This is a genomic window from Amycolatopsis orientalis DSM 43388, assembly GCF_000411975.1.
GTDB classification, from domain to species: Bacteria; Actinomycetota; Actinomycetes; order Mycobacteriales; family Pseudonocardiaceae; genus Amycolatopsis; species Amycolatopsis orientalis_D.
The window spans coordinates 1-56,422 of record NZ_ASXG01000192.1 but is presented as its reverse complement, the minus strand read 5'-3'; the positions used below and the strand labels follow the sequence as shown (position 1 = coordinate 56,422).

The window sequence follows — 56,422 nt, the reverse complement described above, 5'->3', positions numbered from 1 at the left end:
GTTCCGGATACTGCTGCGGCGTAGCGCCACGATAACCGAGCGTGAAGTGGCGAGGCAAGGGATTCGCCGAGGTTTCACGGATGTGAACCAGGCAAGTCCACTATGGACAAAGAGGAATCGCCTGCGGGCGGACGGAAGCGCGAGAGCCCAGCGCTCTGTCTATTGTGGACTCAAAGCGGAGCGCCCCGGCGCACCTTAAAGACATGGTAAACTCGTGCTGAGATGACGACTGCTGCCGCCGCTTCCGCGCCGCGGCACCGGTCCATCCTCAGCCTGCTGCTTGCCGTGCTGCTCCTGCTCGGCGTGGCCGTCCCCGGCCCGGGACCGGCGGGTCCGCGGCCGCTCGATCCCGAACCCGCCCTGGTCCAGGAGCAGGGCCCGTATCTCGTCGCCGCGCACCCGCTGCCGCTCGCCGACGCCCCGGGCGAGATCCGCCTCGCCCGGCCGGACTGGTGCACCGTCCCGTTTTCCGCCGCGCCCGCGGTCGAGCTGGACCGCGCGCCCACGCCCGCCGCGGCGCGGGCCCCGCCCGGTTGCCGAGTACTCGTTTCCCCGGTACCCGGCTCCTAAGAGGATTTCATGAGCAACGGTCATGCTTTGCTGGCCGTCGGCGGCGCGTTTCTCGCCGCCGGCGCCCTCGCCCGCGTCGGCGCCCGGATCGGGCTGCCCACGATCCCCCTGTTCATGCTGGCTGGTTTCGTCTTCGGCCCGCACACCCCCGGTCTGTCCCTTGTGGACGATCCGGCCGAGTTCGGCGTCCTGGCCGGGCTCGGTCTCGTGTTCCTGCTGTTCTATCTCGGACTGGAGTTCTCCCTCGACGACCTCGCCCGCGGCGGCGCCAGACTCGCCGGCGCGGGGCTCGCGTACCTGGTGCTGAACATCGGCGGCGGGCTCGCGTTCGGCTTCGCACTCGGCTGGGGCACGCGCGAGGCGCTGGTGATCGCCGGCGCGCTCGGCATCTCGTCCTCGGCCATCGTCACCAAGCTGCTCCTGGAAACCCGGCGGATGAACAACCGGGAATCCCGCCTTATCATGGGCATCATCGTGCTGGAAGACCTCTTCCTCGCGCTGTATCTCGCGCTGCTGCAGCCGGTGCTCAGCGGCGCGGACGGGTTCGGCGCGGCCCTCGCCGACTTCGGCAAGGCGTTCGGCTTCCTGCTCGTGCTCGCCGCGCTGGCCCGGTGGGGCGGACGGCTGGTGTCGCGGCTGTTCGGTTCGGCGGACGACGAACTGCTCACCGTCTGCTTCGTCGGCGTGGCCGTGCTCGGCGCCGCGGTGGCCGAGGAGGTCGGCGTGTCCGACGCGATCGGCGCGTTCATGGTCGGCATGATGCTGGGCAATTCCCAGGTCGCGCCGCGGGTGCACAAGCTGGTGCTGCCGCTGCGGGACGCGTTCGGCGCGTTGTTCTTCTTCATCTTCGGGCTGTCGATCGACCCGGGCGCGGTCGGCACGGTCGTCCTCCCGGTGCTCGCCGCGGTCGCGCTGACGCTGGTGCTCAATCTCGCCGCCGGGGCGTTCGCCGCCCGGCTGCACGGCTTCGACCGGCAAGAAGGCGTGAACATCGGCCTGACCGTGCTCACCCGGGGCGAGTTCTCGCTGGTCCTGGCGGCGATGGCGACCGCGGCCGGGCTGGACTCGCGGGTCGCCCCGTTCGTCGCCGGGTACGTGCTGCTCCTGGCCGTGATCGGCCCGCTCGCCGTGCTCCGCTCGGACCGGCTGACCTGGCTGCTCCCGGCCAAGCTCGTGCCGCCGCGCCCGGCCCCGGTGCCGTGAGCCGGGGCGCCGGGCTGTCGCTCGCGGCATATTCGGAAGCCACGACGGTCACGCACGGCTATCCTTGGCCCAAGTATGTCCACTCCATCTCCCCTCGCAGAGCTGCGCGCCCAGCTGCCCGAATTGATGCTGCGCGACGAGCACCGGCTCCGCCGTCGTCTCGACGGCGCGCGCCGGGCTCGCGACAAGCAGCAGACGGCTGAGCGCATCGCCGCCGACGTCGAAACGGCGCTGCTGCGCGTGCAGCAGCGCCGCGAAAGCGTGCCGAAGATCGAGTACCCCGCCGAGCTGCCGGTCAGCAGGCTGAAGGACGAGATCGGCGACGCGATCCGCGAGCACCAGGTGGTGATCGTCGCGGGGGAGACCGGGTCGGGCAAGACCACGCAGCTGCCGAAGATCTGCCTCGAGCTGGGCCGCGGCGTGCGCGGGCAGATCGGGCACACCCAGCCGCGCCGGCTCGCCGCGCGCACGGTCGCCGACCGGATCGCCAGCGAGCTGAAGACCGAACTGGGCGACACCGTCGGCTACAAGGTCCGGTTCACCGACCAGTCCGGCCAGGACACCCTGGTCAAGCTGATGACCGACGGCATCCTGCTGGCCGAGATCCAGACCGACCGGATGCTGCGCCAGTACGACACGCTGATCATCGACGAGGCGCACGAGCGCAGCCTCAACATCGACTTCATCCTCGGCTACCTCAAGCAGCTGCTGCCGCGCCGTCCCGACCTGAAGGTGATCATCACCTCGGCGACCATCGACCCGGAGCGGTTCTCACGGCATTTCGACGACGCGCCGATCGTCGAGGTCTCCGGCCGGACCTACCCGGTCGAGGTGCGCTACCGCCCGCTCGTGGACCCGGACGACCCCGAGGGCGATCCGGACCGCGACCAGACGCAGGCGATCGCCGAGGCGGTCCAGGAGCTGTCCGGCGAGGGCCCCGGCGACATCCTCGTGTTCCTCTCCGGCGAACGCGAGATCCGCGACACCGCGGACGTGCTGAACCGGCTGGAACTGCGCAACACCGAGGTGCTGCCGCTGTACGCGCGGCTGTCCGCGGCTGATCAGCACCGCGTCTTCCAGCGGCACACCGGACGGCGGATCGTGCTGGCCACGAACGTCGCCGAGACGTCGCTGACCGTGCCCGGCATCAAGTACGTGATCGACCCGGGCACCGCGCGCATTTCGCGGTACAGCCATCGCACGAAGGTGCAGCGGCTGCCGATCGAGGCGATCTCGCAGGCGTCGGCGAACCAGCGCAAGGGCCGGTGCGGGCGGACCTCGGACGGCATCTGCATCCGGCTGTACTCCGAGGAGGACTTCGAGTCGCGGCCGGAGTTCACCGATCCGGAGATCCTGCGGACGAACCTGGCGTCGGTCATCCTGCAGATGACGTCGCTCGGCCTCGGCGACATGGCCGCGTTCCCGTTCGTGGAGCCGCCCGATCGCCGCCAGGTCACCGACGGCGTGCAGCTGCTGCAGGAACTCGGCGCGTTCGAGCAGGGCGTTTCCTCGAAGCTCACCGAGGTCGGCCGCAAGCTCGCGCTGCTGCCGGTGGACCCGCGGATGGGCCGGATGGTGCTGGAGGCCGCGCGGAACGGCTGCGTGCGCGAGGTGATGATCATCGCCGCCGCACTGTCCATTCAGGACCCGCGCGAACGGCCGGCGGAAAAGCAGCAGGCCGCCGACGCGCAGCACGCCCGGTTCGCCGATCCGACGTCGGACTTCCTCTCCTACCTCAAGCTGTGGGAGTACGTCAGCGAACAGCAGAAGACATTGACCGGCAACCAGTTCCGTCGGATGTGCCGCGCCGAGTACCTGAACTACCTGCGGATCCGCGAGTGGCAGGACATCTTCGGGCAGCTGCGCCAGCTCGCCAAACCGCTCGGCATCACGCTCAGCACCACGCCCGCAGATCCGCAGCGGGTGCACACGGCCCTGATTTCCGGGCTGCTCTCGCACATCGGGCTCAAGGACCCGGCCAAGGGCGACTACCTCGGCGCACGCGGGGCCCGCTTCGCGGTGTTCCCCGGTTCGGCCCTGTTCAAGAAGCAGCCGCGCTGGGTGATGTCCGCCGAACTGGTGGAGACGTCGCGGCTGTGGGGCCGGGTCAACGCGCGGATCGAGCCGGACTGGGTCGAACCGCTCGCGCAGCACGTCGTGAAACGGTCGTATTCGGAGCCGCACTGGGAGCGCAAACAGGGCGCGGTGATGGCGACCGAGAAGGTGACGCTGTACGGCGTGCCGCTGGTCGCCGACCGGCGGGTGAACTACGGCCGGATCGACCCGGAGGTCTCGCGCGAGCTGTTCATCCGGCACGCGCTGGTCGAGGGCGACTGGCACACCAACCACCGGTTCTTCGCCGAGAACCGCGCGCTGCTGGACGAGGTCGAGGACCTGGAGAACCGCGCGCGGCGGCGGGACATCCTGGTGGACGACCAGACGCTGTTCGAGTTCTACGACGCGCGGGTGCCCGAGGACGTCGTGTCCGTGCGGCATTTCGACAGCTGGTGGAAGAAGGCGCGGCGGACCGATCCGGACCTGCTGTCGTTCGAGAAGTCCATGCTCATCAACGAGGTCGCGGGCGCGGTCCGCGAATCGGACTACCCGGACTCGTGGACGCAGGGCACGCACGTCTTCAAGCTGACCTACCAGTTCGAGCCCGGCGCCGGCGCCGACGGCGTGACCGTGCACATCCCGCTGCCGGTGCTGAACCAGGTGACGCCGGACGGTTTCGACTGGCAGGTGCCCGGCCTGCGCGGCGAACTGGTGACGCAGCTGATCAAATCGCTGCCGAAAACGTTGCGGCGCAACTTCGTTCCCGCTCCGGACACGGCGGCCGACGCGTTGACGCGAATGTCCCCTTCGGACGGTCCGCTGCTCGACATCCTGGGCGACGAACTGCACGCGATGCGCGGCATCGACATCCCGCGTTCGGCGTGGGACCTTTCCGCGGTGCCGGATCACCTCCGGATGACCTTCCGCGTGGTGGACGAGCGCGGCAAGCGAGTGGCCGAGGGCAAGGACCTGGACGAGCTGAAGCGCCGGCTCGCGCCGCGGGTCCGGGAGACGATTTCCAAGGCGGCCAACAGCATCGAGAAGGCCGGCCTGGTGCAGCCGTCGTTCGGAGAGCTGCCGAAGGTGTTCGCCTCGACCCGCCGAGGGCACGACGTGAAGGCGTATCCGGCGCTGGTCGACGAGGGCAAGTCGGTGGCCGTGCGGCTGCTCGACACCCCGGCCGAACAGCAACACGCGATGTGGGCCGGCACGCGGCGGATGCTGCGGCTGAACCTGAACTCGCCGATGAAGTTCATTACGCGGTCGCTGTCGAATTCCTCGAAGCTCGTGCTGAACCGCAACCCGCACGGCAGCGTCGCGGGCCTGCTGGAGGACTGCGTCGACTGCGCGGTGGACGCACTGATGGCCGCGGCCGGCGGCCCGGCCTGGGACGAGGCGGGGTTCGCCGCGCTGCTGGAGAAGGTGCGGGCGGGGTTGAACCCGAAGGTGCTGGAGGTGCTGACGGAGGTCGAGCGGATCCTGCGCGCGGCCATCGACGTCGAAACGCGCCTGGCGGACACCCGCGGCCCGGCCGAGTCCCTCGCGGACATCCGGCGCCAACTCGACGGCCTGGTCCACGCGGGCTTCGTGACGGAGACGGGCGCCGACCGACTGCCGAACGTGGTCCGGTACTTGCGCGGCATCGAGCGGCGGCTGGAGAAACTGCCGCTGGAACAGACGCGAGACCTGCAGCGGATGGCGGACGTCGCGTGGATCACGAAGGAGTACGAGGACGCGATGGCCGCGTTGCCGCCGGGGACGTCTTCGCCCGCGCTGGCGGAGGTGCGGTGGATGATCGAGGAGCTTCGGGTGAGCTTCTTCGCGCAGACCCTGGGGACGGCGCATCCGGTGTCGTTGAAGAGGATCACCAAGGCGTTGGACGACGCGCTCGCTTGAGGATCATTTCACCAAGAGCGTGACGGTGGCGGCGCTGGCTGAAACCGTGCCCGCGACGGCGGACAGCGAAGCTGCCACTCCCTTCACGTTGCCGAGCATTCTCCCGAACGCTTTCGCCGGTGCTTGCTCCTTGAACGCCATCTTGAGCTTCTGCCATTTGTGCTGCCGGAGGTGACACCCGAGGAGGATTCCGTTGGCGTTGTTGCGGCAGAAATCGTTCTTCCGGGTAGGCGCGCAACACCAGGTCGGTGCTTGAAAGAGGCCGTACAGTACTACGAAGGCCGACAGGATCGCGATGACGCCTGGCCCGATCGCCGGGATCGCCCACAGGGCGATGACAGCGATAAAAGCCAGGAAGCTCCAGAGGCTTCCGCTTTTGTTTTTTCCTTTTTCTCCCCGCCATAGGGCACGAAGATGCTGATCTTCGCCGCCCGGGAGATAGCGCCTTTGCGGTGGAATGCGCCGCAACGAGCGCCGCCGACGGCAACGTCGTGCTCCGCCAAACGGATTTCCCGGCCTCGCCCGCGTGGTTGGTGGGGAAGATGAGTCAGCTGGTCACTTCGCCTCCGCATACGTGTCCACCGGTTTCGCGTGCATCGGAAACCGCACCGGACACGCCTCGCCGAACACCAATCGAGCGGCTTCCTGGATCGACGACTCCACGATCTCCGCGACCTCGTCCGCCAGTTCGGCGGGCGCGTGCACGATCACCTCGTCGTGCAGGAAGAACACCAGGTGCGCCGGTTCCGGCAGTCGCCCGCGCAGGGTGGCCAGCAGGACCGCCGTCAGGTCGGCTGCGCTGGCCTGCACCACGAAGTTCCGCGTGAACCGTCCCCAGCTTCGCGACGCTCGGCGGGCGCGGGTTTCCGTTGCCTCGTCCTCGGTGAGCCCGCCGGTCAGGGCGCGCCAGGCGGCGGACGGGGCCGGGGAGGTGCGGCCCAGCCGGGACCGGACCCGCTCGCCCCGTTCGCCCGCCGCGGCGGCACGCTCCACATAGGACACTGCGTCCGGGAAACGCTGCCGCAGCAACGCGAGCAGCGGACCGGCCTCGCCGGAGGTGCCGCCGTACATCGCGGACAGCATCGCGATCTTTGCGCGGGAACGGTCGTCTCGCGTGTCTCCGGGGCGGAGCGGGACGTAGCGCGTGCCGGAGAACAGGGCTTCCGCCAGGCGGGCGTACAGGTCGGTGGCCGCGGCGACCTCGGCGAGGCGGCGGTCGCCGGACAGGGCGGTGAGGACGCGCGGCTCCAGTTGCGCTCCGTCGGCGACGACGAGTTTCCAGCCGGGGTCCGCCGAGGCGCACGAGCGCAGCGCGCGCGGGATCTGCAGCGCTCCGCCGCCCCGGGTGGCCCAGCGGCCGGACACCACGCCGCCGACCACGTAATGCGGCCGGAATCTGCCGTCGGAGACCCATTCGTCCAGCCACGCCCAGCCGTTGGCCGAGTGCAGCCGCGACAGTTCCTTGTACTCCAGCAACGGCGCGACCGCGGGATGGTCGATGTCCTTCAGCAGGTACTTCCGCGCCGCCGGGATTTCGATGCCCTCCCTGGCCAGCGCGCGGACGACGCTGGCCGAGGAGTCCGGGTTGACCGGACGCCCGCCCAGCGCCGCGGAGATTTTCGCCGCGAGGTCGACGAGGGCTTTCGGGCGCTGGCCAGCGGGGACGCGCGGTCCGAGGCGTTCTTCCAGCAACCGCAGGTGCCGGTCGGCGCGCCAGGGCAGCCCGGCGGCGGAGATCTCCGCGGCGGCCAGCGCGCTCGCCGATTCGGCCGCGAGCAGCAGCCGCATCCGGGCGGGGGCCTCGGTGGCGGCGACGCGCTTCTCCTGTTCGGCCAGGACCCGCCGGGCCGCGGCGGCGACGGTGACGCCCGGCGGCAGGCCAGGGCCGCGCGGGGAGAACAGCGTGGGCTGCGCGTCCTCGCCGAAGGCCGGGCCGTCGTCGGGTGGTTCCTCGCCGTTCGCCCGCGCCCACGCCGCCCGCAAACTTCGCGATTCGCCCTCCCGGCCCTCGTAGGCGAGCAGCAGGCCTTCGGCGAGCGACAGGTCGTGACACCGGCCGAGCCGCACCCCGGCCTTGATCAACGCGGGGTAGAGCTCCTCGACCGAGGGCAGCACCCAGCGCGGGCTCTCGGCCGCCTCCAGCCGGCGCACCTCGGCGGCCCAGTCGGCGCGCGAAAGCCCGCGAAGGGTCCCCGCCGGACCCTCGATCGTGTAGCCGGAGTCCTCCTCCCGGCCGGTGATCACCTGCACCGTCACATTGTGCGGACCGGCACCGACAATTTCCGCGCCCCCGCTGCCGAGCGGGCCGTGAAGGGCTCCTTGACGGAATCTAATTCCCTCAAGGAGCCCTTCACGGACCGTCGCGGACCGGCCCCGGAGATTTCCGCCCCGGCCGGGCACTGGTGCGCGGCGCGGGCTTGCTTTACTGTCGAGTAACTCCCATACCGGCGGTACGGAGGCCGTCGGCGTGGGCGCTCCCGCCGCAGCAATGGAGGTGCCCGGATGAGTGTGGCCGAGCTGGCCGGCCAGGTGGCCGGCAAGCTGACCGAGACCGTGCGCAGCGTCGAGGTGATGCGCCGCGCCGGGCTGGTGCCGTTCCCCCGCCTGGACGAGGGCGTGCGGTCCCTCGTCGCGATCCGCAAGTACGGCCCGTTCGCCGGCGCGAACCACATCGCGGCCCGGCGCGATTCGACCGCCGTCGGGATCGTCGACGACCTCGGCCCGCTCACCTTCAAGCAGCTCGACGACCAGTCCAACGCGCTCGCCCGCGCCTGGTCGCAGCGCGGTCTCGGCCCCGATTCGGTGATCGCCGCGCTGTGCCGCGACCACCGCGGGCTCGTGGTCACGATGGCCGCCTCGGGCAAGCTCGGCGCCCGGCTGCTGCTGATGAACACCGGTTTCGCGAAACCGCAGTTCGCCGACGTCGCCCAGCGCGAGGGCGTCACCGCGCTCGTCTACGACCAGGAGTTCACCGGCCTGCTCGACGCGATCGACGAGGGCGTCGACCGGTATCTGGCCTGGGTCGACGAACCGGCCGGACACGAGATCCCGGTGCTCGCCGAGATCATCGCCAGCACCGACGACCGGCCGCTGCCCGCGCCGGCCAAACCCGGCGGATTCGTGCTGCTCACCAGTGGCACCACCGGCACCCCCAAGGGCGCGCCGCGACCGCACACGTCCGCGCTGGCGTCGGCGCAGTTCCTGGACCGCATCCCGCTGCGCGCCGGCGAAGCGACCTTCATGGGCGCGCCGCTGTTCCACGGCACCGGGCTGTCGCAGTTCATCCTGAGCTTCGCGCTCGGCTGCACGGTGGTGATGCGCCGGAAGTTCGACCCGGAAGCCACGCTCAGGGGCGTCGCCGCTCACCGGTGCACTGCGCTCGTTCTGGTGCCGACGATGCTGCAGCGGATCGTCGACCTGCCGAAGGAGGTCCGCGACCGCTACGACACCTCGTGCCTGCGGATCATCTTCGTCGCCGGGTCCGCGCTCTCGCCGGATCTCGGCAACCGGGCGAACGAGCAATTCGGCGACGTCGTGCACAACCTGTACGGCTCCACGGAGGTCGCGGTGGCGACGGTCGCGACGCCGGAGGACTGGAAGCGGGCACCGGGCACGGTCGGCCGCGCGCCGGTCGGCTGCCGCGTCGCGCTGTACGACGAAAACGGCGTCAAGATCACCAAACCGCACGTGACCGGGCGGGTGTTCGTCGGCAGCGGGCTCAGCTTCGGCGGCTACACCGACGGCCGCAACAAGGAGATCATCGACGGCCTGCTTTCCAGCGGCGACGTCGGCCACTTCGACGAGGACGGCCTCCTGTTCATCGACGGCCGCGACGACGAGATGATCGTCTCCGGCGGCGAGAACGTGTTCCCGATCGAGGTGGAGAACCTCTTGGTGGAGCGCGAAGACGTCCTCGAGGCGGCGGTGATCGGAGTCGAGGACCCGGACTTCGGCGAACGGCTCAAGGCGTTCGTGGTGCGGGCCGAGGGCTCGACGCTCGACGAGGACGGCGTGCGCGAGTACGTGAAGGCGAACCTGGCGCGCTACAAGGTGCCGCGGGACGTGGAGTTCCTGGACGAGCTGCCGCGCAACGCGACCGGGAAGGTGCTGCGGACCAAGCTGAGCTGAGCGGGGTCACCGAAAGCAGCTTCGCACGCAGGGATCTGCGAGGACGCGGATCTCACCGGGCGTCCCGGTGGCGATGGTGCGGCCCTCGCGCACGAGCACCATCGCGTCGGCGACACCGGTTTCCGCCAGGAGCGCCGTCATGGGTGATGGCCAGGACGGCGGCACCGGAATCGGCGCAAGCACGCGGGCGGACCGCACTTCGCTGGCGGTTCCGCGGTCAAGGGAGGCGCAGGGTTCGTCCACGACGAGCAGGTCCGGTTCGGCCAGCAAGGCCGCGGCGAGGGCTGTTCGCTGAAAGCTGGTACGGGAAGAGGTCGACCGGCTCCGGCCTCACGAGTCCCAGCCGATGCCGAAGATCCCCGGTCCGAAGTCCAGCGCGATCGCGTGCACGCCGTTGCCGCTGTCGAGCCGCAGCCGGCGCCGGGCGGGGGCTTCGTCGGTGGCGTTCGCGTACTGCCAGCAGCGGGCGGGCACCGCGGCCGGGTCGAAGCGGACCTCCAGCAGGTACTCGCGGACCGGGCGGCGGAATTCCCGGTAGTGCGTCGACCGGCAGCGCGGGTACGGCGGTCCGGCGTTGCGCAGGGTGTACTCGATGAGGTGCGTCTCGCCGCGTTCCAGCGCGCGGTCGAAGAGCAGTTCTGCCACGAGGATTCCGTGGTCGTCGTCCACTTCGGCGCGGCCGACGCGGCAGTTGCGCACCGGCTCCAGCCGCGGCACCGCCGTCGCGTCGCCCTGGGCGTACACCAGCAGCCAGCGGTCCTGACCGTCCGCACCGGACTGGAACACCGCGCGGGAGGTCACCGAGCGCTGGCCGCCGTCGGCCGCGATCTCGCAGCGGTCGTGCAGGCCGACGAGCTTCAACTGGTGCTGCTGGTCCAGCGCGTCCGGCGCGCCGACGCGTTCCAGCAGCGGCTGCAGGATCTCGCGGGTGAACGTGACCGGTTCCTCGCCCGCCCGGTCGCGTTTGCTCGCGCCGCGCGGACGGGGCGGCGGCAGCAAGCCGAGCAACGCGCCGTCGGGGACGTCGAGGATTTCCTCCAGCATCCGCACCGCCGAAAGCGACCCGGCGCGTTCCGGCTGGCGTTTGCCCGACTGCCAGTAGCTGAGCGCGGTGACGCTGACCGCCGCGCCGCGGGCGCGCAGCCGGGCCTGGATCCGGTCCAGGGAAAGCCCGCTGGCTCCGATCGCGGCGCGCAGCGCGCTCGCGAACGCGGTCCGGGCACCTCCGTCGGTGTCCGGACCGGCGTGGTCCGCATGCCGCTGCGTCATGTCCCGCCGCCCGCCCCCGCTGGTAACCGACCGTGCCGAGCCCGACACAGGCACGGTAGCAGCCGTGCGACCAGGTGGTGCCTCCGTGCCATTCGGACGAACGGGCTAGTACTGGCAACTGTGAACCATTGCCGTGACCTGCACGGTCGCGCTTCCATGGCCAGGACGGAACGCGCCGCCCCCGGCGCGTCCGGAGCCTCGGCCCCGGCAGCGCGGACCGCGCCCCGCGCCCGGCCGGCGGCCGCGCCCGGAACCGGTGGCCCGGCATGCCCCCAGAGGCCGGGCCGCCGGTCATCCTTGCCGGGCCCGCGGGACTTGCGCCCGCGCCCGAAGCGGCAGACGATGAGCGCAATCCCCGTCCTCGGGGCGGTTTCCCTCGATCGCAGGCGGCCGAAATGACGAACTTTCTTCTGCTTTACCGCGCGGACCAGTCGGCCGCGGAGCGCTTGGCCCAGGCGACGCCGGAAGAACAGGCCGCCGGGATGCGAGCCTGGGAGGCGTGGTTCGCCAAAGCGGGCGACGCGGTGGTGGACGGCGGCGCGCCCACCGCGGGCGGCGACGGCACGGTCGGCGGGTACTCGATCGTGCGGGCCGACTCCGCGGACGCGGTGCGGGCCCTGCTCGACGGGCACCCGCACACTGAGATCGGCACGATCGACGTGCTGGAGATCCTTCCGCGGCCGGGAGCGTGAGATGGCCGCACCGGAGTTCGACGGAAAATGCGCGTTCGCGCTGAGCCTCGGGCCCGCGAGCAAAGCACCCGCGGGCAAGCCTCGGCACGCTCTGGAGCTCGAGGGCAAGACCTACTACTTCTCCGGTGCGGTGCCGAAATTCCTGTTCCGGCTGATCCCCGGCAGCCGGGAACGGGCGGACCGGAGGTGGGCGGCACGGTGAGCCGCGCCACCGCCCTGTTGGTTACCAGCGGGTAGGCTCCGGGCATGGTCTTGCGGCAGAACATCCTGATCACCGGAGCCAGCTCCGGTCTCGGCGAGGGAATGGCCCGGCAGTTCGCCGCCCGCGGCCGCAATCTCGCACTGTGCGCCCGGCGCACCGAACGGCTCGACGACCTGGCCGCGCAGCTGCGCGCCGCGTACCCGGGGATCACCGTCGTCACGCGCGAGCTCGACGTCACCGACCACGACCGCGTCTTCGAGGTGTTCGAGGAATTCCGGACCGAACTCGGCAGGCTCGACCGCGTGATCGTCAACGCCGGGCTCGGCAAGGGACAACCGGTCGGCGCGGGCCGGTTCGACGCCAACCGGCAGACCCTCGAGACCAATCTCGTCGCCGCGGTGGCCCAGATCGAGGCGGCGGCGGGCATTTTCCGCGAGCAGCGCGACGGGCATCTCGCGGTGATCTCGTCGTTCATGGCACTGCGCGGTTTTCCCCGGAATCTCACCGCGTACTCCGCGTCGAAGGCCGGGATTTCCGCGTTCGCCGAGGGCGCGCGGCTGGAACTGAGCAGCCTCGGCATCACGGTCACCGACGTGCGGCCCGGCTACATCAGCTCCGAGATGACCGCGCGCTCCACCAAGCGCAATCCCCTGATGGTGTCGGCCGAAGCCGGGGCGCACGCGCTGGTCAAGGCGATCGAAGCGGAACCGAAGCGCGCGTACGTGCCTTCGTGGCCCTGGGTGCCGCTGAGCCTCGCGGTACGCTTGGCGCCTGGCCGGTTGCTGCGGATGTTTTCCTGACGGGACGGCGTGAATGGGTGCGATCTACCTGATCCGGCACGGACAGGCGTCGTTCGGCGCGGCGGATTACGACGCGTTGTCGCCGCTGGGTTTCGAACAGTCCACATTGGTCGGTGCGGAGCTGAAGCGGCGCGGGGTCGAGTTCGCGCAGGTGCGCTCGGGAACGCTGGCCCGCCAGCGGGACACCGCGGCGACCGCGTTGAAAGCCCTCGGCTGCGACGTGCCGGTGGTCGAGGACGAACGCTGGAACGAATACGACCACGTCGACATCGCACGGCACCACGCGGGCGGTGCGCCGCAAGAGGATTCGCGCGAGTACCAGCGGCTGCTGGACACCGCGCTGACCGCGTGGGTCGACTCCGGCGACAGCGGTCCGTGCACGGAAAGCTGGCCCGTCTTCCTCGGCCGCTGCACCGCGGCGCTGGCGGACCTGGTCGGCTCGCTGGGCAAGGGCGAGAACGGGCTGGTGTTCACCTCCGGCGGCGTGCTGGGCGCGGTCGCCGGGTCGCTGCTGGGCACGCCCGGGCCCGGGCTGCTGAAGCTGAACCGCGTCACCGTGAACACCGGCATCACGAAGCTGACGTCCGGTCGCGGCGGCGTGACTCTGTTGTCCTTCAACGAGCATCCGCATCTCGAAGGCGAGAACGCGCGGCTGCTCAGCTACCGGTAGGAGGCCGGCGTGCGGTTCGGTGAGGTCACGATCGTGCCGGTGAACGGGCACGGTCCAGAAGACGTGGTCGTGGACGCCGAGGGCCGGGTCTACACCGGGGTCGACGACGGCCGGATCCTGCGCGTCGCCCCGGACGGACGGCGGATCGACCTGATCGGCGATACCGGCGGCCGCCCGCTCGGGCTGGAGCTGTACGGCCCCGACGAACTGCTGATCTGCGACGCCCGCGCCGGTTTGCTGACCATGCCGCTGGCCGGCGGCGAGCCGACGACGCTCGCGACGTCCGGCGCCGGACTGGACTTCGTGTTCTGCAACAACGCCGCGGTCGCCGCCGACGGAACGGTCTATTTCACCGATTCCTCGCGCCGCTTCGGCATCGACAACTGGCGCGACGACCTCATCGAGCAGACCGCGGGCGGACGGCTGCTGCGCCGCACGCCGGACGGGGCGATCGACCTGCTCGCCGACGGCCTCCAGTTCGCGAACGGCGTCGCGCTGCCGCCGGACGAATCCTTCGTGGCGGTCGCCGAAACCGGCGCGTGCCGGGTCAGCCGGGTCTGGCTGACCGGCCCGCGCGCGGGCGACCGCGACGTCCTGATCGACGACCTGCCGGGCTTCCCGGACAACATCGCGACCGGTTCGGACGGACTGATCTGGATCACCGAGGCCAGCCCGCGGCTGCGTGCCCTCGACGTCGTGCGTCGCCTGCCCACGCCGCTCCGGACAGCGGTGCGCGCGCTGCCGGATTCCCTGCAACCCGCGCCGAAACGCCGGGTGGGCGCGCTCGCGGTCACCCCGGAGGGCGCGGTGGTGCGGGAGCTGCGCGGCGAGATCCCGGGATTCCACCTGCTGGTGGGCATCCGCGAATACCACGGCCGGCTGTGGTTCGGCTCCCTGGAAGAGAACGCGCTCGCCTACACCGACCTCTGATCAGCTGTCGGTGAAGGGCTCCTTGCGGGACTTAGCTTCCTTCAAGGAGCCCTTCACGGACAATCAGCGGCCGGTCCATTGGGGACTGCGACCGGCCGCCCAGGCGGCGTAGAACTCCTTGTGGTCCTTGGCGGTCATCAACAGAGCCTGCGTGATCGCTTCCAGCTCGATCGAGCTGCCAAGGTCGCTGTCGAGTTCGCGGGTCAGCAGCACCTTCGTGGTGGAGTACGCCAACGCCGGGCCGTCCGCGAGGCGTCGCGCCAGTGCGGCGGCCTCGGCGGCGAGGTCGGCGTCCGGCACCACCCGGTTGGCCAGCCCGATCGCTTCGGCGCGCTCGGCGGGGAGTTTGTCGCCCAGCATCAGCAGTTCCGTCGCGCGGCCGAGGCCGACCAGTCGCGGCAGCAGGTACGCCGAACCCATGTCCGCGCCCGCCAATCCGACCTTCGTGAACAGGAACGCGAACTTCGCCGATTCGGCCAGCAGCCGGAAATCGCTGGCCAGCGCGAGCACCGAACCGGCGCCCGCCGCGACGCCGTTGACCGCCGCGATGATCGGGATCGGCGTTTCGCGCATGGCTTTCACCACCGCGCCGGTCATCCGGGTGAATTCGAGCAGTTCCGCGGTGTCCATTTTCTGCAGTTCGCCGATGATTTCCTCGACGTCGCCGCCCGAGCAGAACCCGCGGCCCTTCCCGGTGAGCACCAGCACCCGCACGTCGCCGCGGTGCGGCAGTTCGGCGACGAGGTCGCGCAGGTCGGCGTAGACGTCGAAGGTGAGCGCGTTGAGCTTGTCCGGGCGGTCGAAGGTCACCGTCGCGACCCCGTCGTCCACCGTGAACTCGAAGTGCTCCCACGATTTCGTGAGCGGGACACTGGCGCGGAACGGGCTCATTTCTGGATTCCTCCACCGTCGAGTACGAGGGTCTGTCCGTTGATCGCGGCCGCCTCGGGGGCGGCGAAAAACTCCACGGCGTACGCGATTTCGCCGGGTTCGAGCAGCCGGGCGAGCGGGGAGGCGGCGGCGAGCGCGGCTTCCGCGTCGGCCTCGTCGCGGCCGGTGCGCTCGCGGATCCGGGCGACTGAGGTCGCGGTCATGTCGGTGCGCACGAACGACGGGCACACCGCGTTCGACGTGACGCCAGTCCCCGCCACTTCCGCCGCCACCGCGCGCATCAGGCCGACCGCCGCGTGCTTCGACGCGGTGTAGCCCGAGGTGTAGCGCGCCCCGGCCAGGCCCGCGGTCGACGCGACCGTGACGATTCGCCCGTAGTCGCGTTCGCGCATTCCCGGCAGCACCTCGCGAGTGCAGAGGAACGCGCCGGTCGCGTTCACCTCGAACTGGCCGCGCCAGTCGTCCAGGCCCGTCTTCGCCAGCGGCGCGCTCGAGGACACCCCGGCGTTGTTGACCAGCACGTCGACCGGTCCGAGCCGGGCGAAGTACCCGCGGACGGCGGCCTCGTCGGTGACGTCGCATTCGGCTCGGCCGGGGGAGTGCACGGTCGCCCCGGCGGCGCGGAACCGCTCGGCGACGGCCGCGCCGATGCCGCGGGTGCCGCCGGTGACCACGACGACTCGGTCGGAAAAACTGCTCACTCCCGAAAGCTACACCGCAGCGGGCTGAGGTGTATAGAGTTGCCTCGTGCCCGAAACCGAACCCGCCCGCACGCCTCAGGAGCTCGTGATGACGCTGCTGGGCAGCTACGTGCGCCCGCGCGAGAGCAGGCGCGTGTGGTCCGGCGGGCTCGTCGCGCTGCTGCACGAGCTGGGGTTTTCCGACGGCGCGGCCCGGATCGCGCTGACCCGGCTGGTGCGCCGCGGCCTGCTGTCCCGGCACCGCGAGGGCAGGCTGGTGCACTATTCGCTCACCCCGCGCACGGTCGCCCTGCTCGACGACGGCGACCGGCGGATCTTCGGCCTCGGCCGCCGGGACGAACCGGCCGGGACCTGGACCGTCCTGTGGCAGAACATCCCGGAGACCCGGCGCAAGTCTCGCGAACGGCTGGTGCGGCGGCTGCGGTTCCTCGGCTTCGGCCCGGTCCAGGACGGCACCTGGCTCGCCCCGCACGACCGCGAGGCCGAGGTGCTCGCGCTGCTCGCCGAACTCGACGTCGCCGAACACGCCGGCCTGATGCTGGGCACCCCGTCCGCCGCGCTGGACGTGCGCCGGCTCGCCGGCCGGGCGTGGGACCTCGACGGACTGTCCGCCCGCTACGGCGCGTTCGTCGCGGAATTCGGCGACTGCCCGCGCGACCTCAGCGACGCGGAAGCGTTCGCCGTGCGCACCCGCCTGGTGCACACCTATCGCGAATTTCCTTCGCTGGACCCGGAACTGCCGTCCGAGCTGATCCCCGCGCCGGGCACGCGGGCGGCGGCGGTCAAGCTGTTCCACGACCTGTATTCGGCGCTCGCGCCACCCGCTCAGCGCCACTTCGACCGAACCCTGTCCACGAGATGAGGAAGCCGATGACCGGACCAGACGACACCCAGGCCGCGCTCAGCTACACGTCCTATCTGGCGCTCGACGAGGTGCTCAGCGCGCAGCGCCCGCGTTCGGACGAGCACGACGAACTGCTGTTCATCGTGATCCACCAGGTCTACGAGCTGTGGTTCAAGCAGATCCTGCACGAAACCGCGTTCCTGCAGGAAAACCTGGAAGCGGGCAACACCGCGCATTCGATCCGCACGCTGCGCCGCATCCTCACCGTGCTGAAGGTGGTGGTCGCGCAGATCGACGTGCTGGAGACGATGACGCCCAGCCAGTTCACCAGCTTCCGCGCCCGGCTCGACGCGTCGAGCGGCTTCCAGTCCGGCCAGTTCCGCGAATTGGAGGCGGTGCTCGGCCGCCGCGACGAACGCGTGTTCGCGCACTACCCGGACGGCGGCGAGCAGCGCACCCGAATCGCCAACGCGATGCGGCGTCCGTCGGTGTTCGACTCGTTCCTGACCTATCTGTCCGGAAAGGGCTATCCGGTCGACACCGGCCGCGACGTGACCCGGCCGCTGGAGCCGTCGCCGGAACTGCAGGAAGTGCTGCTGAAGGTCTACCACGACGACGGGGGCCCGTCGGTGCTCGCCGAGGCGCTGGTCGACCTCGACGAGGGCCTGCAGGAATGGCGCTACCGGCACGTGAAGATGGTCGAACGCACGATCGGCGACAAGACCGGCACCGGCGGCTCCTCCGGCGCGGCCTACCTGCGCACCACGCTGTTCACCCCGATGTTCCCGGACCTGTGGGCCGTGCGGAGCCGGTTGTGACCACGGTGGAGTCCTTGCGCGGCAAGGAAAACGCGCTCGCCCCGCACTACTCGCGGTTCCGTGTCGCCGACCGGCTGCTGTTGTCCGCGCATTCGCACCAGGCGTGGCCGGACGTCGCCGAGGAGGGCCTGCGGGAAGCGTTCGCCGACGCGGCGGAAGAGGTGGACGAGAAGTGGGGCCGGGCGTTCGCGAAGGCCGACGAGCTGCGGAGCGGGTTCCGGCAGTGGCTGTCCGACCCGCACGGCGACTACGCGCTCGGCCAGAACACGCACGAACTCGTGCTGCGCTTCCTGTCCGCGATCGAGCTGCGGAAGCGCCCCCGGTTGGTGACCACGGACGGGGAATTCCACACTCTGCGCCGCCAGCTCACCCGACTGGCCGAGGAGGGCGTCGAGGTCGTCCGGGTGCCCGCCGCTCCGGTCGCGACGTTGGCCGAACGGCTCGCCGAGCAGGTCGATGACCGCACTGCCGCGGTGCTGACGTCGGCAGTGCTGTTCGAGACGTCGTGGATCGTGCCGGGCCTCGCGCATCTGGCGGACACGTGCCGGAGCCGCTCGGTCGAGCTGGTCGTCGACGCTTACCACGCGGTCGGCGCGGTCCCGTTCCCGTTGCACGACCTCGGCCTCACCAACGCGTGGGTGCTCGGCGGCGGATACAAGTACCTGCAGCTCGGCGAGGGCAACTGCTTCTTGCGCCTGCCCGCGCACGCGCAGGAACTGCGTCCGGTGATTACCGGCTGGTACGCGGAATTCGGCGCCCTCGCCGACGAACGCCGCCCGGACGAAGTCGCGTACGCACCCGGCGGCGACCGGTTCGCCGGAGCGACGTACGACCCGTCGAGCCACTACCGAGGCGTACGCGTGCAGCGGTTCTTCGCCGAGCAAGGACTCACCGCCGAGTTCTTGCGGGAGGTGTCGCAACACCAGGTCGGTCTGCTCGCCAGCTGCTTCGACAGTCTCGGCCTGCCGGACGACGTCGTGACCCGCGACCGGGAAACCCCGCTCGAAAGCATCGGCGGCTTCCTCTCGCTGCGCAGCCCGGTCGCCGGGCGTCTCTGCGAACGCCTGGCCGCGCGCGGCGTGCGGACCGACAGCCGCGGCCAGTACCTCCGGTTCGGGCCGGCGCCGTACCTGTCGGATGAACAGCTCGAGACCGCGATTTCCACACTTCGGGAAGCTGTCGCGGATCTGGGGTGAAGCTCCCGGGATGCGGGTGGTGGCCCGGAGAACGGCGAAGTAGGTTGACGGTGTGCACTGCGGAACGGGCAACCCCCGTTCCCCGGCGCGCACCGTTCACACATGCGCGCGGCCACGAGCCGCGTGGGAGACAAAGGAGTCACCACCGTGACCGAAGGCGTGTTCGGCCGGCACAGCGGCCATGAGCAAGTCGTGTTCTGCCACGACGAGGCCAGCGGGCTGAAAGCCATCATCGGCATCTATTCCACCGCTTTGGGCCCAGCCCTCGGCGGCACCCGGTTCTACCCCTACGCCACCGAGGACGCCGCACTCGACGACGTTCTCGCGCTCTCCAAGGGAATGGCGTACAAGAACGCGCTCGCCGGCCTCGACCTCGGCGGCGGCAAAGCGGTCATCATCGGAGACCCGAACACGCTGAAGTCCGAAGCGCTTCTCCGCGCGTACGGCCGGTTCGTGGACTCGCTCGGCGGCCGTTACATCACCGCCTGCGACATGGGCACGTACGTCCGGGACATGGACGTGGTCGCTCGCGAGACCCGGCACGTCACCGGCCGTTCCCCGGAGGACGGTGGCGCGGGCGACTCCTCGGTGCTCACGGCTTTCGGCGTGTACCAGGGAATGCGCGCGTCCGCGGAGCAGGTGTGGGGCGTGCCCGAGCTGACCGGCCGCCGCGTCGGCGTCGCCGGGGTCGGCAAGGTCGGCCACATCCTCGTCGGCCATCTCGTGGAAGCCGGCGCCCGCGTGGTGATCACCGATGTCGCGCCCAGCGCGGTGGAACGCACCCGGGCGGCCCACCCGGACGTCGAGGTCGTGTCCGATGTGGACACCATGATCGAGACCGAACTGGACGTCTTCGCCCCGTGCGCGATGGGCGGCGTGCTCACCGACGAGACCGTGGCCGCCCTGCGCACCCAAATCGTCTGCGGCGCGGCGAACAACCAGCTCGCCCACCCCGGCGTCGACAAGCTCCTGGCCGACCGCGGCATCCTGTTCGCCCCGGACTACCTGGTGAACGCAGGCGGCGTGATCCAGGTGGACGACGAACGCCACGGCTTCGACTTCACCCGCGCCCAGCGCAAAACGGCGGCCATCTTCGACACCACGAAAGCGGTGTACGAACTCGCGAAAGCTGACGGCGTACCGCCCGCCGCCGCAGCCGACCGCCTGGCCGAACGCCGAATGACCGACGTCGGCCGCCTGCGCTCGATCCTCACGGTGTAGCCCCGCAGAAGTCCGTGAAGGGCTCCTTGCGGGAATCTAATTCCCGCAAGGAGCCCTTCACGGACCGCCACCGATGCACCCACCAGCCAGGCACCCACACCACCCCCGCACCCCGATACGAAGCCAAAACACGGTCTGGAGTTGCTTGTCAAGGCATCTTTCCCGCCTTGACAAGCAACCCCAGACCGTAGTCACAATCAAGCTTCGGGGTGCCCCAGCCACCGAGGGCACCCAGGAGCGCTCAGCCGCTCTTCCGCCGAAATGTCCGCTTGCTCGCCGCGGGCCCGTGCGCGTGCTGGCTCTGCTGCCCGGCGTTCTCGTGCGCGGCCCCCTCCCGAGCCTTGGCCTGTTTCCGCTCCAAGGCCTCGCGGAACTTCCGCTTGACGTCGCCCTCCCCGTCGCTGGGTGCCGGTTGCGCTTCACTCATGGCTGACCTCCGAAGGTGACGACGTGGTACCCCGTCAGACTGGCACCCTTCGCGCACCTTGGCGAGCCATTTCAGAGCGATGCCACCCGGCGGTGGCTCGGCTCGACAGACCGCGGCTCGGGTACGACAGCCTTCGCGAACATCGGACGAACCCGTTGCGCCATGCGCCATCCGGCACCAAGCAATAGCCCGAACCCCGCCGCACCAGCCAAGATCACCGCAACCCGGGCGGTACTAGCGGTGAAAACCAGAGTCCCGGACCGGCCGTACGCGAAGCCGGACAGCACCGCCCAGCCCACCGCCGCCACCCCGACCGCGGCGAGGGGAGTGGTGACCACTGCCACTGCGCCGACCACGAGCGCGACGGACACGACGGCGTAGCCGGGATGCGCGGTGCCTCCGGCGAGGTCCGCACCGATCGCAGCCACCGCTACCGCCACGCAACCGAGCGGGAATCCGAATCCGCCAGCGAGCCGTCCTTCAGTACGCATGCCCCATGGCACCCCGGGCGGACGGGCAAGGGCGAACGTGCGGACAAGTTCCGTACGCCCCGGCGCGCATTATTGACGGATTTTTGACCTCCTCAAGCGCGCGCGGTCGCCCGGACGATCGCGGCGACGATTTCCGGCCACAGCGGTTCCGGCAGGTCGTGCCCCATGCCCGGAACGATCACCAGCTCCGCGTCCGGGATCGCCGCCGCGGTGGCTTTCCCGCCGCTGACGTCGATCATCACGTCCGAGTCGCCGTGCAGCACGACGGTCGGCACCCGGACCTCGCGCAGCCGTTCGGTGCGGTCGCCCGACGCCACGACGGCGGCGGCCTGCCGCTGCATCCCGGCCGGATGCCGTCCCCGGTCGTAGTTCCGGGTCGCCTTGCGCCGCAGGTATTCCTCGGTGGCCGGATAGCCCGGCGACCCGGTCACCCGGTAGTTCGCGACGCTCTGGTCGATCTGCGCCTCGCGCGTCTCCGGCACCGGCTGGGTGAGCGTCGCGAGCGCGGCGGGCGAGACCTGGCCGACCGACGGGTCGCCGGTCGTCGACATGATCGACGTCAGGCTCAGCAGCCGGTCCGGGTGGTCGATCGCGAGCTGCTGCGCGACCATTCCGCCCATCGAAGCGCCGACGACGTGCGCCTTCGCGAAGCCGAGCGCGTCGAACAGCCCGACAGTGTCGTTCGCGAGGTCCGAGAGCAGATACGGCGCCGGGGCCGTGCCCGCCATGATCCCGGCGAGGTCCGGCGTGCCGAGTTCGTCGAACCAGGTGGACAGGCCCGCGTCGCGGTTGTCGAAGCGCACGACGTGGAAGCCGCGGCTCGCGAGCAGCTCGCAGAAACCCTCCTCCCAGGTGATCATCTGGGCGCCGAGGCCCATCACCAGGACGACCGGCGGGGCGGCCGGATCGCCGAACGTGTCGTACTCGAGTTCGAGGCCGTTGGCCTGTGCGCGTGGCATGCCCCGATCATGCCGCAGCGCGGAACCGCGTGTGGCCGAGCCGGGCGGTCGCCGGTTACCGTGCACGGCATGCCGACTTCGCGTGCCGGACAGCGCGCCCGGTCCCGTTCCGCCGCCGGGCTGCCCGCGGTCACCGCGAAGAAGGTGGTCGACGCGGCGGTGAAGCTCACCGTCGAACGCGGGTTGGAGAACTGGACGCTGCGGCAGCTGGCCGCGGCGATCGGCGCGTACCCGGCCGTCGTCTACCACCACGTCGGGGATCGCGACGCGGTCGTGTGCGCGGTGCTCGACCGGGTCGTCGGCCAGCTGCGGCTGCCCGACGAGACGCTGGAGTGGCAGGAGTGGTTCGTCGAACTGCTGACCGGCCTGCGCGAGCTGCTGCGCAAGCATCCGGGCACCGCGCGCCGGATGGCGTCGTTCGGGCCGTCGGTGGCCGCGGCCACGCCCACGATGGACCGCGGCGTGCGGATGCTGCTGGACGCGGGCTTCGGCGACGAGAGCCCGCGCGCGTACACGATGCTCACCACGACCGCGTGCCAGTACGTCGCGCTGGAGGACGACCGGGACTGCAGCCTCGCGTTGCGCCTGGACAACACCGAGGAATACGCGTCCTACCGCGACCGCGAGGACCTGCCCGGCATGGCCGCGCACGGCCGCGCGATGCAGGAGCTGCTCACCGACCCGGAAGCCGCGGCCGATTACCATCCGCGACTGTTCGACTTCGCGATCCGCACCTGCCTCGACGGGCTCGCGTGCCGATTGGCCCGGTCGCGCGGCTGAAATTCGCGAAATTGCCCGTACCGGGCGTCCGCACTGGGCCGTCCGCGTGGTCGTAGTGAAAAGTCGGGTCCCCGCCGCGCCGACCGACACCGAATCGACGCCTTCCCGGCGTAGCGTGGACAGGTACCGGGGGCCTTGCCTCCGGAAGGGGCCCCCGGCACTTTCCTCCCCCCTCGTGGTGCCGGGGGCTCTCCTTCCGGTTCGTCAGTGCTGGGGCGGATGCTGGATCGCGGGCAACACCTGGTCGACCACGGTCACGAGCGACTTGGTCAGCAGCGTGTGCACCTGGCGCCGGTCCAGCGAGCGGTGCACGAGCCATTCGCGGCCCGCCGCCTTCACCATGCCGGCGAACGCGCGGACCGCGGCGTTCAGTTCCTCGCCGTGCTCGCTGTCGCGGGACAGCCCGACCGCCTCCAGGACACGGTCGGCCGACGCGCGGTCGGCCTCCGCGACGATCCGGTCCACCTCCGGGTCGCGGCCGATGCCCTCCGGCGCGATCGCGGCGAGCCACAGCTTCTCCTGCTCGCGCACCATGTCGAGCAGCCAGTCGATGGCGGCGTCCGCGCGGACCTCCAGCGGGCCGTCCGGCAGAATCTGCACCGCAATCCGCGGCACGGTCAGCGCACGCCGAACGATTTCGAGGTACAGCTCCCTTTTCGTTCCGAAATAATGATTGATCAGTCCGCGGGCCACGCCTGCCTCGGCCGCGATGTCCGAAGTGGACACTTCCGAATACGGTCGTTCGCCGAACAGCCGCGCCGCGCAGGCGTAGATCTGCTCTTTGCGTTCGTCCGGTTCGAGTCTCCGCCACTTCGGCGCCGGATCGGTGCTCATGGCATCAGTTTGGCATGATCGGTTCAGCAAGGCGGATTAACGAGGCGGAATGTCGCCGCGGAAACACGTTCGGCTGCTACCGCGCGGTATGGGTTGACGGCCCGCGTCAGTCCGGAAGCTCGATCGGTGCGAGGTCCGCGAAACGGTCGCCCGGACCGGGATTCGCCGGATCGCTCGCGCCGCCGAAATGCTTCTGCACGCCCCACACCGCGTTGAGCGCGGTCTGCACCGCCCCCTCGGCCCAGCCCGCCGTCCACGAGATGTCGTCGCCCGCGAGGAACAAACCGCGATAGCGCTCGGGCAGTGAATCCTGCACGAAGTGCGTGAAAAGCCGGTGCTGGTACCGGTAATGCCCGGGCAGGTTCGCCTTGAACGCGCCCATGAAATGCGGTTCGGCCTCCCACGACACGGTCACCGGGTCGCCCACGATGTGCCGCCGCACGTCGACGCCGGGGTAGATCTCGCGCAGCGACTGCAGCATCACCTCGACGCGGTCGGACACGGAAAGCGGCAGCCACTTCAGCGAATCGTCGGCCCACGTGTAGGACAGGCAGATCACCGCGGGCCGGTCCGGGTCGTCGCCGAGAAGGTAGGTGCCGCGCGGCATCCGGTCGGTGAGCGTCATGCTCATCGTGTCGCGGCCGGTCACCGGGTCGCGGTCGAGCCAGAACGGGCGGTCGACCGGCACGAACACCTTGGAGGACGCCATGTAGTGCGTGCGCTCGATGGCGGTCCAGTGGTCGATCGGGAAGAGCGCCTCGTCGCATTCGATCTTCGACAGCAGCATCCAGCTCTGCGCGGTGAAGACCGCGGCCGGGAAGGTGCGGATGTGACCGGAGGCGTCGGTGACGGTGATGTTGTTCGGCGCGGTGCGGTGCAGCCGCGTGACCCCCGGCCGCGGCTCGCCGTTTTCGTGCAGGGAAGCCAGATTCGTGCCGGCCGGCCAGTGCGCGAGCTTGTCCGGGACGTGGTCCCACAGCCGCCTCGGCAGCTGCCCGCTGCCGCCGACGATGCTGCGGTGGTCGTCATCCGCGCCGGTGTAGACGACCCGGAGGATTTCGAGAATCGAGTTCGGGAAGTCGGTGTCCCATCCGCCGGTGCCGAATCCGACCTGGCCGAAGATCTCCCGATGCCGGAACGAGGAAAACGCCGGGGAATCGCACAGGAATCCGTAGAAGGTCTGGTTGTCGAGCCGGGGCACCAGCTCGTTCCAGATGTTTTTGATCGTCGCGACGTCGCGATTGCGGATCGCGGTCTGCATCTCGGCGAATGACGCGTGCTCGTCGAGAGTGCGCTGCCACGCCTCCGCCACGTCGCCGTACACCTTGGGCAGGTCTTCGGGCGTGCGCGCGTAATGGCTGCGGCCCTTGAGATCGACCACCGTGCTCGGCGTGGCCGGCGACAGCGGGTTCGGGAACGGCGTGGTTTCCAGCCCGGCCTTGTCGATGTAGTGGAACAGCGACGTCGACGACGGCGGGAACCGCATCGCGCCCATCTCGGCGACCACGTCGTCGGGCAGGCCGGGGAAGCGGTGCGTGCGCAGCCGTCCGCCGAGGCCGTCGATCTCGTACACGACCGGCCGCAGCCCGAGCTTCATCAGCTCGTAGGCGGTCACGATGCCGGAAAGACCGCCGCCGATCACCGCGACCTCGGTGCCGTGCACCTCCTCCGGCACGCTGCCGAGTCCGGCCGGATGGGCGAGGTAATCGTCGTAGGCGAACGGGAAATCGGGGCCGAACATCGTGATCGGCCGGCCGGCGGGTTCCTCGGCGTGGATCGCGGCGGGAACTGCGGAGGTCATGCCCGGGGTCCTTCGGTGAGAGAGCGGTACAGCGACGGCCGTCGGTCGGCCAGGTACGGGGTTTCGGCTCGTGCTCGAGCGAGCACCGCGGGGTCGAGTTCGGCGAACAGCAGCTCTTCGCCCGGCCCGGCCTTCGCGACGACTTCATCCGGCGACGCGACAGTCGAGCGTCCGCAGTAGGTCAGCTCGCCTTCGGTGTCACAGCGGTTCGCGTACACGACGTACAGCTGGCTTTCGTGCGCCCGAACCGGAATCAGCAAGTCGGCGACGCGCTCGTACGGCTGCATCAACGCGGTAGGCACGAGCAGCAGGTCGGTGCCCGCGAGCGCGTGCGCGCGGACGAGTTCGGGGAACTCGACGTCGTAACAGATCAGCAGCCCGGCGCGGAGGCCGTTGAAGTCGGCCTGCACCACGGGCTCGTCGCCGGCCGAGAACTGGTCGCGGTCGAGGTCGCCGAAGAGGTGCGTCTTGCGGTAGTTCGCGAGCCGTTCCCCTTGTGCGGACAGCAATTGCGCCGAGTTGTACACCGCGTCGCCGTCTCGCTCGGGATAGCCGTAGACCAGCGCGATCTTGTGGTGGGCAGCCAATGCGCCCAGTTCGGCCGCGCGTGGCCCGTCCGCCGGTTCAGCCAGCTCCGCGACGGCTTTCGCGCCGATGTTGTACCCCGTCGTGCTCATCTCGGCAGTCACGATCAGCTCGGCGCCGCGCTCCGCCGCCGCGGCCATCGCCTCGGGCAGGCGGTCGAACGGGCCTTGGTGGACGGCGATGATCATCGGATGCTCTCCGCGAGCCGCGAGCGACGGACGCTGTAGCCGAAGTAGATGACGAGGCCGAGCAGCATCCACGCGCCGAACACGATCCAGGTCGCGCTGTCGAGACTGAACATCATGTACGCGCAGCAGGCGACCCCGAGGATCGGAGTGACCGGCGAGAACGGCACCCGGAAACTGCGGTCGGCTTCGGGACGGCGTTTGCGCAGGATCAGCACGGCGACATTGACCAGCCCGAAGGCGAACAGCGTCCCGATGCTGGTGGCGTCGGCGAGCTTGCCGAGCGGGATGAAAGCGGCGAGCACCGCGACGAACCCGGACACCACGAGCGTGTTGGTGCGCGGCACGCCGGTTTTCGGATGCACGGTGGACAGCGACTTCGGCACGAGCCCGTCGCGGGACATGGCGAAGAGGATCCGGGTCTGCCCGTAGAGGACGGTCAGCACGACGCTGGAGATCGCCACGATCGCGCCGATCGCGAGCAGGATCGCCCAGAGCGGGTTGCTGGAAATCGTGGTGAGCACGTGCGACAGCGCGGCCTGCTTGTCGCCGAACTCCTGCCAGGGCAGCGCACCGATCGCCGCGACCGCGACGAGGCAGTAGAGAACGGTCACGATCCCGAGCGACAGCAGAATCGCGCGCGGCAGGTCCCGCTGCGGGTTGCGGGCTTCCTCGCCGGCGGTGGAAGCGGCGTCGAACCCGATGTAGGAGAAGAACAGTTTCGCTCCGCCGGCGCTCATCCCGGCCAGCCCGAGCGGAAGGAACGGCGTGAAGTTCTGCGCCCGGACCGCAGTGAACGCGATGGCGCAGAACAGAATCAGCGTGCCGATCTTCACCGCGACCATGATCGCGTTGGCCCGCGCGCTCTCCTTCGCGCCGGACAGCAGGAGCACCATCGCCAGCAGCACCACGACGATCGCTGGAATGTTGACCAGCCCGCCGTCGCCCGGAGGCCCGCTGAGCGCCTCCGGCAAGGTGACGCCGAACGCCAGGTGCAGCAGTTCGTTGACGTACTGCCCCCACCCGACCGCGACTGACGCGACCGATACGCCGTACTCCAGCACCAGGCACCAGCCGCACACCCAGGCGACCAGTTCGCCGAGGGTCGCGTACGCGTAGGAGTAAGAGGAGCCGGAGAGCGGGATCATGCCCGCCAGCTCGGCGTAGGAAAGCGCGGAGAACAACGCGGTGATCCCGGCGAGCACGAACGACACCACGACGGCGGGCCCGGCGACCGGAACCGCCTCGCCGAGCACCACGAAGATCCCGCTGCCCAGGGTGGCCCCGATGCTGAGCATGGTCAGCTGGCTGAGCCCGAGCGACCGCTTCAGCGGCCCGTGATCCGCCTCGGCGACCAGATCGGTGACCGGTTTGCGGCGCAGCATCGCCGTGGCGAGCCTCCCGCGCGCAGGACTCGAGGACGTGGTGCTCACCGGGCGGCTCCTAGCGATTGATTGTGACGGCACTGTCGACTTCGAGCCACGGTATCGATCGAAAATTGCCCCGAGAACCGAGATCTGTTGTGGAAAACTGGCGGTGACAGGTGATTCATTGCGCTCTCGGAGTCGGTGTCGGCGGGGCTGGTTGCCTCGGCCGGGTGGGCGTTCCGGCCGTTGTTAACTCTAAGTGATCGGGGGCGGGGGCCTTCGGCGGCGGGTTTGCTTGCGCAGGTCAGGCTGGGTGGGCGGGGGTTTGCCCGCGGGTCCGGGCCGGGTGGAGCGGGGGTGGGGGTGCCGGGCGTGGCTGGCTGTCGCGGGCGGTGGCGGGAGCATTGCGGGTTTCGGCCTGGTGGGTGGCTCCGTGGTCGGGGGCTGGTTGCTGGGGACAGCGGGGACGCGGGCTGCCGGGTGTGGTTGTGGTCTTGGCCGAGGGTGCGTGTGGTGGGTGGGCTGGCGTCGTCGGCCGCGGGTGGCTGGGTGTCGGCCAAGGCTGCGCTCGGCAGGGTGGAGATGTCGTCGGTCGCGGGTGGCTGTGGTGTGGGTCGAGGTTGCGTGGCTGGGCGGGGGCGACGTCGGTCGTGGGAGGTCGTGGTGTGGGTCGAGGTTGCGTGGCTGGGCGGGGGCGACGTCGGTCGTGTGAGGTCGTGGTGTGGGTCGAGATTGCGCGGCTGGTCGGAGGCGACGTCAGTCGTGGATGGCTGTGGCGTTGGCCAAGGTTGCGCAAGGCAGGGTGTGGGCGCGATCAATCGCGGGTGGCCTTCGCACTTGCCAGAGTGACGTGGGCGGACTCGGGGATGCCGGGCGGTGCTTCGCGCTGGCGGTCTGGTGCGGGCGGAGGTTGCGCGGGCCGGATTGGAGGTCGGGCGTGGGGCGCGGATTGGGAGGTCCGTGGCCGGAGTCGGACGTCGCGTACTGAATCGGGCCAGCGGCGCGGTGTGGGAAGCGGAAGCCTCGCGGAGGCCGGGCGGGCAGGCGGCGCGGGCTAGGACCTGGCACCGCTGGGCGGGCAGGCGGCGCGGGCTGCGGCCCGGCACGGCCCGACGGTCAGGTCAGGAGTCGGATGCTTCCGGAAGCAGCAGCGTGAACGTCGGCGGGTCGGGGCGGGACAGGCGCAACCTGCCGCCCTCGGCTTCGGCCAGGCTTCTTGCCAGGCGGAGGCCGATGCCGTGCCCTCCCGGGGTGTGGTCGGAGAACGGGTCGCGTTCGCCGAGGTCCGGGCCTTCGTCGAGGACATCGACAGCCAGTGCGCCGCCGGCGTCCCGGGCTCGGATCGTGATGGTGCCTTCGCCGTGGTTCACCGCGTTGTCCAGCAGGACCGCCAGCACTTGCCGGACTGCCGGGACCGACGCGCGCACCGGCGGCGGGTCGGCGATCTCCAGCCGCAGCCGGCGGTGGTGGGGCAGTGGGACGTCCTTCAGCTCGTCCAGGAGGGCGGGCAGGTCCAGCTGGTCGCGGGGAGCGCGGCGTTCGTGGGACAGGGCGAGCAGGTCTTCGACGGTTCTTTCCAACCGGTCGGCGGCGGTGATTCCGGCGCGCACGGCCGCGTAGGGATCGCGGCCGGGGGTTTCCAGCGCGGATTCCAGCTGCAGGCGCAGTCCGGCCAGCGGGGTGCGGAGCTGGTGCGAGGCCTCGGCGGAGAAGGCGCGTTCCCGTTCCAGCGTTTCGCCGATGCGGGTCGCGGTGACGTCCAGGGCCGCGCCGACGCGGTCGATTTCCGGGATCGCCGAACGCCGGGAGCGGGCGGAGAAATCGCCTTCGCCCAGCCGGGCCGCGGTGCAGGCGAGGTCTTCCAGCGGGCGGGTCAGCCGGGCGGCGATGCGCCGGGCTACTAGCCAGCTCGCGAGCACTGCGCCAACCGCGCAGCCGGCCATCACCAGCCAGGTGATGCCGACGTCGCGGGTCAGCGCCGAGCGGGGCAGCGCCGCGCGCACGATGCCGGTGAGGCGGGCCCCGGTCAGCACCGGGACCGCCAGCACGTCCTCGTCGCCGACCTTCCGGTTCAGCATGTCGCTGCGGCTCGCCGCGACACCGCGCACGACGTCGTCCGCGACGGCCGGGCCTTCCCCGGCGAGTAGGCGGCCCGCCGGGTCGTAAACCGCGACCTCGGCGCCGTCCTCGTTGTCCGGGACCTGGAAGGGCTGGCCGGCGGCGAGCGCGTCGGACACCACGACGGCCGCGCCGTCAGCGGCCCGCTCCAGCGCGGAGGTGGTGTGCGTACGGAAGTACCACATCGCGCCGATGGCGAGCGGCAGCCCGAACAGGCTCGTGGCCAGGACCGCCGCGAGGACGGTGAGCGTCACGATCCGGCGGCGCACCCGTTCAGTCCCCTTCTAACCGGTACCCGTGCCCGCGCAGGGTGGCGATCCTCGGCGCCTCGTACGGCGACTCGGCGGCCGAGGCGAGCTTGCGGCGCAGCGCGGCGATGTGCACGTCGAGCGTTTTGGTGGAGCCGTGCCAGTGCGAATCCCACACGTCGGACATCAGCGTGTCGCGGCTCACCGCCTGCCCCGGCTGCACGGCCAGCCGCGCGAGCAGGTCGAACTCCCGCGCGCGCAGCACGACCTCCCGGCCGCCCAGGCTGACCCGCCTGCTCGCGATGTCGACCTCCAGCGCGCCGATCCGGACGACCGGCGTCGACGGCGCGGCGGGCGCTCCGCGGCGGAGGTGCGCGCGCACCCGGGCGAGCAGTTCCGCCAGCCGGATGGGCTTGGTCAGGTAGTCGTCGGCCCCGGCCTCCAGCCCGACCACGACGTCCATCTCGTCCGCCCGCGCGGTGAGGATCACCAGCACCGCGCCCGGCATGGCCGAACGCAGCCGCCGGCACACCTCGACGCCGTCGATGTCCGGGAGGCCCAGGTCCAGCAGCACGAGATCGGCCGCGGTCTCGCGCAGCGCGCTCCGGCCGTCCCGGCACCATTGCACTGTGTGGCCGTGTCCGCGCAGCGCGGAGTCGAGGACGCTGCCGATCGCCGCGTCGTCCTCCACCACCAGTACCTTCGCCATGAGGGAAGCCTAACCGGAGCCTCCCGGCCGCGTCCGAGCGTCCACAGTGGACTCTCAGCGGGAGGCGGCCGAGGTCGGGCATAGTGGCTGCATGCTCGGTCTGTACCCGGAACTCGATCCGTACGACCACGGAATGCTGCCGGTCGGCGACGGCAACACGCTGTACTGGGAGGAATGCGGCAATCCCGAAGGAAAGCCGGTCGCGTTCCTGCACGGCGGGCCCGGGGGCGGCGCGTCCCCGCGGCACCGGCGGCTGTTCGACCCGGAGCGCTACCGGATCGTGCTGTTCGACCAGCGCGGCTGCGGCCGGAGCACGCCGCACTGCAGCGAGCCGGACGTCGACCTGTCGGTGAACACGACCTGGCATCTGGTGTCCGACATGGAGCAGTTGCGCGAGGCCCGCGGCATCGACCGCTGGCAGCTGTTCGGCGGCTCGTGGGGCAGCGTGCTCGCGCTCGCCTACGCCGAGACCCATCCGGAGCGGGTGACCGAGCTGATCCTGCGCGGCGTCGCGACGCTGCGGGTCAAAGAAGTGCAGTGGCTCTTCGGCGGGGGCGCGGCGTGCATGTTCCCGGAGGCGTGGTCGCGGTTCCTCGCCCCGGTGCCGTACGCCCGCCGCGGCGGCGACCTGCTCGAGGTGTACCACGAACTGCTGAATCACCCGGACCCGGAAGTGCACGGGCCGGCCGCGCTCGCCTGGAGCCGGTGGGAGGGCGAGACGGTCAAGTTCACCCCGCAGGAAGAAGTGGTCGCCGCGTTCACCGAGCCGGAGTTCGCGCTCGCGATCGCGCGGATCGAGAACCACTACTTCCGCCACGGCGGCTGGCTCGCCCCGGACCAGCTGATCCGCGGGGCCGGGAAGCTGTCGGGCATCCCGTGCGTTCTCGTCCAGGGCAGGTACGACGTGGTCACTCCCGCCACCACCGCCTGGGAACTCGCACAGGTGCTGCCGGGCGCCGAGCTGAAGATGATCGGCGACGCCGGGCACGCGTTCGACGAACCGGGCACGCTGCACGAGCTGATCAGCGCGACCGACCGGTTCGCGGCAGGGTGGGAGGGCACGTCCGGGCTGTCGAGCGCGGAAGTCGAACGAAAGGAAATCCGCATGCTGTTCGGTGACGAGCACGTTCGCCGTTACGAGGAAACCGACGGAGAAGTCGGGCACGACTGGCAGGAAGGCGTGCCGACGCTGGTGCTCACCACGAAGGGCCGCAAGACCGGGCAGGACCGCAAGTTCGCCCTGATCTACCAGGAGGACAACGGCAACCCGGTGATCGTCGCCTCGAAGGGCGGCGCGCCGAACCACCCCGGCTGGTACCTGAACCTGCAGGAGAACCCCGAGGTCCGCGTGCAGATCCGGGCGGACAAGTTCACCGCGCGCGCCCGGACCGCGACCGGCGAGGAACGCGCCCGGCTGTGGGACAAGCTCGCCGCGGTGTGGCCGGACTACAACGACTACCAGAAGAAGACCGACCGCGAGATCCCCGTGGTGGTGCTCGAGCGGGTGTGATTCCCGCCGCGTCCAGGGCTCGCGCGGCGCCGAACCGGAGCGTCTTCGGCTACGAATGACGCTCATGGCGCTGCGCACCCGGACCCGGGACCGCTGGACCCCGCTCGAAGGGGAGCTGCTCGGCTTCCGCGGCATGCAGAGGTACGGCAGGCGCTTCGCCCGCTCCGGCCGGGGCGCCTGGTACCACCTCGCGATCGAGGTGGTGTGGCAGCTGCTCGCCCTGACGAGCCGGTTCCGCGTGCGCGGCGCGCGGAACATCCCGCGTTCGGGCGGGGTCGTGGTGGTTTCCAACCACCTGTCGAACGCCGATCCGACAACGCTCACCGCGTTCTGCCTCGGCGCCGGCCGCGTGCCGCGGTACCTGGCGAAGGCGAGCTTGTGGAACGCGCCGGTGATCAAGGCGGTGATGCGTTCGGGCAAGCACATCCCGGTCCACCGCGGCGCGCCGACCGCCGCGGGCGCGTACCGCGACGCGGTCGCCGCGGTGCGGGCGGGCGAATGCGTGGCGATCTTCCCGGAGGCCCGGTTCTCCGCCGACCCGGACGGCTGGCCGGCGAAGAACGGCAAGACCGGCGCGGCGCGGATCGCGCTGGAGACCGGGGCGCCGGTGCTCCCGGTCGCGAACTGGGGCACGCACGAACTGCTGCCCGCCGGCGCGTGGTTCCCGCGCGTCCTGCCGCGGCGGAAGATCGAGTTCGTCGCCGGAGAGCCGGTGGACCTCAGCGACCTGCGCGAGCGGGAATTGACCCGGGACGTGCTGGAGGAGGCGACGGCGCGGATCATGGCCGCGGTGACGGAGCTGCTGGCCGAGATCCGGGGCGTGCGGCCGCCGGCTTGACCGGCGGACTCCGCGGCGCTGCCGGGCGAAGGCGCGGCGGCCACTGTGGACGCTCCGGCCGGTCCCGAAGCGGCTTCGGCCCGGACCCGTCGGCACCCTGCTCCGGCGAGTTTCGCCGCAACCAGCCGGCCTAGGACGCGCCAGCGCCGAAAGCGGGCGCCGTCACGCCGCCCCGCGCGGGCGCGGGAGGTAGTTTCAACGGTATGAGCGCAGACTATGACGTGGTGGTCCTCGGGGCCGGAGTCGGTGGGTACGTCGCGGCGATCCGGGCTTCGCAGCTGGGCCTGAGCGTGGCGGTCGTGGAGGAGAAGTACTGGGGCGGGGTGTGCCTCAACGTCGGCTGCATCCCTTCGAAGGCGCTGCTGCGCAACGCCGAACTGGCGCACACGGTGAAGGAGGAGGCCAAGACCTACGGCATCTCCTCCGACGGGGAGATCCGCTTCGACTACACCGCGGCGTACGAGCGCAGCCGCAAGGTCGCGGACGGGCGCGTCAAGGGCGTGCACTTCCTGATGAAGAAGAACAAGATCACCGAGTACAACGGGCGCGGCACCTTCGTGGACGCCAACACCCTCGAGGTGAACGGCGAGCGGATCACCTTCACCTACGGCATCATCGCCACCGGCGCGACGGCCCGGCTGCTGCCGGGCACGCAGCGCAGCGAGCGCGTGGTCACCTACGAAAAGCAGATCCTCGAAAGCGAGCTGCCGGGCAGCATCGTGATCGCCGGGGCGGGCGCGATCGGCGTGGAGTTCGCCTACGTGCTGCGCAACTACGGCGTGGACGTGACGATCGTCGAATTCCTCGACCGGATGGTGCCGCTCGAGGACGCCGAGGTTTCGGCCGAGCTGGCCAAGCGCTACCGCAAGCTGGGGATCAAGGTGCTGCTGGGCACCAAGGTCGAGGCGATCGACGACTCGGGAGCCAAGGTTTCGGTGACCGTGTCGAAGAACGGCGAGCAGCAGGTGCTCGAGGCCGACAAGGTGTTGCAGGCCATCGGGTTCCGGCCGAACGTCGAGGGCTACGGCCTGGAGAACACCGGCGTCGAGCTGACCGAGCGCGGCGCGATCGCGATCGACGGCCGCGGCCGGACGAACGTGCCGCACCTGTTCGCGATCGGCGACGTGACGGCGAAGCTGATGCTGGCGCACGCCTCGGAGTCGATGGGCATCGTGGCGGCGGAAACGATCGCCGGCGCGGAGACCATGGAACTGGACTTCGTGATGATCCCGCGCGCGACCTACTGCCAGCCGCAGATCGCGAGCTTCGGCTGGACCGAGGAGCAGGCGCGCGAAAAGGGCTTTGACGTCCAGGTAGCGAAGTTCCCGTTCACCGCGAACGGCAAGGCGCACGGCCTCGGCGACGCGGCGGGCTTCGTGAAGGTGCTGAGCGACGCGAAGTACGGCGAACTGCTCGGCGCGCACCTCATCGGCCCGGACGTCACGGAGCTGCTGCCGGAGCTGACGCTGGCGCAGCAGTGGGACCTTACGGTGCACGAGATTTCGCGCAACGTGCACGCGCACCCGACACTGGGCGAGGCGGTCAAGGAAGCGGTGCACGGACTGGCCGGCCATATGATCAACTTCTGATTCTTCGACGGTCGCCCTGGCCCGCGGTGGTTTCGCGGGCCGGGGCGCTGCCGTTTCCGGACAGGGAAAACACCAGTTCGGGCCGGGACCACGAGATCCTCGGCGGCTTCGGCGGGACAGTCCCGATCCGGCGGGCGCCCACGCGTTCGTAGAACTTCGCCGCGGGCGGATGCGACACCACGCGCACCTCGGTCAGCCCGTTTTCCCTTGCCACTTCAAGGATGCGCCGCACCAGCCGAGCCCCCAGCCCGCTTCCCTGCGTTTCGTCGGCGACGAACAGCAGATCCAGCTCGGCCTCGGTGAGCGCGGCGAACCCGGCCGGCCCCGAGGGACCGCGGGCGACCAGAACATGGTGCTGGCGAAGGTAATCCGGCGTGACGGCGTACCCCTCCAGGATCGAGGCGTATCGGCCTCGGTAGGCCGATGACGCGTGCATGAGGTCGGTGAGCGAGGCGGCGTCGGCAGCGGTCGCGCGGTCAATCTTGAACATGCCGGCCACGGTAACCGGCACCACCGACAAAAACTGATCACGCGACCCGGCGGGCGGGCAACGCGACGGCGCTGAGCAGGCAGAGCACCGCGCCGATCCCCAGGGAGAAGCGCAGGCCGAGCACTCCGGCGGCGATCCCGCCGAGGGTGAGGAAAACCGGTTTGGCGGTACGGGTTCCGATCGACCAGGCAGTGAGCGTGCGCGTCAGAACAGTGTCGTCGATCAGCGAGAGCCGGTACGCCGAATAAGTCGGGTTGAAGATGCCCGCTACCAGCAACAGCCCGAAATTCGCGGCGATCAGCAGGGAGACCCCGCCGGGTCCGGGAATGGCGAACGGCAGCGCGAGCAACCACGGAGTACGCGCGAAACTGGTGCAGAGCAACACTTTCTGCGCGCCATAGCGAGAGCTGAGCGCCGGCGCGAGCCGCGCACCGAGGAGCCCGCCCAGGCAGGGGACGCCCAGCACCAGTCCGTATTGCCACGGCGCGAACCCGAGATCCCGCAGCATCAGCACGGTTTGCAGCGGCGTGACCCAAAGCACCGCGCCGCTGAACAGCACCGAGTTGAAGAACAGCGGCCGCAGTTCACGGCTGCGCAGCAGGAACCGCCAGCCGTCGGTGAAGCCGCGTCGCGAGTGGTCCGAAACCACCGCGGGAGGTGGTTCCGGCGTGCGCAAACGACGAATGCCGAGCGCGGACAACAGGAACGAGAAAGCGTCGATGAGCATCGTCGCGGTCGCGCCCAAGCCGCTGATCAGTACCCCGCCCAGCGGCGGTCCGGCGGACCAGCAAACCCAGTCGGTGCTTTCGAAGCGGCTCAACGCGACTGCCCGCTCGTCCGGCGCGACAAGGGCTTTGAGGTGCGCCCCGCTGGCCGCGGAGAAGACGACGGCTGCGGTGGCGACGACGATATCGACCGCGTAGAGCTGCGGCATGGTCAGCACGTGCAGCGCCGCCGCCAGCGGGACGCTCGCCAGCGCGGCGCAGCGAACCAGGTCTCCGGTGATCATCGCGGGACGCTTCCGGGCGAACTCGACCCGAGGTCCGAGCGGGAAAGCCAGGACCGCGCTGGCGGCCGCCGAGATGGCGGTGATCAGCGAAACCTGCCACGCGGGTGCGTCGAGCACGAGCACCGCGACGAGCCCGAGTGCGCCCGCGCCGACCGTGCTGCCCGCCGTGCTGATCGCGTACGCGGCCCACAGGCGGGCGAAGTCCCTCCCCAGGTTCGCCACCAGAGCAGAGTGCCAGCTCCGCTTCCGGGCCGGAACCGCCCGGTCTCACCAGGTGGGCCATCCGGGCAGATACCACTTTGGTCGGTGGTCTTGGCCGCCGTCGCTCTTTAGATTCACGTGACCACAGTGGGTGGCCGGGGGCGAGGACAGGAGTTGCGATGAGAAGAACGAGCCGGGTGACCGCGTATTCGGTGCCGCTCGCGGTCGGGGTGGTGCTCACCGGGAGCGGGGTCGCCGTCGCGCAGCCGTCCGCCGCGGAGGTCGCGAACGCGCGCACCGGGGCGGGGATCAGCGCGCTGCAAGAGATCAAGAGGACCCTCAGCCCGGCCGAGAAGAAGCAGGCCAGCCAGCTCGTCGTGGAGAAGCGCCTTCGCGCCGACCGCGGACTCGCCGCGCTGCTGCCGGATTACCGCACTGGCCTGCCGGTCACCCAGGCTGGCACGGTGTCGGTGGACATCGCGGGCACTGCCGGCGCCGCGATCGCGAACGCGGTGCGCGCCGCGGGCGGCACTGTTCAGTCCACCTCGTCCAACGGCTCGGTTCGCGCGCAGCTGCCGCTCAACGCGGTGGACCGGATCGCGGCGCGCGGCGACGTCCGGCAGGTCCAGCCCGCGACGCAGGCGATGACCTGGAACGAGCCGGACGCGCAGCGCCGGCAGCTGGCCAAGAAGGCCGTCGCCGCCGTGCAGGTGTCCGAAGGGGACAAGACCCACGGCGCCGACACCGCGCGCACGCAGTACGGCGTGAACGGCACCGGCGTGAAGGTCTGCGTGCTTTCCGACGGCGTCAACTCGCTGAAGAAGTCGCAGGACGCGGGCGAGCTGCCGGCGGTCGACGTGCTGCCCGGCCAGGCCGGCAGCGGCGACGAGGGCACCGCAATGCTGGAGATCGTCCACGACCTCGCTCCGGGCGCGACGCTCGGCTTCGCGACCGCGTTCACCAGCGAGTCGAGCTTCGCGGACAACATCCGCGCGCTGCGCAACACCGGCAAGTGCACGGTGATCGTCGACGACGTCGCGTACTTCGACGAGTCGCCGTTCCAGGACACGCAGGTCGCGCAGGCGGTCAACGACGTGACCGCAGCCGGCGCGCTCTACTTCTCCTCCGCAGGCAACTCCGGCAACCTGACCGACGGCACCAGCGGCTACTACGAGGGCGACTTCCGCTCGTCCGGCACCACGCTGCCGGGCGTCACCGGCACCCCGCACGACTTCGACCCGGGCAGCGGCGTGCAGACCACCGACCCGCTGTCGCCGGGCTCGCTCGGCCGGCCGGTGACGCTGTTCTGGTCGGACCCGTGGGGCCACTCGGCCAATGACTACGACCTGTTCCTGCTCAACGCTTCCGGCGGCGTCGTCGCCTCCAGCGCCAACTCGCAGGACGGTTCGCAGAACCCGTACGAGAGCCTGACCGTGCCGACATCCGGCTCCGGCTACCGCGTCGCGGTGGTCAAGTACAGCGGCGCGGACCGGTTCTTCGCGCTCAACGTGATCCGCGGCCGGTTCGTCGACTCCGGTTCGCTCAAGGGCTTCAGCACCGCGGGCGTGACCTCGGGCCACTCGGCGGCGGCAGCGGCGTTCTCGGTGGCCGCGGCCCCGGCGGCGACCGCGTTCGGCCGTCCGCTGGAGACCGGCGACCCGGCGAACCCGGCCGGCCCGTACCCGGGCCTGTTCACCTCGGCCAGCAAGTGGGAGCGCTTCACCTCCGACGGCCAGCGGCACCTCTTCTACAACGCCGACGGCACCGAGCTGACCCCGGGCAACGTGTCCTCGACCGGCGGCGCGACCCGCGCGAAGCCGGACATCACCGCGGCCGACGGTGTGGCCACCTCGGTCGCCGGCTTCCAGCCGTTCTACGGGACCTCGGCGGCCGCCCCGCACGCGGCGGCGATCGCGGCGCTGCTGCTGTCCGGCAAGCCGGCCGCGACCCCGGCGGACGTCCGCACCGCGCTGGTGTCGAGCGCGATCGACCTCGGCGCACCGGGATTCGACGCGGTGACCGGCAACGGCGTGATCATGGCGGGTCCGGCGCTGGCCGCGCTGGGCGTGCCGAAGAAGTAGCGGTTGCGGAAAGGGCGGGCTCCTCGACCGGGGAGCCCGCCCTTTTCAGCGTCCGGCGACCAGCAGGTGGAACGCCCTCGGCCCGTCGCCGAGCCGGTTGTGGCGGCGCAGTTCGAGTCCCGCGTCCGCGAGCGCCTTCTCGATCTCTTCGGGCGGCCGCAGCCGGAAACCGTGGCTGGTGAAGGGCATTTCGCGCATCATCGCGGGATCTCCGATGCCGACGACGAACCGGCCGTCGTCCGCGAGCACCCGCGCGACCTCGGCGAACGCGGGTGCCAGGTCGGGGATGAAGTAGACGGTGTTGACGGTCAGCGCCGCGTCAATCGTCCCGTCGCCAAGCGGGAGCTCGGCCATCCCGGCCTGGTGCAGCACCAGCCGTCCGGCGGCGAGGTTCTTCGGGAACGTCCGCCGCGCCCGGGCCAGCGCCGTTTCGGAGATCTCCGCGCCGTGCACGGTGCCGCCCTCGGTCGCGCGCAGCAGGAGGTCCAGCCCGAGACCGCCGCCGAAACCCAGGTCCAGCGCGGTTTCGCCGCGGCGGATCTCCAGCGCTTCGACCGCTCCGGTGACCGGCCCGCGGTTGACGTTGTTGAGCAGCCGGACGACAGCCTGTCCGGCCCGGCCCCGCGGATGGCCCAGCTGTTTGGCGAACCCGGCGAGCAGCGTGTCACGTGGTCCCATGAACCCAGTGTGCCGCGATATGGCAACGTGCGGGCGAACGGACTTTTGAGGAGGCGACATGTCGGAGAAGACCGCTGTGGTCACCGGGGCCGGTTCCGGGCTGGGCCGCCGGATCGCCGGAGCGCTGCTCGACGCGGGTTACCGGGTCGCACTCGCCGGACGTCGCGAGGACGCCCTGCGCGAGACGGCCGGCTCCGCCGAGAACGCGCTGGTCGTGCCCGCAGATGTCGCCGATCCGGCTTCGGTGGAGGCGCTTTTCTCGGCCGTGCGCAGCGAATGGGGCCGGTTGGATCTGCTGGTGAACAACGCCGGGGTGTCGCTCGGCGGCACCGTCGCGGATCTCTCCGTCGAGGACTGGCGGCGCACCGTCGACACGAACCTCACCGGCATGTTCCTGTGCGCGCAGCAGGCCGTGCGGCTGATGCGCGACCAAGACCCCCAGGGCGGCCGGATCATCAACAACGGCTCGATCTCCGCGCACGCGCCCCGTCCGGCGAGCGTCGCCTACACCGCCACCAAACACGCCGTCACCGGTCTCACCCGCTCGATTTCGCTCGACGGCCGCGCCTGGAACGTCGCGTGCGGACAGATCGACATCGGCAACGCAGCCACCGAGATGACCGAGCGGATGGCCGCGGGCATCCCGCAGGCCGACGGGCGGCTGCTGGCCGAGCCGACCTTCGACGCGGGCCACGTCGCCGACGCGGTGCTCTACATGGCGGGTTTGCCGCTGGACGCCAACGTCCAGTTTCTCACCATCACCGCGACCACGATGCCGTTCATCGGCCGGGGATGACGTGGTCGCGGCGCAACTCGTCGAACAGCCGGTAGAACATCTGCTCAGTGTCCACATAGGAGTGGAAACCGGCGCGGCGTGACTTCGACGTGTCCGCGAACATGTCGTAGTCCCACGAGAACACGAAGTCGCCGAAGGCCCACGAAGAGACGTCGGCGTACGAAGCAGCGAGGCCGTGCTTCGCCGTCATTTCGGTCCACAGTGGTTCCTTATCGGCCATCACGGTCGTCAGCGGCAGCTGCAACGGCGAAGCGACTTCGAGGTCGAAGTACGCGGCCAGCTTCGGCCACAGCTCTCGCCAGCGAAAGAGGTCACCGTTGGCGATGTTGAACGCTTCGTTCTGACTGGACGTCGCCGCCCACACTGTGCCCTCGGCGAGCAACTGTGCGTCCGTCATCTCCAGCAGGCTGTCGTACGCGCCGGGCTTGCCGGGAAAGCGCAGGGGCAGGCCGAGTTCCTTCGAGATCGACGCGTAGACCGCGATCACGAGCGCGAGGTTCATCGGGTTGCCGAGCGTCGTCCCGCCGACCACGGACGGCCGGATCGCCGACCACGACCAGCCTCCGGCCGCGGCTCGGCGTTCCAGGAACTTCTGCTGGTCGACATTGAATTCCGGCGGCATGTGCTGTCCGGCGTCGGCCTCGCGGGCGGGAGTCTTGAAGGGGCCGAGGTGCGCGCCGTAGACCTTGTAGCCCTGCATCAGGCTGACGTGTTCCAGCGGGCCTTCGTCGAGGCCGTTCACCAGGTTCTCCAGCATCGCGACGTTCGGCGGCACGAGTTCCGCCCACGTCGGCCGGTCCTGGTAGGCCGCGTAGAACAGGTGCGTCGCGCCGACGCCGGCCAGCGCCGTCCGGGTGCCCGCCGGGTCGAGCAGGTCGACGGCGAGGTTGCCCGGTCCGCCGCGACGGGAGAGCCCGAGCACCTCCCAGCCGTCGAGAGTCCGCAGGTGGGAGATGAGTTTCCGGCCGATGATCCCGTTGGCCCCGGCCACGAGGGCCACGCGTGTGCTGCTCATGTCTCCGATCCTGACCTCGTTCTCACGATGAGTCCAAGGCTTACTTCTCACAGCTTCGATAAACTGTGCTTATGACAAGCTTGCGGCAGCTCGAGTACCTGGTCACGGTGGTCGACACCGGTTCGTTCACCCGGGCCGCCGAGCAGCTGCACGTGACGCAGCCCGCGCTGTCGCACCAGATGCGGGCGCTGGAGCACAGCGTCGGCGGGCCGTTGCTGGAACGGTTGCCGCGTTCGGTCCGGCTCACGCCAATGGGGCGCGCGATGCTGCCGCACGCCCGCGCCGCGCTCGCCGATGCCGAACGTGCCCGGTGCGCCGCGCGACAGGCTTCCGGCCAGGTAGCCGGAGAACTGCTGGTCGCCACGGTCTACTCGGTGAGCCTCGGGGTGCTGCCGCCGGCGCTGCGGGTGTGGCGGCGCGAACGGCCGGACGTCGACGTGCGGCTTTTCGAGTACCGCCACGCCGACGAACTGCGCGACGCGATGCTGGCCGGAGAAGCGGATCTCGCGATCGGCCCGCGTCCGGCCGGGTGGACGGGCCCGGTGCGGACGCTGGGCACCGAAGAGTTCGTCGTCGTGCTCCCGGCCGACGGCGCCACGGAGTCCACTTCGGACGGTACGGTCGACCTGGCTGACCTTGCCGACTGCGCGTGGGTGCACTACGCGCCTGGCCACGGCTTAGCCGAACTTCTCGACGCCGCTTGCGCGGAAGCCGGATTCCGGCCGCGACCCGCGGTGCGCACGGAACAGACCGCCGCCGCACCGTTGCTCGCGGCGGCCGGATTGGGGCCCGCGCTGGTTCCGGCGAACGTGCTCCCCGCCGAGTTCAGCGGCCGGGTTTTGCGCCCGGGCAAACCGATCCGGCGAGAGCTGGTCGCTTACGGCCGCAGCGAACCGGATCCGTTGACGGCGGCGTTCGGCGAAGTGCTGGCGCAACACACACGGGTTTAGTCGCGCAGCCGGGTCAGGTCGATTCCAGCGAACGGCGTCGTCACCGCGTCGTGGACCCGGGCGGACCAGACGGCGTGGCCATGCGCGGTCCACAGTGGAATCGCCGGAAGATCGCGCAGGGCCTGGTTCTCGGCGACCCGGAACAGCTGCGCGGCTTCTTCCGGCGACGCGGTGGTTTCGGCGGAATTGAGATCGGCGGCGAATCCGGCGTCGGTGTAACCGGCGGCGTCCGCGAGCGTGTGGAGGAGGTCGGCCGGGCTCGGCGAGACGGCCTTGACCTCCAGCGCGGACGGTCCGGTCGGCTTGCCTCCGGTGGCTTTTCGCTGTGCGGTAACCGAAATTCCCAGACTCTTCGACAGCCCCTCGGCCAACGCCTGCGGCCAGGTGCCGTCGAAACTGTCGTAGTACACGGCCGCGTCGCCGGTGAATCCGGCTTGGTCCAGCAGGGACTTGGCGGCCGGACCGTCGAAAGTGCACGGACGGCAGCTCCCGAACCGTTCGCCGGGCGCGACCGCCGGCGGCAGCAATCCCTTGGCCGCGTCCGCCTGGTGCGCGAGCGGACCGGATTCCAGCGCGGCGCGGTCGGTGCCGAGCGCGAAGGCGTGCCGCACCGCGGGATCGGCGAATCGCGTTGCCTCGGCGGAAAACACCAGGTAGCCGGCGCGGGGGAGCGCCCACATCGCGTGCCGGTCGGCGAAATCGGCGTGCATCGCCTCGTGCCGGTCGCCCGGGACAGACGTGGCGACGTCGAGTTTGCCCTCCTTGACCTCGTCGTACTGCTCCGCCGGATTGCCGACGCGCAGCTCGATTTCCTTCGCCTGGCCCGGATCCGCGGCGACCCGGACGAGCTTGCCGCCGGAACCGGACTGCCAGTCGCCCTCTAACCGCAGGGGGCCGTTGCCGATCGGATGGCGGGCGAACCCGTTCCAGTCGCGCGATTTCAGCACCGACGCGGGCAGCGGCACGAGCCCGGGCGCGGACAACCAAGCGGGCACCTGATTCGACGGCCGATCGAGCACGATCCGCAACTGATTCGCGTCGACTGCGGTTATTTCCTTGGCTCGTAAGGACTTCGTGAGAACCGGGCTGCTGGCCCAATGGTGGCCTGAGATCGCCTTCCAGGTGTCCACATAGGACTGAGCGGTGACCGGCGTGCCGTCGTGGAATTTCCCGGGCCGCAACCGGACGGTCCAGGTCGCCCGGTCGGTGCTGGTGATCGACTCGGCCGCGCGCGGGGTGACTTTTCCGCTGGCCGGATCGTAATCGGCGAGCGGAGTCCACAACGCGCCGGTGACGAGCCGCCCGGACGGATCGGTGACGTCGGCGGGCAGCAGCGTGCCGGGTTCGCCGAGGCCGACCGACAGGACGCCGGGCCGGGCGGGTTCGGCCGACGACGAACAGCCGGAGGTACCGGCCGCGACGACGGCGGCGAGCGTGAGCGGGACCAGCAGACGCGATCGCATGCTGTCTTATTACCAGGTGGAAAGCAACGAAAGGCGGTTGTGTCCGGTTAGGGACCGTCTTAAAGTACTTCAGTCACACTGGGGTCTCTTGGAGGTTTCGCGTGCGCCGTTGGTGGATTCGCTCCGGACTGGCAATCGCGACCGCGGCGGCGACGCTCGTCGCCACCGGATTGCCCGCCGCGGCTTGCGAGGACGACAAGCCGGTCACCGAAGCGAAGCACAGCCTCGGCGATCCGGGCGCGGTCAAGGGCGTGCGGCCGGTCGGCACCGTGCCCGACGCGCAAGGGGCCATTTCGGCGAACTTCCTCAGCTACGGCAAGCGCGACGTGATGGTCGTGTCCGGCCAGTTCGGCCTGAAGGTGTACGACCTCACGGACAATCCGGCGAAGCCGCGCGCGATCGGCGAGCTGAGCCTGCCCGGGCTGTGGGAAACCGAGGACACCGAGGTCGACGCGAAGCGCAAGCTCGTGTTCCTGTCCCGGGACCCGCGCGCGTTCAAGGGCAACACGCACACCGGCGAGTCCGGCATCTACGTGGTCGACGTGGCGCATCCGGAGAAACCGGAGATCCTCAGCTACGTCAAGGTCCCGGCAGGCCACACCACCAGTTGCGCCGACGACTGCCGCTACCTCTGGACCGGCGGCCCGGCGAAGGCCGACGACCAGCCCGCGGACTGGGGCGGCAGGCCGATCTGGGTCACCGACGTGCGCAACCCGCGCGCCCCGAAGGTGCACCCGGACCCGATCGAACTCGCTCGCAACGACGGCAAAACCGACTACGTGCACGACGTGCAGGTCGACAAAATGGGCGTCGCGTGGGTATCCGGCGCGGGCGGCGTGCGCGGCTACTGGACGTCCGGCTTCCATCGCGACCCGGTGCAGAACCGCTACCGCCTGGCGAGCGCGCTCAAGCCGGTGCCATACGCGGGTGGCGGAGTGTCGGAAACCGCGGCGCCGTCGAAGTTCCTGCACAACAGCTTCCACCCGGTCGGCTCCCGAGACGACGGCGCGTGGCGCGGGCACGACCTCGTGTACGCCACCGAGGAAAGCTTCCTCCCCGGCTGCGCGGGCGACGGCGTCCTGACCATTTCTTCGCTGGACGGCTCGTATCAGGGCGAAGGCTGGCGGTCGACGCCGGAGAAGCCGTTCCGGATGCGCAGCATCGGCACCTGGAGCGTCGCCGGGCAGGAAGGCAGCGACCCGGTGTCCGACGACTGCTCGGCACACTACTTCGACCTGCGCGGGCACGTGCTGGTGCAGTCGTTTTACGCGCAGGGCACGCGATTCCTCGACGTGAGCGACCCGTCGAACCCGACGCAGATCGCGTACTTCCGCCCGGCGGACGCGGCTTCGTGGGCGCCGTACTGGCACGACGGGTACGTGTACGTGGCGGACAACAACCGGGGGATCGACATCCTGAAGCTCGGCGTTTAGCGGCGGATCGGCCGCGCACCGCGGTCCAACCGGGCCTCGATGAGCGGCAGCAGGGTCTCCTGGAACCGCCTCGGTCGTGGGTCTACGGCAAGTCGGGGGCCTCTCGGGACATGCTCGGCGTCTGGGCTCGGGACGTACCGCTCGGCCGCATCGGCGTTCATGCCCACGCTTGACCGCTCAGCGGCCCGCCAGTTCGCGGAGGAACTCGCGCGCGGAGCTCGATCTCGAAGTCGAGATACCTGCGCTCGCGCTGATACTTCCGGCGCTCGCGGACGGTCGGGACTAAGCGGATCACGCTCACTGATTCTGCCGTCCGGCACCCTTACCGCCAACCGGATATCGGACAGCCAGCCCGTCCAGCAGCGCCTGCAGCCCGATCTCGAACAGGTGGTCCAGATCGAGGTCGTACCCCTCGGCAAGCTCCGCCACCATCCGCGCCAGCACCGGATACCGCCCGGACCCGGTCAGCGCCGCGTATCCCCGCGCCTGCGTCTCCATCCACTGGTCCTCGGTGATCCCGGTCGCCCCCATCGCGTGCCGCTCGCGTTCCAGATGGATCGCGGTGCCCTGGATGTGGTTGTAGAACAACACATTCAGATCGCACAGGTCAGCCGCGTTCAGCCCGAAGACCGACAACGCGGCCAGCGCGCGTTCGTTGTGTGCCGCGAGGTTCGGCAGCGGCCAGGGGCGGGTGAGTGGGACGAGATGCGCCAGCCACGGATGCCGCCGGTGCACGGACCACAGCGTGCGCGCCGACAGCTCCAACTGCGCCCGCCACCCCTCCGGTTCCCGTGGCGGGTAACCGGTTTCGCCGTAGACCGTGTCCGCCATCAGGAAGACCAGTTCGTCCTTTCCGGACAGATACCGGTACGGCGCCATCGCCGGAACTCCCAGCCGCGCGGCGAGTCCGCGCATCGACAGCGCCGCGACACCTTCCGTGTCGGCGATCGCGATGGCCGTGCGCACCAGTAGTTCCCGGGTCAGCACTGGACGCTTCGCCCCAGTCTCGGAGTGCTGACCAGCAACGACATGGCCAGACCGCGGTTCCGCCCGAACCACGCCTTCGCGACGCAGGACGTCGAGCGCCTTTGCTGCGGTTGCGTTCGCGACACCATGCGTTGAAGCCAGCTGACGCGTCGAAGGCACCTTCGCGCCCGGCGGCAACTGCGAGATCTCTTCGCGCAGCGTGGCGGCGATGCGGAGGTACGGCGGTTCGGTCGGCATCGGCGTCCTGTCTGTACTAGGTCAGCGGGTCATCTGTACTAGGTCAGTTCTGGCAGTGGAAGCCAGGTCAGGGCAGGTTCATTCAGGTAATGATGCACCGTACTAAGGGGTGAGGACATGCCGAAAGCACTGGTTTGCGGAGCGGGAGTCGCTGGGTGCGCGTCGGCCTACTGGCTGCGCCGCAGCGGATACGACGTGACGGTCGTCGAGCGCGCGGAGGGGTTGCGCAGCGGAGGTCAGGCGATCGACATCCGCGGGGTCGCGCTGGAGGTCATCGACCGGATGGGACTGGGGGAACGGGTCCGCGCGGCCCGGACGCGGATGCGCGGGATGTCGATGCTCGACGCGTCCGGCAACGAGGTGTTCCGTTCCGAGGAGCGCGTCTTCAGCAGCGGTCGCCTCGACAGCGAGGACATCGAGATCCTCCGCGACGACTTGGTCGAGCTGCTGCACCGCCGCGCCGACGCCGAGTTCCGTTTCGGCGACGAGATCACCGCGCTCGACGCCGAGTCCGGCCGGGTCGAATTCGCCAAGGCCGAGCCGCATACGTTCGACCTGATCGTCGGCGCGGACGGCGCGCATTCGGCGGTCCGGCGGCTCGCGTTCGGCCCGGAGGAGCAGTTCCGCCGCTACCTCGGCCAGTACCTGGCGATCTTCCCGGCTCCCAACACGCTCGGCCTCGAGGATTGGCAGATCTGGTTCCAGGGCGAGGGCGTCGGCGGCGCGGTCTACCCGGTGCCCGGCAACGAGGAGATCCGGGTGACGCTCGGCTTCGGCGAGCCGGAGTACCGCGAGATCCGGGACGTCGCGGAGCAGAAGAAGCTTGTCGCGCAGCGGTTGGCCGACGTCGGCGGCCCGGTGCCGGACCTGGTCAAAGCCATGGCGGAGTCCGAGACCTTCTTCTTCGACGCCATGCTCCAGATCCACCTCGACCGCTGGACGACCGGACGGGTCGCGCTGGTCGGCGACGCCGGGTACTGCGCGTCCGTGCTGTCCGGGCAGGGCACGAGCCTCGCCCTCGTCGGCGCGTACGTCCTGGCCGACGGTCTCGCCGACTACGAGACCAGGATGCGCCCGTTCGCCGAACTGAACCAGGCGCTGGCCACGGAGAACCCGGCCGGACCGGCGTCGGAGGAATCGGTCGAGCGGGCGAAGAACGCGATCAGCCTGAGCCGCTGACCCGCCGTCTGGCGGGAGATTCCCGCCGCCCGGCTGGCCCGGTCCGGCTCCCGGGCGGCAAGGATGGGTCCAGTTGCCCGAATCCGCTGGAGGCCCGCGATGACCGCCTATCCGCCGCTCCCGTTCGACCCCGAGCTCGCCGCGGCGCTCGAGGTGCTCGCGGCCGAGCGCCCGCCGATCAAGACGCTCGAGTCGATCCCGGCGGTGCGCGCGGCCGCGGCGAAGCGGCAGATTTCGCTGGAGGAGATCACCGCCGACGGCACCCTTGAAGTGTCCGAAGTGGACGCTGAGGGGCCGCGCGGGCCGATCCCGCTGATCGTCGCGCGCCCGGCCGGTGCGGTCGACGCGCCGGTGCTGTACTGGCTGCACGGCGGCGGCATGGTCATCGGCGGGCACAAGGGCGGTGACCTGTACTTCCTCAAGGAGTACGCGACCGAACTGGGCCTCGGCTTCGTCTGCGTCGACTACCGCGTCGCGCCCGAACACCCGCATCCGGCACCCGTCGAGGACTGCTACGCCGGCCTCGAATGGACGGTCAAGCACGCCGCCGAGTACGGATTCGACGCCTCCCGCGTCGTGATCGGCGGCGCGAGCGCGGGCGGCGGGCTCGCGGCCGCGACGGCTTTGCTCGCTCGCGACCGAGGCGGCCCGGAACTGATCGGCCAGCTGCTCGTGTACCCGATGCTCGACGACCGCAACGACTCCCCGTCGGCGATCCAGATGGCCGAGATGGGCAGCTGGGACCGCGCCGCGAACAACGTCGGCTGGACCGCGCTGCTCGGCGACGCTCGCGGCGGCCCGGACGTGTCGCCGCGAGCCCGCCGCCCGCGCGTGCTGAAGACTTGTCCGGCCTTCCGCCCGCGTTCCTCGACGTCGGGAGCACCGAGACCTTCCGCGACGAGGTCATCGCCTACGCGAACCGGCTGTGGCTGTCCGGGGTGCAGGCGGAACTGCACGTCTGGCCCGGCGCCTTCCACGGCTTCGACGGCTCGGCTCCGCAGGCGGCGCTGTCGCAGCAGGCCCGCGCCGAGCGCACGCCGTGGCTGCGGCGGCTGCTCGGCTGAACCGGACAAGCGATGATGGACCGATGAGGGAGCTGGTCACGCATCTGAGCGCGCTCGATCCCGGCGCGGCCGAGACGGTCAAGGTCATCGCGTATTTCGACCGGCTGGTCGAGGGCCGCGCCGGGCTGGAGCCGATCGTGCGCGGGGCGGCGGTGCTGTCCGGCTGTCCCGCGCGGCTGGCCGACGACGAACGCCGGGTGCGCGTTCGCGTCGAACCGGACGGGCGCGTGGTGCCGTCCGCCGAGCCGCCCGATCCGGACTGGCCGTCGGCTCCGGTGCGTCCGGACGGGCCGGTCGCGCTGTGGCTGGAACGGCCCGGTCCGCCGAGCCCCGTGGACGCGATGGTGCTGGAGCGCGCGTCCGCCGCGGCCCGGGCGGTGCTGGACCGCACGCGCGGCCGGGTCGTCGATCCGGCGTCCGTCGAGGTGGTGCTCGATGCGTCCGCCGACGAGCGAACCCGTTTGCGCGCCGCGCATCGCCTCGGGCTCGGTGCCACTGCGCGGGCGGTCGTGACCGACGCGGTCCCGCTGGTCGTCCCTCCACAGTGGACTCCGCCGGAGCGTAGCCGGGTTGGCCTGGGAACGGTGGTGGACCTGGTCGACCTGCCGCTGTCCGGCCGGCAAGCCCGCACGGCTTTCCGTTTCACCGCAACCGAAGACGATCCCGGACCGTCCGTGGTGGACTACGCCGAACTCGGCGGGCTGGCGGTGCTCGCCGACGCGGTCGGACCCGGTGCCAAACCGGTCGCGGACGTAACCAGCTTGGAGCACGCCCGCACGGCGGCCCCGTGGGTGTTGCCCACGCTGGTCGCCGTAGCGGGCGCGCCGAGTCTGCGTTCCGCGGCGAACACGCTGGTAGTGCACCATTCGACCCTGCAGGAGCGCCTGGCCCACGCCGAACACCTGCTCGGCTGGCCAGTACGCGATCCCGCGGGTCGTCTGCGGTTGCAGCTGGCTATCGCCTTGTGGCGGCTGCACCGCACCGGGTGATCACGGCGTGAGCAGCGGCAGCAACGGTTTCCGCACCGCCATCGCGACTCCGTCCGACGCCTGCGCCGCGGCGAGCCGCTCGGCGCTCGGCGTGCCGTAGGACGTGGTCCGCTGCCGCAACGGACGGCCGAGCGGCTCGACCATCGCGCGCATGTCGCTGATCGTCTTGTACGACCCGTTCGACGCACCCGCCATCCGGCTGATCGTCTCCTCCATCAGCGTGCCGCCGATGTCGTTGACGCCGCCCTGCAGCACCGCCCGGCTCCCTTCCTCGCCGAGCTTCACCCAGGAACTCTGGATGTTGTCGAACGTGCCGTGCAGCAGCAGCCGGGACAGCGCGTGCACCGCCCGGTTCTCGCGCAGCGTCGTGCCCGCGCGGGCGAGGCCGGCCAGGTAGATCGGCGAGCTCTGGTGGATGAACGGCAGCAGCACGAATTCGCTGAACCCGCGCCGCCCGTTGCGTTCCACGCCTTCGCGCTGCAGTTTGGCCAGCAGTTTCAGGTGCCCGACCCAGTGGCTCGGGTTGTCCACGTGGCCGTACATCATCGTCGCCGTGGTCGGCAGGCCGATGTCGTGCGCGGTGGTGACCACCTCGATCCACGCGTCGGTCGGCAGCTTGCCCTTGGTGAGCACCCACCGGACGTCGTCGTCGAGGATTTCCGCCGCGGTGCCCGGCAGCGAGTCCACTCCGGACTCCTTCGCCCGGAGCAGGAAGTCGCGAATGGACAGATTCGTCCGGGACGCGCCGTTCACGACCTCCATCGGGCTGAACGAGTGCAGGTGGATGTCCGGCTGCCGCCGCTTCACCTCGGCCGCGAGGTCGAAGTACGCGGTGCCCGGCAGGTCCGGGTGGATCCCGCCCTGCATGCAGATCTCGGTCGCGCCCGCGGCCCACGCCTCGTCCACCCGGTCGCCGACCTGCTCCAGCGACAGCGTGTATGCGTCCGCGTCCGTTTTCCGCTGCGCGAAGGCGCAGAACCGGCAGCCGGTGTAGCAGACGTTGGTGAAGTTGATGTTCCGCGTGACGACGAAGGTGATGTCGTCCCCGACGACCTCGCGCCGCAGGTCGTCGGCCAGTTTCGTGAGCGCGTCCAGTTCCGGCCCGTCGGCGTGCAGCAGTGCGAGGGCGGCGTCGTCGGACAATCCGGCGGGGTCCTTTTCCGCACTGCGCAACGCGTCCCGGATGTCGGTGTCGAACCGCTGCGGCCCGGTCTTGATCTTCCGGCCGATTTCCTTCCAGTCGCCGTAGACCGAGTCGAAGTCGCCTCGCCGGTCCTCGGTGCGGCCGGTGGTGTCGATCTCGGTGTGCAGGTCGGTGCGGCCGGATTCCTCCCAGCCGCCGTCCGGCTCCTGCCACGGGATCCCGACCGGCATCGCGCCGTCGCGGGCCAGCCCGGTTTCCGCGTCGACCAGCGCCGCGACGTGCCGCGTGACGCGCGGGTCGAGCCACGGCTGGCCGCGCTTCACGTACTCCGGGTAGATGGTGAGCCGCTCGCGCAGGGCGAATCCGGCCTTCTCGGTCTGCCGGGCCAGGAGGTCGATCTGCGGCCACGCGCGTTCGGGGTTGACGTGGTCCGGGGTGAGCGGGGAAACGCCGCCCCAGTCGTCGATGCCCGCGCGGATCATCAGGTCGTACTGGTCGCCGATGAGGTTCGGCGGGGCCTGGATGCGCATCCGCGGACCCAGCACCAGCCGGGCCACGGCGATGTTCGCGGCCAGTTCTTCGAGGTCGGCGTCCGGGGTCGCGCGCATCTTCGTGTCCGGCTTGGCCCGGAAGTTCTGCACGATGACTTCCTGGATGCCGCCGTACTCGCGCGCGGTCTTGCGGATCGCGAACAGCGCGTCGGCGCGTTCCTCGTGCGTCTCGCCGATCCCGATCAGCACACCGGTGGTGAACGGCACCGAGCTGCGCCCGGCGTCCTCCAGCACCCGCAGCCGGACCTCGGGATCCTTGTCCGGCGAACCGTAATGCGGCCCGCCCTTCTCGCTCCACAGCCGGCGCGCGGTGGTCTCCAGCATCATGCCCATCGACGGCGCGACCGGCTTGAGCCGCTGGAAGTCCTGCCAGCTCAGCACGCCCGGGTTGAGGTGCGGCAGCAGACCGGTCTCCTCGAGCACCCGGATCGCCATCGCGCGGACGTAGGACAGCGTGTCGTCGTAGCCGTGCGCGTCCAGCCATTCGCGCGCGGCCTTCCAGCGGTCCTCCGGCCGGTCGCCGAGGGTGAACAGGGCTTCCTTGCAGCCCATCTCGGCGCCCTTGCGGGCGATGTCGAGGACCTCGTCCGGCGACAGGAACGGCGATTCGAGCCTGCCGGGGACGGTGACGAACGTGCAGTAGCCGCACCGGTCCCGGCACAGCCGGGTCAGCGGGATGAACACCTTGCGGCTGTAGGTGATGATCCCCGCGCGACCGGCTTCTTCGAGGCCCGCGTCGCGGATGCGGGAGGCGTGTTCGGACAAAGTCTTCAGGTCGTCGCCGCGCGCGTGCAGCAGCACTGCCGCCTCGGCGACGTCGAGCGTCTTCCCGTCTCGCGCCCGGGCGAGCGCACGGCGCATGGCCGACGGGGTGGGCGTGGTCACGCCAGCTTCGGGCTCCATTCCCGCCACGCTAGGACCCGGCCGCCGCGACCAGCCAGCTCTTAGCCCGCCGCCGAGCCGAGGCGGTGTCTGAAGTGATCATTAGCGCAGGTTGCGGGCTTGTCGGTGGCTGCTGACGGCGGTATTACCTAAAGGGTGGCGTCAGTGATCGGGAAGCGCATCGGCGGGCGGACGTACTACTACTTCGCCGAGTCCGCGCGCGTCGACGGCAAACCGCGCGTGGTCGGCCAGCGGTATCTCGGCACGGCCGAGGACATCGCCGCGGCGGTGGCCGGCGGCGGTCCGGAAGCGGCTGGCGCGCGGCATCGTTCGTTCGGCGACGTTTCCGCCGTGTGGGGGACGCTCCAGCGCCTGGACCTCGTCCGGCGCGTCGACTCCGTCGCCGGCCCGCAGCGGGCTCGGCCGACGCTCGGTCTCCACGTCGCGCTGGCCGTGCTGCATCGGGCGACGGCGCCGGAGACGGAGTTCGAGGAGTGGTGGAACGGCTGCCTGGCGCAAGATCTGGTCCGGCCCCGGCCGCCCAAGGGGTCGATCACCACGGCTAGTCATTGGCGGGCGTTGCAGCGGCTTACTCCGGAGCGGATCGCCGGGGTGGAAACCGTTGTGGCGGAAGCGGTTCTGGAATTGCTGGGCGACGACGGAACGGAAGCCTTAGCCGTTGATGTCGCGCAGTTCGCCGCGTTCACCGCTGCGGATTGCACGCTGCCGTCGGCGGGTCAGGACGTACTCGCCGGGCTCGGTCTGGTCGTTACGCGGGACGGGGCGATTCCGTTGGCGTCGCGGGTTTATCGGAGGGATGGCGCGCCTGCGTTCGGTGCGTTGGCCGTGGAATTGGGGGAACGGTATCCGGCGACGGACGTCACGTTGGTTTTCCATGCCGGGCAGGCCGCGCAGCTCGATCTTGGTGCGCGGCGCGGGTTTGTCGGATCGCTTCCACTGGCTGATCATCCGGATTTGCTCGCGCGTCCGGCGTCGGTGCGGAGGAGGGTGGATCCGGAGCGGTTTGCCGGGCTGACCGCGTTCGACACGGTGGCGACTGTGGACGGTGCTCGCCGGCGCGTCATCCTTACTCATTCGGCGACGTTGCACGCGGCGCAGTACCGGGCGTTCACCAGTGAATTGAGCACTACGGTGCGGGAGCTTGACGGGTTGGCCGCTGCGCTCGCTGCCGGTACCCATCGCGGGGATCGGACCCAGGTGCACGCGGAGATGTCGCGCATCATTCGCGGACGTCGGGTGGAGCGCGTGTTGAATACGACGCTCACCGGGAGCCGCGCGGGGGAGTTGCGGCTGGAGCGGCGGGTCGACGAGGCAGCGGTCGCTCGGTTGGCGGAGGAGTTCTTCGGCAAGCAGATTCTGGTGACTGATCGGGATTGGCCGGTCGCCGAGGTGGTCACCGCTTATCGGGCGCGGACGCACCTCGAGTCGACGTTTCGGTGGCTGACCGGGGCCGCGGTGGCTGGGCCGTCCCCCCGGTGGGAGTGGACTTCGCATCGGATCGCGGTGCATACGGCGGTGTCCGTGCTCGCGGCGACGGTTACGCACCTGATGCGGCGGGAGGCGGACCGGGCGGGGATGAATTTGTCGGTGGCCGAGCTATTGGATCAGTTGCGGGGGATCGGGGAGACGGTTTTGCGGCATCGGTCTACCGGGGGGAGGCCGAGGACGCGGCGGATCTTGTCGGATCGGACGGGGAGGCAGCAGGCGTTGTTCGAGTTGTTCGGGTTGGAGCGGTTTGCGCCTGGGTGACTGCTCGTCGCTCTGGCGGGCGACCTTGCATATGGAGTGGCGTGGGGCACCCCGAAGCTTGATTGTGCTGACGGTCCGGGGGTGCTTGTCAACGCGGGAAAGCGTGCCTTGACAAGCACCCCCGAACCGCAGTTTGGCTTCGTATCGGGGTGCGGGGGAGGTGTGGGTGCCTCGATGTTGGGTGCGCTGGTGCGGTTAGGAGTTGCGGTCGATGTTCAGGGCGGAGAAGGTCTGTACTACTGGCATCAGTTCGATGACGTTGATGTTCACGTGCTTTGGCTGCGAGCTGGCCCAGAACACCGACTCGGCGACGTCGTCCGCGGTCAGCGGGGTGGTGCCGGCGTAGACGTTGGCTGCTTTGGCCTGGTCGCCGTCGAAGCGGACGGTCGAGAATTCGGTGCCGCCTACCAGGCCGGGCTCGACATTCGTCACGCGGACGCCGGTGCCGCGCAGGTCGGAGCGCAGGTTGAGGCTGAACTGGTGGACGAACGCCTTGGTCGCGCCGTACACGTTGCCGCCGGGGTAGGGGTAGCTGCCCGCGACCGAACCGATGTTGATCACGTGCCCGGTGCCGCGTTCGACCATGCCGGGCAGCACTGCGCGGGTGAGGTGGACGAGACCGGTCACGTTGGTCTCGATCATCTGGTCCCAGTCTTCCAGCTTCGCCTCGTGCGCCGGCTCGAGACCTTTGGCGAGGCCGGCGTTGTTGACCAGGATGTCGATCTTCGCCCACTCCTCGGGCAGCTGCGCGACGACGTCCGCGACCGCGTCCGCGTCGCGCACGTCGAGCACCAGCGGGTACACCGCGTCGCCCAGTTCGTCCGCGAGCGCCTTCAGCCGATCGCCGCTGCGGGCCGCGGCGACGACCCGGGCGCCCTCCGCGACGAACCGGCGCGTGATCGCGGCACCGAACCCGGCGCTCGCGCCGGTCACCAATACGGTCTTCATGGAGTGAGTCACCGTTCTTCCGCGTGGTCCAGGAACCGGCCGAACACGTCGTTGAACTCGGCCGCGCGTTCCAGGTTAGGCAGGTGTCCCGCACCGTCGAGCACCACCAGCTCCGAGCCGGCCACGAGCTGGTGCAGCAGCCGCGCGTCGGAGACCGGGGTGAACTCGTCCTCGCTGCCCACCGCGACCAGTGTCGGCACGCTGACCTGCTTCAGCGAATCGCGGTAGTCAGGCCGCTTCGCCCGGGCCCGCAACGCCGCTGCCGCACCTGCCGCCGGTGCGCCGCGCATCATCTTGTGGACGTGCCCAGTCACTTCAAGGTTCTCGTGAAGCGTGCCCGCCGACAGCATCTTCGGCAGCAGCTCGTCGGCGTACGCGGTCATGCCTTCCGCGAGCACCCGGTCCGCGACCTGGTTGCGCGCCACCTTTCCTTCGTCGGTCTCCGGCTCGGCGAACGTGTCGGCGAGGAGCAATGCGGCGATCCGCTCAGGGTGATCGCGGACGGTCTGCATCACGATCTGCCCGCCCATCGACAGCCCGCCCAACGCGAAGCGGTCGATGCCGAGGTGGTCGGCCAGCCCGACGAGGTCCTCGGCGAAGTCTCCGAGCCCGCCGACCGCCGGGCCGCTGCTCTCGCCGTAACCCCGCAGGTCAGGAACCACGACTCGGTAGCCATTCCGCGCGAGATAGCCGGCCTGCGGACCCCACATCGACCGGTCGAACGGGTGCCCGTGCACGAGAAGCACCGCGAGCTTCGCCTGCTGGCCAAAGTCGTCGTAGGCGATCCGAGCGCCCGACGGGAGAAGGACTGTCTGCATGCTCCTGACGCTAATCGGGGCGATAGATCAGAGCAATAAGGTGCAATGTAGTCGGAGCAATGTTTTCAGCGCAGCCTTGCGAAGAACTGCCGGGCGTCACCCACCGAGCGGCCCCGGGTTGTGGCCCGCGGCGGGCGCTTCCCGCGGTTCCTCGGCGTAGATCCGGATCGCCGAACCCGCCGTGCCGGTCAGCCAGTGGATCGTGTGGACCGTGGGGTCAGCCATCTCTGCCTGCCTCGTGGGTCAGGGGCACTGCCCATCACCGCCGGACGCCCCCGGCGTCGGCCAGCCGCCCCGGTGCTTTGAGCAGTCCCGTCGCGACGTCGGTCGCCCGGTCGAAACTGGCGCAGTCGACCATCCAGTACCCGGCGATGACGGCCTCGGTCTCTCCGAACGGCCCGTCGGTGACGACCGGAGCTCTGCAGCCGGTGGGCCAGCACCGGAGCGGTGAGCCCCTGTGTCTCGACCAGCTCTCCGAATTGGGCCAGCGCCCCGGTGAATCCAGCGAGCAACTCGGCGACCTCCGCACCGTTCCGCTCGGCGAGCCGACGTCCAGCGACGATCCGCTCCGCGTCGGCCGGCCGGGTTCGTGCATTCACCGATAACGCGCACCGCGCCTTCTTCCGGATTACGGCATCCGCGAGCCGATAAGCGGCGGGATTCGTCGCGCGCTCATCCGCCGACCCCCGGCCGCTCGGCCCCGTCAGACCGGCCGGAGAGGGCGCATTCGGCGGGTTGACCTGCGAAGATCGGATTAAGGGACCCCCCTGTTTCAGGCCGTTTCAGGGCGTGTAATCTTCTCTTCGTCGCCAGGGAGACCGGGCGGCCGCCGGGACACGAACCAAGCTCTCGCCTCTAGGGTGATTGAGTGGGTGTCCCACCAAAAACTGCTAGGAATGACCGCTTCGGTCAGGCTCGCCCTTGCGGGGGTGGGGTTGATGCGGGGTGTGTTGCTTGAGAACTCAACAGTGTGCTAGTGAACTAAGCCAGTAGAGCTTATTTTGGTAAACCCCCTCGTCGGGGTTTCCTTTGAGAATATTGATTGAGATGTAGTCTCGATCGGACTCGAAAGCATTGTTGGAGAGTTTGATCCTGGCTCAGGACGAACGCTGGCGGCGTGCTTAACACATGCAAGTCGAACGCTGATCCGGTTTCGGCCGGGGATGAGTGGCGAACGGGTGAGTAACACGTGGGTAATCTGCCCTGTACT

The 56,422-nt window shown here is 70.2% G+C and carries 51 protein-coding genes, 1 rRNA gene and 2 pseudogenes; 29 read left to right on the top strand and 25 right to left on the bottom strand.

Going from position 1 to position 56,422, the window contains the following annotated elements:
* Positions 1–222 precede the first annotated feature (222 nt).
* The 3 genes from L942_RS39100 to hrpA all read left to right on the top strand — a co-directional run bounded on the left by L942_RS39100 (position 223) and on the right by hrpA (position 5,724).
* Positions 223–570, top strand: coding sequence for a hypothetical protein (locus L942_RS39100; protein WP_037370217.1), 348 nt, complete (start codon positions 223–225; stop codon positions 568–570).
* Between the two features lie 9 nt (positions 571–579).
* A complete protein-coding gene (locus L942_RS39095) occupies positions 580–1,773 on the top strand; it encodes a cation:proton antiporter (RefSeq protein ID WP_037370215.1) in 1,194 nt (397 codons plus the stop codon).
* A 75-nt stretch (positions 1,774–1,848) separates the two neighbouring features.
* Positions 1,849–5,724: an ATP-dependent RNA helicase HrpA gene (gene hrpA, locus L942_RS39090; RefSeq protein ID WP_037370213.1), complete on the top strand. Its 3,876-nt coding sequence runs from the start codon at positions 1,849–1,851 to the stop codon at positions 5,722–5,724.
* Between the two features lie 3 nt (positions 5,725–5,727).
* On the opposite strand, the gene L942_RS43520 is transcribed toward hrpA, so the two are convergent.
* Together L942_RS43520 and L942_RS39085 are read right to left on the bottom strand one after the other, a co-directional pair.
* Positions 5,728–6,192 carry a hypothetical protein gene (locus tag L942_RS43520; protein ID WP_235079644.1) on the bottom strand — a complete coding sequence of 155 codons (465 nt, stop codon included), beginning with the start codon at positions 6,190–6,192 and terminating at the stop codon, positions 5,728–5,730.
* 87 nt (positions 6,193–6,279) lie between these two features.
* Positions 6,280–7,974 (bottom strand): bifunctional 3'-5' exonuclease/DNA polymerase, encoded by a 1,695-nt coding sequence (locus tag L942_RS39085; protein ID WP_037370283.1) that lies wholly within the window; start codon positions 7,972–7,974, stop codon positions 6,280–6,282.
* 252 nt (positions 7,975–8,226) lie between these two features.
* On the opposite strand from L942_RS39085, the gene L942_RS39080 reads away from it, so the two are divergent.
* Entirely contained in the window at positions 8,227–9,852 is a 1,626-nt protein-coding gene (locus tag L942_RS39080; protein ID WP_037370210.1) for an acyl-CoA synthetase, read from the top strand.
* A gap of 6 nt (positions 9,853–9,858) precedes the next feature.
* Here L942_RS39080 and L942_RS39075 read toward each other — a convergent pair whose 3' ends face one another.
* Positions 9,859–10,122, bottom strand: a complete 264-nt coding sequence (locus tag L942_RS39075) for a hypothetical protein (protein WP_051166543.1) — start codon at positions 10,120–10,122, stop codon at positions 9,859–9,861.
* 60 nt (positions 10,123–10,182) lie between these two features.
* Positions 10,183–11,121: a hypothetical protein gene (locus L942_RS39070; protein ID WP_037370206.1), complete on the bottom strand. Its 939-nt coding sequence runs from the start codon at positions 11,119–11,121 to the stop codon at positions 10,183–10,185.
* Between the two features lie 395 nt (positions 11,122–11,516).
* Here L942_RS39070 and L942_RS39065 point away from each other — a divergent pair, with 395 nt between their 5' ends.
* Genes L942_RS39065 through L942_RS39045 form a run of 5 tightly spaced genes read left to right on the top strand, consistent with a single transcriptional unit; the run spans position 11,517 to position 14,415 of the window.
* The gene (locus L942_RS39065) at positions 11,517–11,813 is read left to right on the top strand and encodes a YciI family protein (protein WP_037370205.1); all 297 of its coding nucleotides are present in this window, start codon (positions 11,517–11,519) and stop codon (positions 11,811–11,813) included.
* A 1-nt stretch (position 11,814) separates the two neighbouring features.
* Entirely contained in the window at positions 11,815–12,015 is a 201-nt protein-coding gene (locus L942_RS39060) for a hypothetical protein (protein ID WP_037370202.1), read from the top strand.
* A 44-nt stretch (positions 12,016–12,059) separates the two neighbouring features.
* Positions 12,060–12,815, top strand: coding sequence for an SDR family oxidoreductase (locus L942_RS39055; protein ID WP_037370198.1), 756 nt, complete (start codon positions 12,060–12,062; stop codon positions 12,813–12,815).
* Between the two features lie 13 nt (positions 12,816–12,828).
* The gene (locus L942_RS39050) at positions 12,829–13,485 is read left to right on the top strand and encodes a histidine phosphatase family protein (RefSeq protein WP_037370197.1); all 657 of its coding nucleotides are present in this window, start codon (positions 12,829–12,831) and stop codon (positions 13,483–13,485) included.
* Between the two features lie 9 nt (positions 13,486–13,494).
* Positions 13,495–14,415 carry an SMP-30/gluconolactonase/LRE family protein gene (locus L942_RS39045; RefSeq protein ID WP_037370193.1) on the top strand — a complete coding sequence of 307 codons (921 nt, stop codon included), beginning with the start codon at positions 13,495–13,497 and terminating at the stop codon, positions 14,413–14,415.
* A 63-nt stretch (positions 14,416–14,478) separates the two neighbouring features.
* Here the strand turns inward: L942_RS39045 and L942_RS39040 are convergent, their stop codons facing one another.
* Positions 14,479–15,306 (bottom strand): enoyl-CoA hydratase family protein, encoded by an 828-nt coding sequence (locus tag L942_RS39040; RefSeq protein ID WP_037370190.1) that lies wholly within the window; start codon positions 15,304–15,306, stop codon positions 14,479–14,481.
* Positions 15,303–16,007, bottom strand: coding sequence for an SDR family NAD(P)-dependent oxidoreductase (locus tag L942_RS39035; RefSeq protein ID WP_037370187.1), 705 nt, complete (start codon positions 16,005–16,007; stop codon positions 15,303–15,305). The genes L942_RS39040 and L942_RS39035 overlap by 4 nt, the downstream gene beginning before the upstream one ends.
* An 88-nt stretch (positions 16,008–16,095) precedes the next feature.
* Here L942_RS39035 and L942_RS39030 point away from each other — a divergent pair, with 88 nt between their 5' ends.
* The 4 genes from L942_RS39030 (at position 16,096) to L942_RS39015 (ending at position 20,086) form a co-directional block, all read left to right on the top strand.
* Positions 16,096–16,869, top strand: a complete 774-nt coding sequence (locus tag L942_RS39030; RefSeq protein ID WP_051166542.1) for a PaaX family transcriptional regulator — start codon at positions 16,096–16,098, stop codon at positions 16,867–16,869.
* Positions 16,870–16,877: 8 nt separating this feature from the next.
* A complete protein-coding gene (locus tag L942_RS39025) occupies positions 16,878–17,669 on the top strand; it encodes a tryptophan 2,3-dioxygenase (RefSeq protein ID WP_037370183.1) in 792 nt (263 codons plus the stop codon).
* Positions 17,666–18,865: a kynureninase gene (locus tag L942_RS39020; protein ID WP_037370182.1), complete on the top strand. Its 1,200-nt coding sequence runs from the start codon at positions 17,666–17,668 to the stop codon at positions 18,863–18,865. Before L942_RS39025 ends, L942_RS39020 begins: the two co-directional genes overlap by 4 nt.
* Before the next feature lie 147 nt (positions 18,866–19,012).
* On the top strand, positions 19,013–20,086 hold the full coding sequence (locus tag L942_RS39015) for a Glu/Leu/Phe/Val dehydrogenase dimerization domain-containing protein (RefSeq protein ID WP_037370180.1): 1,074 nt from the start codon (positions 19,013–19,015) through the stop codon (positions 20,084–20,086).
* A 241-nt stretch (positions 20,087–20,327) separates the two neighbouring features.
* Here L942_RS39015 and L942_RS39010 read toward each other — a convergent pair whose 3' ends face one another.
* The 3 genes from L942_RS39010 to L942_RS39000 all read right to left on the bottom strand — a co-directional run bounded on the left by L942_RS39010 (position 20,328) and on the right by L942_RS39000 (position 21,963).
* Positions 20,328–20,513 carry a DUF5302 domain-containing protein gene (locus L942_RS39010; protein WP_037370174.1) on the bottom strand — a complete coding sequence of 62 codons (186 nt, stop codon included), beginning with the start codon at positions 20,511–20,513 and terminating at the stop codon, positions 20,328–20,330.
* 71 nt (positions 20,514–20,584) lie between these two features.
* On the bottom strand, positions 20,585–21,004 hold the full coding sequence (locus L942_RS39005) for a hypothetical protein (protein ID WP_037370173.1): 420 nt from the start codon (positions 21,002–21,004) through the stop codon (positions 20,585–20,587).
* A 92-nt stretch (positions 21,005–21,096) separates the two neighbouring features.
* Positions 21,097–21,963 carry an alpha/beta fold hydrolase gene (locus tag L942_RS39000; RefSeq protein ID WP_037370172.1) on the bottom strand — a complete coding sequence of 289 codons (867 nt, stop codon included), beginning with the start codon at positions 21,961–21,963 and terminating at the stop codon, positions 21,097–21,099.
* A gap of 69 nt (positions 21,964–22,032) precedes the next feature.
* Between L942_RS39000 and L942_RS38995 the strand changes: the two genes are divergently transcribed.
* The gene (locus tag L942_RS38995) at positions 22,033–22,743 is read left to right on the top strand and encodes a TetR/AcrR family transcriptional regulator (RefSeq protein WP_037370170.1); all 711 of its coding nucleotides are present in this window, start codon (positions 22,033–22,035) and stop codon (positions 22,741–22,743) included.
* 204 nt (positions 22,744–22,947) lie between these two features.
* Here L942_RS38995 and L942_RS38990 read toward each other — a convergent pair whose 3' ends face one another.
* The 6 genes from L942_RS38990 to L942_RS38965 all read right to left on the bottom strand — a co-directional run bounded on the left by L942_RS38990 (position 22,948) and on the right by L942_RS38965 (position 30,590).
* Complete coding sequence (locus L942_RS38990) at positions 22,948–23,577, bottom strand: TetR/AcrR family transcriptional regulator (RefSeq protein WP_037370168.1); 630 nt, start codon at positions 23,575–23,577, stop codon at positions 22,948–22,950.
* Positions 23,578–23,683: 106 nt separating this feature from the next.
* Positions 23,684–25,378: a flavin monoamine oxidase family protein gene (locus L942_RS38985; RefSeq protein ID WP_037370165.1), complete on the bottom strand. Its 1,695-nt coding sequence runs from the start codon at positions 25,376–25,378 to the stop codon at positions 23,684–23,686.
* The gene (locus L942_RS38980; RefSeq protein ID WP_037370161.1) at positions 25,375–26,151 is read right to left on the bottom strand and encodes a carbon-nitrogen hydrolase family protein; all 777 of its coding nucleotides are present in this window, start codon (positions 26,149–26,151) and stop codon (positions 25,375–25,377) included. Before L942_RS38980 ends, L942_RS38985 begins: the two co-directional genes overlap by 4 nt.
* Positions 26,148–27,533 carry an amino acid permease gene (locus tag L942_RS38975; RefSeq protein ID WP_037370160.1) on the bottom strand — a complete coding sequence of 462 codons (1,386 nt, stop codon included), beginning with the start codon at positions 27,531–27,533 and terminating at the stop codon, positions 26,148–26,150. Before L942_RS38975 ends, L942_RS38980 begins: the two co-directional genes overlap by 4 nt.
* A gap of 1,103 nt (positions 27,534–28,636) precedes the next feature.
* The gene (locus L942_RS38970; RefSeq protein WP_037370157.1) at positions 28,637–29,902 is read right to left on the bottom strand and encodes a sensor histidine kinase; all 1,266 of its coding nucleotides are present in this window, start codon (positions 29,900–29,902) and stop codon (positions 28,637–28,639) included.
* Positions 29,903–29,906: 4 nt separating this feature from the next.
* Positions 29,907–30,590 (bottom strand): response regulator transcription factor, encoded by a 684-nt coding sequence (locus tag L942_RS38965; protein WP_037370155.1) that lies wholly within the window; start codon positions 30,588–30,590, stop codon positions 29,907–29,909.
* 91 nt (positions 30,591–30,681) lie between these two features.
* Between L942_RS38965 and pip the strand changes: the two are divergent.
* The 4 genes and pseudogenes from pip to lpdA all read left to right on the top strand — a co-directional run.
* Positions 30,682–31,620, top strand: a pseudogene (gene pip / locus L942_RS38960) (prolyl aminopeptidase); the annotation flags it as partial.
* A 75-nt stretch (positions 31,621–31,695) separates the two neighbouring features.
* A complete protein-coding gene (locus L942_RS46395; RefSeq protein WP_440201367.1) occupies positions 31,696–32,100 on the top strand; it encodes a nitroreductase family deazaflavin-dependent oxidoreductase in 405 nt (134 codons plus the stop codon).
* A gap of 55 nt (positions 32,101–32,155) precedes the next feature.
* Positions 32,156–32,938, top strand: coding sequence for a lysophospholipid acyltransferase family protein (locus L942_RS38955; protein ID WP_037370151.1), 783 nt, complete (start codon positions 32,156–32,158; stop codon positions 32,936–32,938).
* Positions 32,939–33,141: 203 nt separating this feature from the next.
* Positions 33,142–34,527, top strand: a complete 1,386-nt coding sequence (lpdA, locus tag L942_RS38950) for a dihydrolipoyl dehydrogenase (RefSeq protein WP_037370148.1) — start codon at positions 33,142–33,144, stop codon at positions 34,525–34,527.
* On the opposite strand, the gene L942_RS38945 is transcribed toward lpdA, so the two are convergent.
* Both L942_RS38945 and L942_RS38940 read right to left on the bottom strand, forming a co-directional pair.
* The gene (locus L942_RS38945) at positions 34,517–35,017 is read right to left on the bottom strand and encodes a GNAT family N-acetyltransferase (protein WP_037370280.1); all 501 of its coding nucleotides are present in this window, start codon (positions 35,015–35,017) and stop codon (positions 34,517–34,519) included. The genes lpdA and L942_RS38945 overlap by 11 nt on opposite strands.
* Before the next feature lie 37 nt (positions 35,018–35,054).
* Entirely contained in the window at positions 35,055–36,248 is a 1,194-nt protein-coding gene (locus tag L942_RS38940) for an MFS transporter (protein ID WP_200863063.1), read from the bottom strand.
* 158 nt (positions 36,249–36,406) lie between these two features.
* Between L942_RS38940 and L942_RS38935 the strand changes: the two genes are divergently transcribed.
* Positions 36,407–38,308, top strand: a complete 1,902-nt coding sequence (locus L942_RS38935) for a S8 family peptidase (protein WP_037370142.1) — start codon at positions 36,407–36,409, stop codon at positions 38,306–38,308.
* Positions 38,309–38,353: 45 nt separating this feature from the next.
* Here the strand turns inward: L942_RS38935 and L942_RS38930 are convergent, their stop codons facing one another.
* Positions 38,354–38,986, bottom strand: coding sequence for a class I SAM-dependent methyltransferase (locus L942_RS38930; protein ID WP_037370140.1), 633 nt, complete (start codon positions 38,984–38,986; stop codon positions 38,354–38,356).
* A gap of 58 nt (positions 38,987–39,044) precedes the next feature.
* Between L942_RS38930 and L942_RS38925 the strand changes: the two genes are divergently transcribed.
* A complete protein-coding gene (locus L942_RS38925; RefSeq protein ID WP_037370137.1) occupies positions 39,045–39,782 on the top strand; it encodes an SDR family oxidoreductase in 738 nt (245 codons plus the stop codon).
* On the opposite strand, the gene L942_RS38920 is transcribed toward L942_RS38925, so the two are convergent.
* Positions 39,766–40,797, bottom strand: a complete 1,032-nt coding sequence (locus tag L942_RS38920) for an SDR family oxidoreductase (protein WP_037370135.1) — start codon at positions 40,795–40,797, stop codon at positions 39,766–39,768. The genes L942_RS38925 and L942_RS38920 overlap by 17 nt on opposite strands.
* 71 nt (positions 40,798–40,868) lie before the next feature.
* Between L942_RS38920 and L942_RS38915 the strand changes: the two genes are divergently transcribed.
* Entirely contained in the window at positions 40,869–41,747 is an 879-nt protein-coding gene (locus tag L942_RS38915) for a LysR family transcriptional regulator (RefSeq protein WP_037370132.1), read from the top strand.
* On the opposite strand, the gene L942_RS38910 is transcribed toward L942_RS38915, so the two are convergent.
* A complete protein-coding gene (locus L942_RS38910) occupies positions 41,744–43,210 on the bottom strand; it encodes an ABC transporter substrate-binding protein (RefSeq protein ID WP_037370131.1) in 1,467 nt (488 codons plus the stop codon). The two genes, L942_RS38915 and L942_RS38910, sit on opposite strands and share 4 nt — an antisense overlap.
* Before the next feature lie 101 nt (positions 43,211–43,311).
* Here L942_RS38910 and L942_RS38905 point away from each other — a divergent pair, with 101 nt between their 5' ends.
* On the top strand, positions 43,312–44,643 hold the full coding sequence (locus L942_RS38905) for an LVIVD repeat-containing protein (protein ID WP_037370129.1): 1,332 nt from the start codon (positions 43,312–43,314) through the stop codon (positions 44,641–44,643).
* Between the two features lie 297 nt (positions 44,644–44,940).
* Here the strand turns inward: L942_RS38905 and L942_RS38900 are convergent, their stop codons facing one another.
* The gene (locus L942_RS38900) at positions 44,941–45,867 is read right to left on the bottom strand and encodes a TetR/AcrR family transcriptional regulator C-terminal domain-containing protein (protein ID WP_037370127.1); all 927 of its coding nucleotides are present in this window, start codon (positions 45,865–45,867) and stop codon (positions 44,941–44,943) included.
* A gap of 117 nt (positions 45,868–45,984) precedes the next feature.
* Between L942_RS38900 and L942_RS38895 the strand changes: the two genes are divergently transcribed.
* The 4 genes and pseudogenes from L942_RS38895 to L942_RS38885 all read left to right on the top strand — a co-directional run bounded on the left by L942_RS38895 (position 45,985) and on the right by L942_RS38885 (position 49,099).
* Positions 45,985–47,046: an FAD-dependent oxidoreductase gene (locus tag L942_RS38895; RefSeq protein WP_037370125.1), complete on the top strand. Its 1,062-nt coding sequence runs from the start codon at positions 45,985–45,987 to the stop codon at positions 47,044–47,046.
* Positions 47,047–47,109: 63 nt separating this feature from the next.
* Positions 47,110–47,808: pseudogene (locus L942_RS38890) on the top strand (alpha/beta hydrolase); the annotation flags it as partial.
* A gap of 80 nt (positions 47,809–47,888) precedes the next feature.
* Positions 47,889–48,110: an alpha/beta hydrolase gene (locus L942_RS46095; protein WP_326929389.1), complete on the top strand. Its 222-nt coding sequence runs from the start codon at positions 47,889–47,891 to the stop codon at positions 48,108–48,110.
* Positions 48,111–48,133: 23 nt separating this feature from the next.
* The gene (locus L942_RS38885; protein ID WP_037370123.1) at positions 48,134–49,099 is read left to right on the top strand and encodes a helix-turn-helix domain-containing protein; all 966 of its coding nucleotides are present in this window, start codon (positions 48,134–48,136) and stop codon (positions 49,097–49,099) included.
* Here L942_RS38885 and L942_RS38880 read toward each other — a convergent pair whose 3' ends face one another.
* Positions 49,100–51,697, bottom strand: a complete 2,598-nt coding sequence (locus tag L942_RS38880; RefSeq protein WP_037370114.1) for a bifunctional FO biosynthesis protein CofGH — start codon at positions 51,695–51,697, stop codon at positions 49,100–49,102.
* Between the two features lie 135 nt (positions 51,698–51,832).
* Here L942_RS38880 and L942_RS38875 point away from each other — a divergent pair, with 135 nt between their 5' ends.
* On the top strand, positions 51,833–53,446 hold the full coding sequence (locus L942_RS38875; protein ID WP_440201366.1) for an IS1634 family transposase: 1,614 nt from the start codon (positions 51,833–51,835) through the stop codon (positions 53,444–53,446).
* Between the two features lie 195 nt (positions 53,447–53,641).
* On the opposite strand, the gene L942_RS38870 is transcribed toward L942_RS38875, so the two are convergent.
* The 3 genes from L942_RS38870 to L942_RS45960 form a co-directional block, all read right to left on the bottom strand.
* Entirely contained in the window at positions 53,642–54,394 is a 753-nt protein-coding gene (locus L942_RS38870; RefSeq protein ID WP_037370107.1) for an SDR family NAD(P)-dependent oxidoreductase, read from the bottom strand.
* A gap of 8 nt (positions 54,395–54,402) precedes the next feature.
* On the bottom strand, positions 54,403–55,212 hold the full coding sequence (locus tag L942_RS38865; RefSeq protein WP_037370105.1) for an alpha/beta fold hydrolase: 810 nt from the start codon (positions 55,210–55,212) through the stop codon (positions 54,403–54,405).
* 96 nt (positions 55,213–55,308) lie between these two features.
* The gene (locus tag L942_RS45960) at positions 55,309–55,437 is read right to left on the bottom strand and encodes a hypothetical protein (protein WP_268745763.1); all 129 of its coding nucleotides are present in this window, start codon (positions 55,435–55,437) and stop codon (positions 55,309–55,311) included.
* 77 nt (positions 55,438–55,514) lie between these two features.
* Between L942_RS45960 and L942_RS46090 the strand changes: the two genes are divergently transcribed.
* Both L942_RS46090 and L942_RS38855 read left to right on the top strand, forming a co-directional pair.
* The gene (locus tag L942_RS46090) at positions 55,515–55,817 is read left to right on the top strand and encodes a hypothetical protein (protein ID WP_037370103.1); all 303 of its coding nucleotides are present in this window, start codon (positions 55,515–55,517) and stop codon (positions 55,815–55,817) included.
* 469 nt (positions 55,818–56,286) lie between these two features.
* Positions 56,287–56,422 (top strand): 16S ribosomal RNA (locus tag L942_RS38855); the annotation flags it as partial.

Bases quoted from the DNA above. Each gene is read 5' to 3' on its own strand.
- L942_RS38870 (WP_037370107.1), bottom strand. From the start codon at position 54,394: ATGAAGACCGTATTGGTGACCGGCGCGAGCGCCGGGTTCGGTGCCGCG.
- L942_RS38910 (WP_037370131.1), bottom strand. From the start codon at position 43,210: ATGCGATCGCGTCTGCTGGTCCCGCTCACGCTCGCCGCCGTCGTCGCG.
- L942_RS38980 (WP_037370161.1), bottom strand. From the start codon at position 26,151: ATGATCATCGCCGTCCACCAAGGCCCGTTCGACCGCCTGCCCGAGGCG.
- L942_RS39000 (WP_037370172.1), bottom strand. From the start codon at position 21,963: ATGCCACGCGCACAGGCCAACGGCCTCGAACTCGAGTACGACACGTTC.
- L942_RS38885 (WP_037370123.1), top strand. From the start codon at position 48,134: ATGAGGGAGCTGGTCACGCATCTGAGCGCGCTCGATCCCGGCGCGGCC.
- L942_RS38865 (WP_037370105.1), bottom strand. From the start codon at position 55,212: ATGCAGACAGTCCTTCTCCCGTCGGGCGCTCGGATCGCCTACGACGAC.
- lpdA (WP_037370148.1), top strand. From the start codon at position 33,142: ATGAGCGCAGACTATGACGTGGTGGTCCTCGGGGCCGGAGTCGGTGGG.
- L942_RS38990 (WP_037370168.1), bottom strand. From the start codon at position 23,577: ATGAGCACCGATCCGGCGCCGAAGTGGCGGAGACTCGAACCGGACGAA.
- L942_RS38880 (WP_037370114.1), bottom strand. From the start codon at position 51,697: ATGGAGCCCGAAGCTGGCGTGACCACGCCCACCCCGTCGGCCATGCGC.
- hrpA (WP_037370213.1), top strand. From the start codon at position 1,849: ATGTCCACTCCATCTCCCCTCGCAGAGCTGCGCGCCCAGCTGCCCGAA.
- L942_RS39030 (WP_051166542.1), top strand. From the start codon at position 16,096: ATGACGCTGCTGGGCAGCTACGTGCGCCCGCGCGAGAGCAGGCGCGTG.
- L942_RS38945 (WP_037370280.1), bottom strand. From the start codon at position 35,017: ATGTTCAAGATTGACCGCGCGACCGCTGCCGACGCCGCCTCGCTCACC.
- L942_RS39050 (WP_037370197.1), top strand. From the start codon at position 12,829: ATGGGTGCGATCTACCTGATCCGGCACGGACAGGCGTCGTTCGGCGCG.
- L942_RS39010 (WP_037370174.1), bottom strand. From the start codon at position 20,513: ATGAGTGAAGCGCAACCGGCACCCAGCGACGGGGAGGGCGACGTCAAG.
- L942_RS39025 (WP_037370183.1), top strand. From the start codon at position 16,878: ATGACCGGACCAGACGACACCCAGGCCGCGCTCAGCTACACGTCCTAT.
- L942_RS46395 (WP_440201367.1), top strand. From the start codon at position 31,696: ATGCTGTTCGGTGACGAGCACGTTCGCCGTTACGAGGAAACCGACGGA.
- L942_RS38930 (WP_037370140.1), bottom strand. From the start codon at position 38,986: ATGGGACCACGTGACACGCTGCTCGCCGGGTTCGCCAAACAGCTGGGC.
- L942_RS38995 (WP_037370170.1), top strand. From the start codon at position 22,033: ATGCCGACTTCGCGTGCCGGACAGCGCGCCCGGTCCCGTTCCGCCGCC.
- L942_RS38975 (WP_037370160.1), bottom strand. From the start codon at position 27,533: ATGCTGCGCCGCAAACCGGTCACCGATCTGGTCGCCGAGGCGGATCAC.
- L942_RS38955 (WP_037370151.1), top strand. From the start codon at position 32,156: ATGACGCTCATGGCGCTGCGCACCCGGACCCGGGACCGCTGGACCCCG.
- L942_RS45960 (WP_268745763.1), bottom strand. From the start codon at position 55,437: ATGGCTGACCCCACGGTCCACACGATCCACTGGCTGACCGGCACGGCG.
- L942_RS39005 (WP_037370173.1), bottom strand. From the start codon at position 21,004: ATGCGTACTGAAGGACGGCTCGCTGGCGGATTCGGATTCCCGCTCGGT.
- L942_RS39070 (WP_037370206.1), bottom strand. From the start codon at position 11,121: ATGACGCAGCGGCATGCGGACCACGCCGGTCCGGACACCGACGGAGGT.
- L942_RS39055 (WP_037370198.1), top strand. From the start codon at position 12,060: ATGGTCTTGCGGCAGAACATCCTGATCACCGGAGCCAGCTCCGGTCTC.
- L942_RS38920 (WP_037370135.1), bottom strand. From the start codon at position 40,797: ATGAGCAGCACACGCGTGGCCCTCGTGGCCGGGGCCAACGGGATCATC.
- L942_RS38895 (WP_037370125.1), top strand. From the start codon at position 45,985: ATGCCGAAAGCACTGGTTTGCGGAGCGGGAGTCGCTGGGTGCGCGTCG.
- L942_RS39100 (WP_037370217.1), top strand. From the start codon at position 223: ATGACGACTGCTGCCGCCGCTTCCGCGCCGCGGCACCGGTCCATCCTC.
- L942_RS38900 (WP_037370127.1), bottom strand. From the start codon at position 45,867: ATGCCGACCGAACCGCCGTACCTCCGCATCGCCGCCACGCTGCGCGAA.
- L942_RS38935 (WP_037370142.1), top strand. From the start codon at position 36,407: ATGAGAAGAACGAGCCGGGTGACCGCGTATTCGGTGCCGCTCGCGGTC.
- L942_RS39060 (WP_037370202.1), top strand. From the start codon at position 11,815: ATGGCCGCACCGGAGTTCGACGGAAAATGCGCGTTCGCGCTGAGCCTC.
- L942_RS38925 (WP_037370137.1), top strand. From the start codon at position 39,045: ATGTCGGAGAAGACCGCTGTGGTCACCGGGGCCGGTTCCGGGCTGGGC.
- L942_RS39040 (WP_037370190.1), bottom strand. From the start codon at position 15,306: ATGAGCCCGTTCCGCGCCAGTGTCCCGCTCACGAAATCGTGGGAGCAC.
- L942_RS38915 (WP_037370132.1), top strand. From the start codon at position 40,869: ATGACAAGCTTGCGGCAGCTCGAGTACCTGGTCACGGTGGTCGACACC.
- L942_RS39065 (WP_037370205.1), top strand. From the start codon at position 11,517: ATGACGAACTTTCTTCTGCTTTACCGCGCGGACCAGTCGGCCGCGGAG.
- L942_RS38985 (WP_037370165.1), bottom strand. From the start codon at position 25,378: ATGACCTCCGCAGTTCCCGCCGCGATCCACGCCGAGGAACCCGCCGGC.
- L942_RS38965 (WP_037370155.1), bottom strand. From the start codon at position 30,590: ATGGCGAAGGTACTGGTGGTGGAGGACGACGCGGCGATCGGCAGCGTC.
- L942_RS39095 (WP_037370215.1), top strand. From the start codon at position 580: ATGAGCAACGGTCATGCTTTGCTGGCCGTCGGCGGCGCGTTTCTCGCC.
- L942_RS39080 (WP_037370210.1), top strand. From the start codon at position 8,227: ATGAGTGTGGCCGAGCTGGCCGGCCAGGTGGCCGGCAAGCTGACCGAG.